This window comes from Pseudoalteromonas sp. S408 (genome assembly GCF_005886645.1).
Classification (GTDB): Bacteria; Pseudomonadota; Gammaproteobacteria; order Enterobacterales; family Alteromonadaceae; genus Pseudoalteromonas.
In genome coordinates this window covers 57,672-106,711 of record NZ_PNDY01000012.1, presented here as the reverse complement: position 1 = coordinate 106,711, position 49,040 = coordinate 57,672, and the positions used below count along the sequence as shown (strand labels likewise).

Annotated in this window: 47 protein-coding genes (1 of these 47 only partly in view); 27 read left to right on the top strand and 20 right to left on the bottom strand. The window is 39.5% G+C overall.

Going from position 1 to position 49,040, the window contains the following annotated elements; all coding sequences use genetic code 11:
• Nucleotides 1-130: 130 nt before the first annotated feature.
• From CWB62_RS11320 to CWB62_RS11310, 3 genes are all read left to right on the top strand, one after another.
• Nucleotides 131-1,564, top strand: coding sequence for a methyl-accepting chemotaxis protein (locus CWB62_RS11320; protein WP_249310802.1), 1,434 nt, complete (start codon nt 131-133; stop codon nt 1,562-1,564).
• Nucleotides 1,530-2,072, top strand: coding sequence for a DUF6436 domain-containing protein (locus CWB62_RS11315; RefSeq protein WP_138530290.1), 543 nt, complete (start codon nt 1,530-1,532; stop codon nt 2,070-2,072). Before CWB62_RS11320 ends, CWB62_RS11315 begins: the two co-directional genes overlap by 35 nt.
• 379 nt (nt 2,073-2,451) lie before the next feature.
• Nucleotides 2,452-2,646: a (2Fe-2S)-binding protein gene (locus CWB62_RS11310; protein WP_138530292.1), complete on the top strand. Its 195-nt coding sequence runs from the start codon at nt 2,452-2,454 to the stop codon at nt 2,644-2,646.
• A gap of 67 nt (nt 2,647-2,713) precedes the next feature.
• Here CWB62_RS11310 and bfr (CWB62_RS11305) read toward each other — a convergent pair whose 3' ends face one another.
• Nucleotides 2,714-3,178, bottom strand: coding sequence for a bacterioferritin (gene bfr / locus CWB62_RS11305; RefSeq protein WP_138530294.1), 465 nt, complete (start codon nt 3,176-3,178; stop codon nt 2,714-2,716).
• Between the two features lie 14 nt (nt 3,179-3,192).
• Nucleotides 3,193-3,663 carry a bacterioferritin gene (gene bfr, locus CWB62_RS11300; RefSeq protein ID WP_006791631.1) on the bottom strand — a complete coding sequence of 157 codons (471 nt, stop codon included), beginning with the start codon at nt 3,661-3,663 and terminating at the stop codon, nt 3,193-3,195.
• A 456-nt stretch (nt 3,664-4,119) separates the two neighbouring features.
• Between bfr (CWB62_RS11300) and CWB62_RS11295 the strand changes: the two genes are divergently transcribed.
• The 5 genes from CWB62_RS11295 to CWB62_RS11275 all read left to right on the top strand — a co-directional run bounded on the left by CWB62_RS11295 (nt 4,120) and on the right by CWB62_RS11275 (nt 8,061).
• Complete coding sequence (locus CWB62_RS11295) at nt 4,120-4,602, top strand: GNAT family N-acetyltransferase (RefSeq protein WP_058404611.1); 483 nt, start codon at nt 4,120-4,122, stop codon at nt 4,600-4,602.
• A gap of 77 nt (nt 4,603-4,679) precedes the next feature.
• Entirely contained in the window at nt 4,680-6,035 is a 1,356-nt protein-coding gene (locus CWB62_RS11290; RefSeq protein WP_138530296.1) for a DNA-3-methyladenine glycosylase 2 family protein, read from the top strand.
• Nucleotides 6,032-6,502 carry a methylated-DNA--[protein]-cysteine S-methyltransferase gene (locus CWB62_RS11285; protein WP_138530298.1) on the top strand — a complete coding sequence of 157 codons (471 nt, stop codon included), beginning with the start codon at nt 6,032-6,034 and terminating at the stop codon, nt 6,500-6,502. Before CWB62_RS11290 ends, CWB62_RS11285 begins: the two co-directional genes overlap by 4 nt.
• Nucleotides 6,503-6,619: 117 nt before the next feature.
• On the top strand, nt 6,620-7,384 hold the full coding sequence (locus CWB62_RS11280; protein WP_249310797.1) for a transporter substrate-binding domain-containing protein: 765 nt from the start codon (nt 6,620-6,622) through the stop codon (nt 7,382-7,384).
• A 92-nt stretch (nt 7,385-7,476) separates the two neighbouring features.
• Nucleotides 7,477-8,061: a thymidine kinase gene (locus CWB62_RS11275; protein ID WP_058404633.1), complete on the top strand. Its 585-nt coding sequence runs from the start codon at nt 7,477-7,479 to the stop codon at nt 8,059-8,061.
• Here CWB62_RS11275 and ltaE read toward each other — a convergent pair.
• Entirely contained in the window at nt 8,044-9,048 is a 1,005-nt protein-coding gene (ltaE, locus tag CWB62_RS11270; protein ID WP_138530302.1) for a low-specificity L-threonine aldolase, read from the bottom strand. The genes CWB62_RS11275 and ltaE overlap by 18 nt on opposite strands.
• An 18-nt stretch (nt 9,049-9,066) precedes the next feature.
• The gene (gene rlmF, locus CWB62_RS11265; RefSeq protein WP_138530304.1) at nt 9,067-9,999 is read right to left on the bottom strand and encodes a 23S rRNA (adenine(1618)-N(6))-methyltransferase RlmF; all 933 of its coding nucleotides are present in this window, start codon (nt 9,997-9,999) and stop codon (nt 9,067-9,069) included.
• A gap of 127 nt (nt 10,000-10,126) precedes the next feature.
• Between rlmF and CWB62_RS11260 the strand changes: the two genes are divergently transcribed.
• Nucleotides 10,127-11,032: an alpha/beta fold hydrolase gene (locus CWB62_RS11260; protein ID WP_058404617.1), complete on the top strand. Its 906-nt coding sequence runs from the start codon at nt 10,127-10,129 to the stop codon at nt 11,030-11,032.
• Here CWB62_RS11260 and CWB62_RS11255 read toward each other — a convergent pair.
• The 3 genes from CWB62_RS11255 to CWB62_RS11245 all read right to left on the bottom strand — a co-directional run bounded on the left by CWB62_RS11255 (nt 11,013) and on the right by CWB62_RS11245 (nt 15,618).
• Entirely contained in the window at nt 11,013-12,449 is a 1,437-nt protein-coding gene (locus CWB62_RS11255; protein WP_058404618.1) for a tetratricopeptide repeat-containing sulfotransferase family protein, read from the bottom strand. The two genes, CWB62_RS11260 and CWB62_RS11255, sit on opposite strands and share 20 nt — an antisense overlap.
• 85 nt (nt 12,450-12,534) lie before the next feature.
• A complete protein-coding gene (locus tag CWB62_RS11250) occupies nt 12,535-15,117 on the bottom strand; it encodes a TonB-dependent receptor plug domain-containing protein (protein ID WP_138530306.1) in 2,583 nt (860 codons plus the stop codon).
• A 330-nt stretch (nt 15,118-15,447) separates the two neighbouring features.
• Nucleotides 15,448-15,618, bottom strand: a complete 171-nt coding sequence (locus tag CWB62_RS11245; RefSeq protein WP_082653613.1) for an oxidoreductase-like domain-containing protein — start codon at nt 15,616-15,618, stop codon at nt 15,448-15,450.
• 102 nt (nt 15,619-15,720) lie between these two features.
• Between CWB62_RS11245 and CWB62_RS11240 the strand changes: the two genes are divergently transcribed.
• Together CWB62_RS11240 and CWB62_RS11235 are read left to right on the top strand one after the other, a co-directional pair.
• A complete protein-coding gene (locus tag CWB62_RS11240; RefSeq protein WP_058404619.1) occupies nt 15,721-16,143 on the top strand; it encodes a hypothetical protein in 423 nt (140 codons plus the stop codon).
• Between the two features lie 88 nt (nt 16,144-16,231).
• Nucleotides 16,232-17,596 carry a leucyl aminopeptidase family protein gene (locus CWB62_RS11235; protein ID WP_058404620.1) on the top strand — a complete coding sequence of 455 codons (1,365 nt, stop codon included), beginning with the start codon at nt 16,232-16,234 and terminating at the stop codon, nt 17,594-17,596.
• Nucleotides 17,597-17,627: 31 nt separating this feature from the next.
• On the opposite strand, the gene gloA2 is transcribed toward CWB62_RS11235, so the two are convergent.
• A complete protein-coding gene (gloA2, locus tag CWB62_RS11230; protein ID WP_058404621.1) occupies nt 17,628-18,014 on the bottom strand; it encodes an SMU1112c/YaeR family gloxylase I-like metalloprotein in 387 nt (128 codons plus the stop codon).
• Nucleotides 18,015-18,082: 68 nt separating this feature from the next.
• Nucleotides 18,083-19,156, bottom strand: coding sequence for a ketoacyl-ACP synthase III (locus tag CWB62_RS11225; RefSeq protein ID WP_138530308.1), 1,074 nt, complete (start codon nt 19,154-19,156; stop codon nt 18,083-18,085).
• Nucleotides 19,157-19,309: 153 nt separating this feature from the next.
• Between CWB62_RS11225 and CWB62_RS11220 the strand changes: the two genes are divergently transcribed.
• The 7 genes from CWB62_RS11220 (at nt 19,310) to CWB62_RS11190 (ending at nt 24,482) form a co-directional block, all read left to right on the top strand.
• Complete coding sequence (locus CWB62_RS11220; RefSeq protein ID WP_138530309.1) at nt 19,310-20,614, top strand: metal-dependent hydrolase family protein; 1,305 nt, start codon at nt 19,310-19,312, stop codon at nt 20,612-20,614.
• An 8-nt stretch (nt 20,615-20,622) separates the two neighbouring features.
• On the top strand, nt 20,623-21,030 hold the full coding sequence (locus CWB62_RS11215; RefSeq protein WP_058404624.1) for a nuclear transport factor 2 family protein: 408 nt from the start codon (nt 20,623-20,625) through the stop codon (nt 21,028-21,030).
• 54 nt (nt 21,031-21,084) lie between these two features.
• The gene (locus tag CWB62_RS11210) at nt 21,085-22,320 is read left to right on the top strand and encodes an ATP-binding protein (protein WP_171034621.1); all 1,236 of its coding nucleotides are present in this window, start codon (nt 21,085-21,087) and stop codon (nt 22,318-22,320) included.
• Nucleotides 22,320-22,844, top strand: a complete 525-nt coding sequence (locus CWB62_RS11205) for a response regulator transcription factor (protein ID WP_058404626.1) — start codon at nt 22,320-22,322, stop codon at nt 22,842-22,844. Before CWB62_RS11210 ends, CWB62_RS11205 begins: the two co-directional genes overlap by 1 nt.
• Before the next feature lie 17 nt (nt 22,845-22,861).
• The gene (locus CWB62_RS11200) at nt 22,862-23,287 is read left to right on the top strand and encodes a thiol-disulfide oxidoreductase DCC family protein (RefSeq protein ID WP_138530313.1); all 426 of its coding nucleotides are present in this window, start codon (nt 22,862-22,864) and stop codon (nt 23,285-23,287) included.
• A gap of 392 nt (nt 23,288-23,679) precedes the next feature.
• Nucleotides 23,680-24,096 (top strand): hypothetical protein, encoded by a 417-nt coding sequence (locus CWB62_RS11195; protein WP_138530315.1) that lies wholly within the window; start codon nt 23,680-23,682, stop codon nt 24,094-24,096.
• 107 nt (nt 24,097-24,203) lie between these two features.
• Nucleotides 24,204-24,482: a peptidylprolyl isomerase gene (locus tag CWB62_RS11190; RefSeq protein WP_004588770.1), complete on the top strand. Its 279-nt coding sequence runs from the start codon at nt 24,204-24,206 to the stop codon at nt 24,480-24,482.
• 62 nt (nt 24,483-24,544) lie between these two features.
• Here CWB62_RS11190 and CWB62_RS11185 read toward each other — a convergent pair whose 3' ends face one another.
• The 5 genes from CWB62_RS11185 to CWB62_RS11165 all read right to left on the bottom strand — a co-directional run bounded on the left by CWB62_RS11185 (nt 24,545) and on the right by CWB62_RS11165 (nt 28,430).
• Nucleotides 24,545-25,204 carry a DsbA family oxidoreductase gene (locus tag CWB62_RS11185; protein ID WP_138530317.1) on the bottom strand — a complete coding sequence of 220 codons (660 nt, stop codon included), beginning with the start codon at nt 25,202-25,204 and terminating at the stop codon, nt 24,545-24,547.
• Between the two features lie 109 nt (nt 25,205-25,313).
• The gene (locus tag CWB62_RS11180) at nt 25,314-26,534 is read right to left on the bottom strand and encodes a M24 family metallopeptidase (RefSeq protein WP_138530319.1); all 1,221 of its coding nucleotides are present in this window, start codon (nt 26,532-26,534) and stop codon (nt 25,314-25,316) included.
• A gap of 154 nt (nt 26,535-26,688) precedes the next feature.
• Complete coding sequence (locus tag CWB62_RS11175; protein WP_058404045.1) at nt 26,689-27,297, bottom strand: flavin reductase family protein; 609 nt, start codon at nt 27,295-27,297, stop codon at nt 26,689-26,691.
• Nucleotides 27,298-27,306: 9 nt separating this feature from the next.
• Nucleotides 27,307-28,035 carry an SDR family NAD(P)-dependent oxidoreductase gene (locus CWB62_RS11170; RefSeq protein WP_138530321.1) on the bottom strand — a complete coding sequence of 243 codons (729 nt, stop codon included), beginning with the start codon at nt 28,033-28,035 and terminating at the stop codon, nt 27,307-27,309.
• Nucleotides 28,032-28,430: a thiol-disulfide oxidoreductase DCC family protein gene (locus tag CWB62_RS11165; RefSeq protein WP_138530323.1), complete on the bottom strand. Its 399-nt coding sequence runs from the start codon at nt 28,428-28,430 to the stop codon at nt 28,032-28,034. The genes CWB62_RS11170 and CWB62_RS11165 overlap by 4 nt, the downstream gene beginning before the upstream one ends.
• Before the next feature lie 120 nt (nt 28,431-28,550).
• On the opposite strand from CWB62_RS11165, the gene ppc reads away from it, so the two are divergent.
• Together ppc and cdd are read left to right on the top strand one after the other, a co-directional pair.
• Nucleotides 28,551-31,196, top strand: coding sequence for a phosphoenolpyruvate carboxylase (ppc, locus tag CWB62_RS11160; RefSeq protein ID WP_058552998.1), 2,646 nt, complete (start codon nt 28,551-28,553; stop codon nt 31,194-31,196).
• Between the two features lie 433 nt (nt 31,197-31,629).
• Nucleotides 31,630-32,556 carry a cytidine deaminase gene (gene cdd, locus CWB62_RS11155; protein ID WP_058552997.1) on the top strand — a complete coding sequence of 309 codons (927 nt, stop codon included), beginning with the start codon at nt 31,630-31,632 and terminating at the stop codon, nt 32,554-32,556.
• Between the two features lie 61 nt (nt 32,557-32,617).
• Here the strand turns inward: cdd and udp are convergent, their stop codons facing one another.
• The gene (gene udp, locus CWB62_RS11150) at nt 32,618-33,373 is read right to left on the bottom strand and encodes a uridine phosphorylase (protein WP_058404050.1); all 756 of its coding nucleotides are present in this window, start codon (nt 33,371-33,373) and stop codon (nt 32,618-32,620) included.
• A gap of 443 nt (nt 33,374-33,816) precedes the next feature.
• On the opposite strand from udp, the gene CWB62_RS11145 reads away from it, so the two are divergent.
• From CWB62_RS11145 to CWB62_RS11115, 7 genes are all read left to right on the top strand, one after another.
• Nucleotides 33,817-34,926, top strand: coding sequence for an arginase family protein (locus tag CWB62_RS11145; RefSeq protein WP_058404051.1), 1,110 nt, complete (start codon nt 33,817-33,819; stop codon nt 34,924-34,926).
• A gap of 112 nt (nt 34,927-35,038) precedes the next feature.
• A complete protein-coding gene (locus CWB62_RS11140; RefSeq protein WP_138530325.1) occupies nt 35,039-35,740 on the top strand; it encodes a transporter substrate-binding domain-containing protein in 702 nt (233 codons plus the stop codon).
• 133 nt (nt 35,741-35,873) lie between these two features.
• Nucleotides 35,874-37,166 (top strand): polyamine export protein PaeA, encoded by a 1,293-nt coding sequence (gene paeA / locus CWB62_RS11135; protein WP_138530327.1) that lies wholly within the window; start codon nt 35,874-35,876, stop codon nt 37,164-37,166.
• A 456-nt stretch (nt 37,167-37,622) separates the two neighbouring features.
• Complete coding sequence (locus CWB62_RS11130) at nt 37,623-38,780, top strand: efflux RND transporter periplasmic adaptor subunit (protein WP_138530328.1); 1,158 nt, start codon at nt 37,623-37,625, stop codon at nt 38,778-38,780.
• Between the two features lie 12 nt (nt 38,781-38,792).
• Nucleotides 38,793-41,924: an efflux RND transporter permease subunit gene (locus CWB62_RS11125; RefSeq protein ID WP_138530330.1), complete on the top strand. Its 3,132-nt coding sequence runs from the start codon at nt 38,793-38,795 to the stop codon at nt 41,922-41,924.
• On the top strand, nt 41,924-43,330 hold the full coding sequence (locus CWB62_RS11120) for an efflux transporter outer membrane subunit (RefSeq protein WP_138530332.1): 1,407 nt from the start codon (nt 41,924-41,926) through the stop codon (nt 43,328-43,330). The genes CWB62_RS11125 and CWB62_RS11120 overlap by 1 nt, the downstream gene beginning before the upstream one ends.
• Before the next feature lie 156 nt (nt 43,331-43,486).
• Nucleotides 43,487-44,101, top strand: coding sequence for a TetR/AcrR family transcriptional regulator (locus CWB62_RS11115; protein WP_058404057.1), 615 nt, complete (start codon nt 43,487-43,489; stop codon nt 44,099-44,101).
• A gap of 290 nt (nt 44,102-44,391) precedes the next feature.
• Here CWB62_RS11115 and CWB62_RS11110 read toward each other — a convergent pair whose 3' ends face one another.
• The 5 genes from CWB62_RS11110 to CWB62_RS11090 form a co-directional block, all read right to left on the bottom strand.
• Nucleotides 44,392-45,492 (bottom strand): HupE/UreJ family protein, encoded by a 1,101-nt coding sequence (locus CWB62_RS11110; protein WP_138530334.1) that lies wholly within the window; start codon nt 45,490-45,492, stop codon nt 44,392-44,394.
• A 5-nt stretch (nt 45,493-45,497) separates the two neighbouring features.
• Entirely contained in the window at nt 45,498-46,505 is a 1,008-nt protein-coding gene (locus CWB62_RS11105; protein ID WP_058404059.1) for a tetratricopeptide repeat protein, read from the bottom strand.
• 42 nt (nt 46,506-46,547) lie between these two features.
• A complete protein-coding gene (locus tag CWB62_RS11100; protein ID WP_058404060.1) occupies nt 46,548-47,054 on the bottom strand; it encodes an Ig-like domain-containing protein in 507 nt (168 codons plus the stop codon).
• 11 nt (nt 47,055-47,065) lie between these two features.
• On the bottom strand, nt 47,066-48,658 hold the full coding sequence (locus tag CWB62_RS11095; protein ID WP_138530338.1) for a DUF4331 domain-containing protein: 1,593 nt from the start codon (nt 48,656-48,658) through the stop codon (nt 47,066-47,068).
• Nucleotides 48,659-48,784: 126 nt separating this feature from the next.
• Nucleotides 48,785-49,040 carry the 3' end of an anti-sigma factor gene (locus CWB62_RS11090; protein ID WP_138530340.1) on the bottom strand. 428 nt of this gene lie beyond the right edge of the window, so the window shows 256 of its 684 coding nt (coding positions 429-684); its start codon lies off the right edge, out of view; its stop codon occupies nt 48,785-48,787.

Below are 49,040 nucleotides of genomic sequence, written 5' to 3'. Positions count from 1 at the left end.
TTTACTGTTTACTGTTTAATTGTTTATTGACAAATTTGGTACTATTTGTCTTTGTTTTATTAAGCTAAATGTATTAGTAAAACTAAAAGTTAGGGTCTTTATGTCTAGTGTTAGCCGCTTATAAACAGTTATCTTTATCCTATTATTTGTTGAATCTATAGGCCTTGGCCTTTATTTTGATACGTTAACTCAGGCATTTGTAGTTGGTTTGCCGCTGTGTTTATTACCAATATGGCTACTAAAAACGCAAGAAAACAATCCTGTCACCCCTCACATAGTCGCTGCAGCAATTATGATGTTTTTTTTACATATACAACAAGCGTTTGGCTTAATTGAAGTACATTTTGAAATTTTTATATTAATGCCAATATTAATTGTTTTTGTCCAGTGGCGCGTATTTATAACAGCTATTTTATTTGTTGCAGTCCATCACTTTTCTTTTTATTACTTGCAAACGCAAAACACGGGATTTTATGTTTTCGACCCTGATAGGCTCACATTCAGTACTGTCATAATCCATGCGGTATATGCAATAGTAGAGGTGCTTGTTGTTGGTTATATAGCTATCACTTTAGAGAGAGAGCGCCGAGCTGGAACATCACTTAGTTCAGCAACTGAGCAAATAATAGAAAACTCTGAGCACATTAAATTATCGCTTAGAGCAGATTACACACAAAGTGAAGCTGTTGTAGGTTTTAACACCTTACTCGATTACTTGTCGGACGTTATTAAACAAGTTAAAACCCAATCATATTCGCTAAAAACTAACTCCGGTGAATTAATTCATGTTCATGATAGGCTAGCAAATGGTGCACAGCAGCGCACTCAGCAAACAGATGATATAGCTAATTCGGGTGCTCAAGTTGCGCATGGTTTTAAATTAGTTGAGCAAGAAAGTGAAGTGTTAAAACATCAAGTTGATAGCATCACAGAATCGGCTAAAGGAGCTTTAAACGACGTATTACAAACCCATAGCAAAAGTAGAGAGCTACTAAATTTGTTAAATCACACTGAAGAGCAAATTAATCAACTCGTTGCTGCTGGTGACGTTATTTCAAGCTTATTAAACGAAATATCAGGAATAGCTGAACAGACAAATTTATTAGCGCTCAATGCAGCCATTGAGGCAGCCAGAGCTGGTGAGCACGGAAGAGGCTTTGCCGTTGTAGCAGATGAAGTACGATCATTGGCAAATCACAGTAAAGCAACTACAGACAAAATAGGCCTGACACTTAAAGACCTTGTTACAAATAGTAAAACGTCTACTCAATCAATGACTCAATGCGTAAGCTTTGTTGTTGATTTAACTGAGATAAGCACTGCAATGAAAGAGAATATCTCAGCAATGAGTGAACAAATAAAAGCGGTTTCAAGTAGTACTAGCTCGGTTGCACAAGTTGTTTCAGAGCAAGCTGGTAACACAGAACAGATCGCTAACAGCACAGACCAAATGCGCCAAAACCAGTATGAAGACGCCAATATTGTTAAGCAACTCACCGACAAAGTTCAGTTAATCGACGTGAGCATTGATGTACTTGAGCAATCAATTGCCAAATTTAAGTAGCTCAACTTTTTTAAAGTTTATAATATTCTGCTGGTTAGGATTTGTAATATCAGGCCTAGTCTACTTTCAAGCTGAACAGTTAAAGCCGTTTGATAGTGACAAAGTATTATTGCAAGATGGTTGGTTTTTGAGTTTTAAAAACCAACTAGGCTTGAATACGCAAACACATCAGGCGTCTTTGATTCTTGTTTTAGAACAAAACTGCGGTTGCACAAAGCAGGCTAACACTCATATTATCGCTCTTAAGCGCTTTGCAGAAGAAAAAGGCTTAAACATCATTCAGCATCCTTACTCAGCTAAGCTAAAGCACGTTATTCCAGCAACACCAGCTGCAATAATTATGGACAAGCATGGCGAGTTTGTTTACGCAGGGCCATTATCAGAAGGGTTAGCGTGCTCGCAGGGCAGTGGTTTTGTAGAAACGGCAATTAATAACTTAGTTGCGGGGTTTAATTCGGATTTACTCGTCGCAGATACTAAAGGTTGCTATTGTAAAAATATCGTTTAGCTTCATACGGCCGCTTATTTAAAAACAAATGCCTTGGATGTTAATTCGCACTCGACGTTCTCCTTAAAAGACAAGCTAATCAATTTTGTCTTAATAGCCCCTTATATATAGTTTGAATCAGTGTTAGCAGGCAGATTAAAGCAACACTTTTAGTTCTCCACTAGTTGAACTAACATATCAACTTCTACCAGTAGCAATTCTAAACAAGATTGACAAAAACTTAGCTGTTCACTGAGTAATCACTTTTTATGTTAGAGGTTATTTTAACGGCATTATGGGAGTAACAATAAAAATCAAATAAAGCTAGAATGGCTATTGATAACTATTACCATTTAGATTAAGATGAGCATATCAAAAGTAATTAGAGTGGTTTGTATTCATGTATATTTGTCTATGTCACGGTGTGACAGATAAAAAAATTGAGCAAACAATTGACGATGGTGCAACTACCATGCGTGAATTAACCAGAGAGCTTAAAGTGGGCAGCCAATGTGGTAAATGTTGCGGTTGTACTAAAAAGATCCTTAATCGTAAACTTATCGAAATTGCAGATATTACTGATCAAGTAGCTTAATTACATTTTAAAAATTCATAAAAAAAGCAGCTTTATTAAGCTGCTTTTTTTGTAACTAAATTATTGTTTAAAGTTGAGATTGTAGGTAATTTTCGATCCCTACATTTTCAATAAGCTGCTGCTGTGTTTCTAACCAATCCATTTGCTCTTCTTGCTCGTTTAAAATATGGTCGAGCGCCTCTCGGCTAATGTAATCTTTTTTACTTTCAGCTAGTTTAACGGCAGCGCGGAGTTCGTCTATGGTGTCGAGTTCGAAGCTCAAATTTGCTGTAATCATTTCTTCGCTGTTCTCACCTATACGTAAACGACCTAGGTCTTGAAGGTTTGGTAAACCTTCTAAAAACAAAATACGTTCAATCAAACGGTCAGCGTTTTTCATTTTCTGAATGGACACTTTATAATCGGCTTTATCAAGCTTACTAAAGCCAAAATCTTTAAACATGCGCGCGTGTAAAAAGTACTGATTGATGCCGACAAGTTCGTTAGCAAGTACGTTATTTAACGCTTTAATTACCTCTAAATCGCCTTTCATAACTTTAGCTCCTGCTAACCCATTTGTGATTGGTGGTAATTTTCTGAGCCAATTTTTTCAATTAGGCCAAGTTGTTGTTCTAACCAGTAAACGTGATCTTCTTCTGTGTCGAACAATAGCTTTTGAAGTATTGCACGAGATTGATAATCTTGCTGTTCTTCACAGATGGCAATAACATCTTTCACGCAGGCAACCACTTCTAGTTCAAGTGTTAAATCATTTTGCATCATGCTTTTAACATCGTTACCGATAAGTAAATCACGACGCTTAGTAAGGTTGGGTACACCTTCTAAAAATAAAATACGTTTGATCAACCAATCTGCATGGTCTTTTTCTTCTTCCATCTCATGATTAAGACGCTCATAAAGTTTATTCAATCCCCAATCGTCGTACATGCGCGAGTGTATAAAATATTGATCGATTGCAGCTAACTCATTGGCAAGGAGTGCATTAAATGCGTCGATTACTTTTTGATTACCTTTCATGATACGTCACCATAACTTTTTTTGATTGTAGCCAGTGTAGTGTAAAACTAATTAATTGCAAGTTTTTCTCTATAAAAATCATTGTGTTACTATTGGTTTTGATTCTTATTTAAGTTTGCATTGATGCTTACTTTACATACAGTGTTTTTGATTTCAGTTTAAATAAAATTTTAATTATTATCAGGTTAATATAGTTAAGTACTTCTGACGGAAGTAAAATAGGTGTTATGAACTAACAACACCGTTAAAGCATGTATGGTAGGCTTTATTGACATAATTAGCTGTACTCACGAGCAAAAGATTTCAGCAATTAAATACAGCAATTAAGTTAAACCATTAATACAGGGCAAAATAACGCTTTAACTATTTAAATGTATTGATGCTTAATACTTAATTAATTTTATGAAAAATATACTTTAATCTAATAAAAGCAAAGCACACCAGAGGAAAAACACTATGAGTCAGTCGATTATAATTCGCGATGCTAAACCTAGCGATGCAAATACTATCCTACATTTTATTACTGAGCTTGCAATATACGAAAAAGAACCCGATGCTGTAAAAACAAATGAGCAAGCAATTTTAGACACCTTATTTAGTGAAGGCGCCACTGCGCACAGTATTATATGTTTAGATGGCGATGAGCCAATTGGTTTTGCGGTTTATTTTTATAACTATTCGACTTGGTTAGGTAAAAATGGGTTATATCTTGAAGACTTATACGTTAGTCCAGATAGTCGTGGTAAAGGTGCAGGTAAAGCTATTATGAAGCATTTAGCCAATAAGGCGTTGAACAACAATTGTGGCCGATTTGAGTGGGTTGTGTTGGATTGGAATAAGCCTGCTATAGATTTTTATGACAGTATAGGTGCAAAACCACAAACTGAATGGATTATTTATCGTTTAACGGGCCAAGAGTTAATAGATTTCGCTAAATAGTTGAGTACCGATTGTGGCTAGCAATGGTTTAAAATTTATTTAAACTTTGTCGCAGTCAATTATTAAAAGAGCTGTTTATGATTTCATCTTACTGGCAAAAAGCACGTCAAAGTCGCGATCACCGTTTTGATGGTCTTTTCTATGTTGCAGTAAAAAGTACAGGTATTTATTGCAGGCCTATTTGTCCGGCTCCCACGGCGCTTGAAAAAAATGTTGTTTATTATGAGTTTGCTCATAATGCGGCACAAGACGGTTTTAGGCCATGCATTCGCTGTAGACCTGACAGCGCACCTGGAAGTGCTGCTTGGCAAGGGACTAAAACAACCGCTCTGAGGGCAAAGCAGCTCATTGACCAGCACAATGAACATGATTGTGAGATGCTAGCTGAAAGATTAGGTGTAAGTAGTCGATATTTAAGACGGTTATTTAAACAAAATTTTGGCTTGTCTGTCACGCAGTACCGTATTTTTAACCAGTGTCATTTTGCAAAAAAACTAATTCAAGAAACCAATTTACCGCTGACCGAGATTGCATTTTCAGCTGGCTTTAAAAGTACTCGACGCTTTAATGATGCATTTTTAAAGCAACTCAATATAGCCCCTTCAACACTGCGTAAAACTACTAATGTCAAACGCTCAACACTTGAATTAATCCTGCCTTTTAGACCGCCTTATAATTGGCTTGCTTTACGCTCGTTTATAGAAAAACGTTTAATTAAACCTGTTGAATGGGTCTCAGAAAATAGCTATGGTCGCACGTTTTCAAATGCACTGTATAAGGGGAGTTTCACTGCTGAATTTATTGAAGATAAACACCACTTTAAAGTGAAAATAGACATAGACAACACACAATATTTGCAATCTGTTATTAATAATATACGTCGAGTGCTAGATTTAGATGCTGATGTTAATTTAATAGAAACTCACTTAAGTAAAAACATAAACGATGCATTTCCACTGTGTATTGGGCTAAGGCTGCCTGGTATTTGGTCAGACTTTGAGGCAGGTATTCGAGCGGTGCTTGGTCAGCAGGTAAGCGTAGCTGCAGCGCATAACCTAGTCACTAAACTCGTTGCTGAACTTGGAGAAAATGACCTAAAGCATGCGTATTTTCCGAGTGCTGAACAAGTAGCACAAAGCAATTTTGATTTTTTTAAAATGCCACAGACGCGAAAAAACGCACTGCATAATTTAGCCTTATTTTGTAATAATAATCCCGGCAACAGCGACTTAGATTTATGGCTTGATTTAAAAGGAATCGGCCCATGGACAGTAAACTACGCTAAGTTAAGGGGGCAGAGTCAACCCGATGTGTTACTTGAAGGTGATTTAGGAATTAACAAAGCACAAGCTGCGGCGAATTCATTTAATAGTGAAAAGTGCACTCCATTTCGTTCATATTTAACGTTCCAACTTTGGCAGCAACTATCATGATTATTCAAACATACATATCAAGTCCTATAGACAATATAATAATTCAAGCAACTGAAAAAGGGGTGAGTTACGTTGGCTTTTATCCGCTTGAAACCTACCCACATGTGCCTCTTACTAAAGTAACTAATGAGCCGATATTGAGCTGTGCGCTACAATTAAATGAGTATTTTAATAAAAATCGTAAAATTTTTGATGTTCCCTTAGATACTAAAGGGACTGAATTTCAAAAAAGTGTATGGAACGCACTTTTAGATGTTCCTTACGGTAAAACTAATACGTATGGTGATATTGCTCACGCATTGAATAATCCAAAAGCGGTAAGAGCGGTGGGGGCCGCTAACGGTAAAAATCCGATTAGTATTATCGTACCCTGCCATCGAGTTATTGGCGCAAATGCAACGCTTACAGGGTATGCTGGTGGACTAGAAAGAAAGCGTTGGCTTTTACAACACGAAGGATTACTGTGAATGTGTTGCTATAAACTTTGTATCATATGCCATAAGGGTTAAACTATAAAAAACACCTTAATTAAAATAGCCATGCAAGTTGTTACACTATTTTACATATTTACTTTTTTAGCGCTCGTGACATTCAATAACGCGAGCGCGGCTGATAAAAAACTGCTTTTTTGCTATGAAGACAAAGAAATTGCGCCGATGTTTTTAGGTGTAGGACAAGAGATCCCGATTCAAAGGCCCGGTGCTTCGGCAGACGTATTACGGCTATTGGACGACGCGGTTGATGGCGTTGATATTGAGTTTGTAAGGAAACCTTGGCGAAGATGTTTGAAAGATCTTGAATCAAATAAAGTAAATGCGGTTATTGCAAGCTTTAGAAAAGGCAGAGAGCGAATAGCCGTTTACCCAATGAATGAAAATGCAAAACCTAACACCCAGTTTGCCATTAGTAAGTTTGGTAGTTGCTTGTTAGGTCGTGATAAGTTCCGCTCACAATGGCAACTGCGTGACGAGTTAAACAGCAAAATATTTACGATTGCAGTGCCAAGTGGCTACGGCTTGGGCACAACTTTAGACAAAGAACCTCTTTTTGTTCACGAAACAGTGTCTAAAAAAAGTGCATTTGAATTACTTAATAAAGGCGTAGTAGATTCAAGCATCGATATTTGCCAAGTTGATAAAACCAAAACGTCAAGTTACCCTCATAACGACACTGATGTAGCAGCGATATACCCTCCATATGAGTTCACTTTTGGTTATTTAGTTTTTTCGCATCAATTCTATGAAAATCATCCGGTGCTTAGCCATAAAATGTGGCAATGGATTAGTGAATTTGATACCGCTCCTATCTACATTAATTATTTAAATTCAGCAAAACAGCCTGAAAACTAATGCTTTAAACCATAATCTTATTTAGCGTTTGAAATTGGTATTCATTGAATATTAGGGTAGCATAAGCGCACTTTTTGCAACTTGGCACCATCATGGCTCAATTATACTTTTACTATTCTGCAATGAATGCGGGAAAATCTACCACCTTATTACAATCGGCTTTTAATTATAAAGAGCGAGGAATGGAGCCGGTAATTCTCACTGCTGCTATTGATAATAGAGCCGGTGTGGGTAAGGTTTCGTCTCGAATAGGTTTGCAAGCAGATGCACATGTATTTGATGCAAGTAAAGATGTATATGAATTGATTCAATCGCTTAATAGTGAAAGAAAACGCCATTGTATATTAGTTGATGAATGTCAGTTTTTATCTAAAGAGCAGGTAATGCAGTTAACGGATGTAGTTGATGAGTTGGGCATTCCTGTGCTTTGCTACGGTTTACGAAACGACTTTAGAGGTGAGTTGTTTGTCGGTTCGCAATATCTTTTAGCTTGGGCTGATAAGTTAATTGAGCTTAAAACAGTGTGCCATTGTGGGCGCAAAGCCAATCACGTATTACGTACCGATGAAAATGGTGATGCGATTGCCGATGGTAATCAAGTTGAAATTGGCGGCAACGATCGTTATGTATCGGTGTGCCGCAAACATTATAAAGCGGCTTTAAACATGGGCCGATAACGCGTTAATAAACGTGTCTATATCTTTTTGTGTTATCCCTAAATGCGTTACTAGCCTAAGTTGTTTGCTTGGGCTTATTAGGATACCTTGCTGCTTTAGATTCTGGGCTATATCTGCAATATTAAAATCTTCGACATAAGAGGCATACACCATATTGGTCGTATTACTCATATCTACGTTAAAGCCTTTGAGTGCACTTAAACTTTCAGCTAGGTAGCGCGCATTAGCATGATCGTCTTTTAAGCGGTTTACGTTATTTTCAAGCGCATATTGCCCTGCAGCAGCGAGCATTCCGGCTTGTCGCATGCCACCACCGAGTACTTTACGCCAGCGTCTAGCTTTGTTTATTAACGTTGACGACCCCAATAATAATGATCCAACCGGTGCACCTAGCCCTTTAGATAGGCAAATAGACACAGAATCAAAATGTGTGGTTATTTCTTTAATATCAACTTTCAACTCAGTAGATGCATTAAATGCGCGAGCGCCATCTAAATGCAGCGCTAAATTATGCTCATTAACAAAGTTTCGTGCTTGGGCGAGGTATTTTAGGCTAAGTACTTTGCCGCCAATGGTATTTTCTAGGCTTAATAGTCGAGTTTTCGCAAAGTGACTATCGTCTGGTTTAATTGCTGCGGCAATTTGTTTAAAATTAAGTGTGCCGTTTAGTTCGTTTTCTATCGGTTGTGGCTGTATAGAGCCTAAAACAGCTGCACCACCACCTTCAAATTTATAATTATGCGCATTTTGACCGCAAATATATTCATCCCCACGTTCACAATGTGCCATTAATGCAAGTAAATTAGCCTGCGTGCCAGAGCTGCAAAAAAGCGCGGCTTCACAATTAAAACGGGTAATGGCGAAGTGCTCTAAGTTATTGACACTTTCATCATCGCCGTATACATCATCACCGACTGGTGCGCTGTACATGATATCACGCATTTCTTTTGTTGGTTTGGTGACCGTATCTGAACGAAAATCTATCATAGTTTGCCTTATTCTTAGTTAATCAAGTTCATTACAAATTTGTTCACGCGTTTCTTTATCAAAGTAGCTCCATGCAATAAATCGACTGACTTTTTGTCCCTGCGCCATTTCAATAATTTTATATTCGGCAATAGGGCATGTTTTTAGTTTTGCTTCAAGTGCAATAAGTGAGTCTTTTTTAGAGATTAAAGACGTAAACCATAATACCTGTTCAGCAAATTCTTCACTTTCAGCAATCATTGTTGTAATGAATTGTACTTCGCCACCTTCACACCAGAGCTCGTTACTATTTCCGCCGAAGTTAAGGGTGTTATTTGGCGATTTCCCTAGGTTTTTCCATTTGCGCTCACTGCCTTTGTTTGCTTGTTCCTCACTGGCATGAAAAGGTGGGTTACAGAGCGTTAAGTGGTATAAATCTTTTTGGTTGATAACACCTTTAAAAATATTAGCTGAGTTTTTTTGCAGCTTGAGCGTTATTTTTAAGGCATTAAATTGCGCAATTTGCTTGGCTATTTTTATAGATATAGGGTCTATATCTGAGCCAGTAAAGTGCCACTTATATTCACTTGTTCCTGTTAATGGGTAAACTAAATTTGCTCCAGTGCCTATATCAAGTACTTTAACCTGCTTACCCCTAGGAATTGTTTGCTGATTATCTTCGCTTAATAGATCGGCTAAGTAATGGATGTAGTCTACACGTCCAGGTATTGGTGGGCATAAGTTGTGCACTGGAATATCCCAAAACTCAATATTATAGTGCGCTTTTAGTAGTGCTTGGTTGAGTGTTTTTACTGCTTTATTATTTGCAAAGTCAATGCTTTTAGTACCTGCAGGCGTATTCACTATATATGGGCAGAGAGCCGGCAGGGCAAGTGTTAGTAATTCAAAATCGTAACCACTATTATGCTGATTGCGTGGGTGTAGTTTTGCACGTGGCGTATTTTTAGTCATGGATTTATTTTGGCAATCTATATCAATAGTTAATTGTAACAAATCCTGGTAATTAAAGTGCAGACAATTACTTTGGCATATTTAAAAATACTGGTACGATGAGTTAGGGTAATAATAAGGAACAAGCGTGACCATCTCTCAACACTCAATAACTATAAATTTAGCAGCTGAACAAACACTGCATTTACGCAAAATATTCGATGAAAAACAAAATGGTCCCATTGTATTTTTTATGCATGGTGCAGTTGAAAATGGCAAAATTTTTTATACGCATAGCAATAAAGGCCTTGCTCCATTTTTAGCTGAGCACGGCTATCGTTGTTATGTTGCTGATTTGCGTGGGCGCGGTGAAAGTAAGCCCGTCATTTCTAAATCTGCTGCGTATGGTCAAACAGAAGCTATTTTAGAAGATATTCCTGCGTTTATAAATAAAATTGAGCAGCTTGAAGGTCATAAACCCGATTACTGGGTTGCGCATTCGTGGGGTGGCGTTTTAATGAATAGTGTCTTCGCACGTTTTCCACATTATATTGATGATGTAAAAGCATGTGTTTATTTTGGTTCAAAACGTTCTCTGTTTAACAATCATCCAAAAAAACTACTTCAGGCCAATTTTATTTGGTATTTTATGGCGCCATTGCTTGCAAAAAAACACGGATATTTACCTGCAAGGCGCTTAAAGTGGGGCAGCGACGATGAAACCCAAAAGTCTCATTATCAAAGCATGCAGTGGGCTAAAAAAAGGCCTTGGATCGATTCAGACGATAATTTTGATTACGCAAAAGCATTGCAAACACTTCATTTACCTCCTACGCTGCATGTTGCAGCGGTTAAAGATAAAGCGTTAGCACAGCCAATTGATATTCAAAGGTTTATTGATGAATCAGGCCCTGGTATACAACAAATGCGCATTTATGGTCGCCGCCATGGACACCGCATAGATTACGATCACATAAACATGTTAACTCATCCGACAGCCCGAAAAGAGCAATTTAACGATTTACTTGAATGGTTTAAGTGTCACCCTTGTTGATTAGTTTGAGCAGGGGGACTTGGTATCGCTCCCATTTACTAACGGCATTTGTATTTACTGGCTGACGAACAGCTTGTTTGCTGAGTGTTGTGACGGCTCTTTTTTGTTTGTAAAACGTTAAGCAATTTTGCTCGTATTTACAGCCTAAAAAGTCAAAAAGAGCACTTAGTTGGTCTTCGGGGTTATTTACTAAGTCTTCATAAGCTAAATTAAACACCGGTAGTTTTAAAGTATTCCAATGTGTCATTAGTTTTTCATATAAGCCATGGTAGTGCTTAAACTCAGTTAAAGAACAAAAGTACGGTTCGTTTTCAGAAAAATAGTTACTAAATACCGAGAATGCAGTGGCGTTAATGTTACGTGTTAAATTTATAAACTTAGCGTTAGGAAATAACATATAAATCAGTCCGAGAGATTGATAGTTACTTGGTAGCTTATTAATAATAATAGGCCTTAACGGTTTGGCTGCTTTAAGAGTATCAATATAAATATTGCGAGCTTGATTAATTAGGCTAGGCGTTAAGTTGGTTAAGCACTGAGGATACGGAGTTTTGGTTTGTTGTTCTAAAAAAGCAACAACACTATTACTAATACTCGCGTTTTCACCTAGGCTTGAACATTGACTATGATTTGAAAGCATTTGTTCAAGTAGGGTTGACCCGCTTCTGGGCATGCCGATTATAAATACAGGCGTGATTGTGCCAGAAAAGTCTTTTTCAGGTGAAGCTAATATATCTTGAGTGTTGTATTTAATAATCTGATCATAAAAAGGGTCGAGCTCTTTGGTTTTAAATGGGCTTAATTTATATTGCAGCGTATTTGCTAGTTCAAAATAGTTAAAAGCTTGATCTGTATCACCTAGTTTATCGTAGCTCTTGCCCAATGCGTAATAACACACCATTTTAAGGCGTAGGTTGTTTGTTTGAGTTAATAAGTGATGCAAATTACTAATGTAATTGTGTTCTTTATTAAAACGACCTAGTTGTACTAATTCAAATAAAATATAGGCGGTAACAGGGTATAAGCCCATGCTTAATGCGTGTGCAAATGTGGTGTGCGCTTTATCTAAATTACCATGTGTTAAATAATGCTGTGCTAAGTAATAATGTGGCTCAGGGTTATGGCTTGCTATGCTTTTTGCGTATTCTAATACAGTAAGTGCGTCGTGTGGTGAATTAACACCATTAAAAGCGTCTGCCAACGCGTGCAGTGGTTCTAACATGTGGGGTAAACGTTCACAGGCTTTTTGTAGTAAATAAACTGCGGCATCAAACTTTTCTAGTCTTAGTGCTATCTTACCTAAACCAAATAAGGCTTCGCCATTTTCAGGCTCACTAGCAAGTAGCGTTTTGTAATGAAACTCTGCTTCTTTTAGCTTGTTTTGTTCGAGTAGTTTGTTGGCTTTATCTAATAACATAGTAGAACATTTTATTTTTTATTCACTATAAAATAAAAAAGGCGAAATGTCTTAACATTTCGCCTGAGTGCTTTCATTCTAAAAATTAGAAAGTATACGTGGCCTTAGCGTAGTAGAAGCCACCGTTAATACCGTAAGGAGATGTTTCGTAGTATTTACCACCCCAGTTATTATTTGGGATACCAGTCGCATCTTGGAAATCAAGTTTTTCAGCATCTTGGTCAAGTAAGTTTTGTGCACCTACAGAAAAGCTGATTGAGTCATTCACAAAGTACGTAATTTCTGCATCAAGCGTTACAGATGCGTCTGCTGTTTTAGCTGTTGCGTCGTAATCTACGTGAACGCCTTGATATTCGCCATAGTAGTTAAGACGAGTAAATGCAGAAATTGACTCCCACTGTTGAGCCCACGTAAGTGTTGCACGGTGGTTTGGTAAGTCTTCTTCTAAGCGTTTAACTTTAAACTCACCGGTAATGTCACTGAATTTAGTTACTTCAGTTTCATTCCAGTTGTAAGCAAGGCTAAATGTAGAGCTGCCACCTAAAATATCTGCTGTGTAGTTAGCTACAACATCAACACCTTGAGTTGTTGTGTCAAAATCATTAGTGAAAAAGCTAACTTGCGCAAGGCCTTCAACATTAGGTACGCCTGCAGCTGTTAGTGTATCTTTATCTGCTTGGCTAAGCGTAATTTTTTCAGATTGACTTATACGGTCTTCAACTTGAATGTTGTAGTAATCAATTGTTAGGAACAAATCGCCAAGTGTATAAACAGCACCAAATGTGTAGCTTTGCGATTCTTCAGGCTCAAGTTCTGTACCACCTAGTTGAACAGCAACTGGGTTTGTAGGTGGTAACAATGCAGAATCTCTTAGCACACCATCGCTTAGGTTTGTTTGAACGTTACTAACGTTTGCTTGACCAACGGTTGGTGCACGGAAACCTGTGCTGATTGAACCACGAATATTTAGATCTTCAGTAACATGATACTGAGCCATTAATTTGTAGTTTGTTGTGCTACCAAACGAGTCGTAGTCTTCAAAGCGAAGCGCTAAGCCCATTAAGAAGTCTTCTGTAAATGGTGCTTCAATGTCTACAAATGCTGCGTAGTTACGGCGTGTAAATTCGCCCGCTTGCGACGGTTTAAAACCAGGGAAACCGTTTGAACCAATGCCAAAACCTTGTGCTGTTAATGGGCCCGCGGTGTATGATGCTTCATCACCTGAGATGATTGTAAATGTTTCTTCATGCCACTCTAAACCACCGGCTACGTTCACATCGTAAGCTAGGTCAAAGTCGAAGCCTTTAGATAGGTCTAAGTTAAAGTTTTTCTCTAACTGCTCATATTTACCTGGGCTAAAGTCACGTGGTGTATCTGGACCTAAAGACGCATTAACTGTGTTGTAAATAAAGTAACGAGATTCATTTAGGCCAACAGTACCACTTAAATCATAAAGTACGTCTTTCATGAAGCCGTCTGTAAATTCACCTTTAGTACCAATGGTTAAAGAGGTGTCAGTGATGTTGCCACCAAAGTTTGGTGTAAAGCCACCAGGGATCATTTCGTTAAATGCAAAACAATCTGGATTGTTAGCCACACCGTTAATGTAAGCAGGGTCGTCTAAAACATTACCGTCTGTAATTGAAATAGTAGGACAGTTGGCGCTCATGTCGTCAGTTAAGTCTGCAACAAGAAGTGTTGCGCCATCATCGTTTGAGTATACACCAGAACGAGTATGCGGGTTACGGTAGTAAAAACCACCACGTACGTCGCGCTCAGAGTAGTTACCAAACATGTAAAATTGTGAACTGTTTGTTAGGTCTAGGCCTACATTACCAAAAAGTGAGATATCGTCATCAACTTCTGGTGCACCCCAAACTTGAGCAAGAGACGAGACTTCAGGTACACCTGCTGCTGCAAAACCTGCCGCATCTGGGCGTTGAACTGAGCGACTAGTCGCATCTGCTGTTTTATATTGGAAACTTAAGTTGGCAAAACCACTGTCTGTAAATGGTAAACCTACGTTACCAGAAATTTGAGTGGTATCGCCGTCGCCTTCAAAATATTGACCTTTACGAACTTCGAACTTACCGCCTTCTGAAGCGTCTTTTAATTGGAAGTTCATTACACCTGCGATGGCGTCAGATCCGTACTGAGCAGCTGCACCGTCACGAAGTACTTCAACTTGTTTAATTGCAATGCTAGGAATAACTGAAATATCTGAACCTTGTGCACCATCGTTAATACCACCACCTAAAAAGGCGATTACAGATGCACGGTGACGACGTTTGCCGTTTAAAAGTATTAAGGTGCTGTCTGATGGTAAACCACGAAGGTTAGCAGGGCGAACAAGTGATGCTGCATCACTAATCGGGTTTTGATGAACGTTGAAAGAAGGAACAGAGCCTTTTAGAAGTTCTAGCATGTCAGTATTGCCTGACTTTTCTAGTTCTTCACCACCAATAATATCAATAGGTACCGGTGAGTCACCAATTGAACGTGGAGCTGAACGCGTACCTACTACAGCGATTTTCTCTACATTTTTATTAACTTTAACTTCGCTTTGTTCATCTGCTGCTATTGCAGAGCCCGAGATAAATAATCCGGCGGTGGTTGTGGCTAATGCAAATTTAATCGCTTGGTTTAGCGCATTGTTTTTTAATTTCATTCTAAATTTCCCCAGTTAGAATAATTTTGTTTTAGTCGTGCTTTAAAGCACGCCTTAATCATAATTGTGGAACGAACAGAGTGGTTTAAGCCGATTGAAATATCGATTCAAAAGAGCATAAATGCTCAGCTTCTGTTAATTCCTGAATACAGACTATACATAAAAAACAACAAGAGCAATTATTAATTAACTATTAAATAACAAAACTTTAATTGGGTAAAAAATCCAAAGGTGGTGCATTTTAATGCCGATTATAACCATTTGTGTGCAGGTTGGGTTATATTTGGGAATATTAATGCAGGTGAGGAAGGGCTTTTCGAGGTTGTTTTTTTAACTTTCATCCTGTTTTTTTGTTTTTGTTTGCAAATTTGTTAATTTCCATGTTGCTAATTTTTCTCTATATTCGTCCCACACACATGAATAACAATTGCCACTGCCGCAACATTCATCAGATTTTGGTTTTTCAGGTTTTTGTGGAATTTGAGTTGTGAAATCAGGCATAGTTTATTCTTTTGGGCACTAGTTTGGTGCAAAGGATAAAGTATAGTCATAATCAAGTAAATTATTCTTTGTTAACTCATCAGCATGTGTGAAAATAAACACATGCGATTATATAAAGTTATCCACCGAGCTCCTTGGCGTGTAGTAAAAATTAGTAAAAGACGTCAGCAGCTTCGTTTTCGTCGTGCTATGGTGGCGCTTAAAATTGCACTTGCTCAAGAAAAAAAAGAAACCAAAGAAATGCTTTTTATATACAAGCGATACACACAAGGGCAAACAAACAGTGCAGAGCTTAAACGCGCCAATGAGCAGTTTGTTGATATACTGAAAGGTTTAGGCTTAGGTATATTTGCAGTGCTTCCTTTTGCTCCACTTACTATCCCTCTCGTTGTTAAGTTAGGTCGCCTTGTTGGTGTTGATGTTTTACCCAGCTCGTTTAGCATTAATAAATCAATAAAAGAGCTAGATAATGAGGTAGTTCAAGCAAATCAAAATTCAACTAAAAAAAACATATTAAAAAAGTAACAACAAAAACCCTTCAATTAGCGATACCTTTTAATAGTGCTTATTGGTATGCTCACAAGTACCATTTTTATAATATATGAGCTATTTAATGAGTGCATTACTTCGCAATACATCCTCTGGTATCCCTTTATCATTTATTCTTAAAAGCGAACTCTCTGATTGGCAAGCAAAGCAGCCTTTATTTATACAAAATTGGTTAAGCAATACCGGTTTTGAAAAGCAAGGTTTAGCGTTAATTCCAGATCCTGACTCAGGGCAGCTAAACCAAGTAATTTGCTTAATGCAAAGCGCAGATGACTTTTGGGCTGCGGGCAATTTAGCTAATGCGTTACCTGCAGGTAGTTATCAAATTCAAGGTGATGACACGTTTATAGAGCAAGTTGCTTTAGGCTTTGTTCTTGGCGGATACGAATTTAGTGAATACAAAGAAAAACCGACGCTAAAAGCAGAGCTGTGTATTGAAAACGAGCTTTTATACACACGAATTAAACAACAAGCCGATGCTATTTTTTTAGCGCGTGATTTAGTCAATACACCGGCGGTTGATATGATGCCGCAACATTTATCGCAAGTGATGGAAGATTTAGCTTCATCTCATGGTGGAGAGTTTTCACAATGGGTTGGTGATGAACTGTTAGAGCAAAACTATCCAACAATCCATATGGTAGGCCGTGCAAGTGAAAATAAACCGCGTTTACTTGATTTGAAGTGGGGGGCCGATGATGCACCACTTATAACGCTTGTTGGTAAAGGGGTGTGCTTTGACTCTGGCGGGCTCGATTTAAAGCCAAGCTCTGGTATGCGCAACATGAAAAAAGACATGGGCGGTGCAGCGCATGTAATTGCATTAGCCCAGTTAATCATGGCGGCTAAATTGCCTGTTCGTTTACGTGTGCTAGTACCCGCAGTTGAAAATGCGGTATCACGAAATGCATTTCGCCCAGGTGATGTAATAAAAACGCGCAAAGGTATTATGGTTGAAATTGATAATACGGATGCTGAAGGGCGTTTGGTCTTGTGTGATGCGCTAAGTGAAGCACAAAATGATAATCCAGAACTTATTATTGATTTTGCAACATTAACAGGGGCATGTCGTGTAGCGTTAGGTACTGAGCTACCTGGTTTCTTTTCTACAGAGCGTGATGTAGCTAACGGTATAATTGATGCGGGCTTAAGTGTGAACGACCCTGTTTGGCAATTACCCTTGTTTGAGCAGTACCGCGGATTTTTGAAAAGTGACGTTGCAGATATGGCTAACTGTTCAAGTACGCCATTTGGTGGCGCAATTACTGCTGCGCTTTACTTAAAAGAGTTTGTAGAGCCAACCACACCTTGGGTACATTTTGATGTAATGGCGTGGAACCTTCGTTCGTTACCAGGTCGCCCAGCAGGCGGTGAAGCGCTTGGTATTAGAGCCGTGTTTAACTATTTACAAAACCGCTTTAATCATTAATTAACCGTGAAACATTAGCGCTATATGAAGCTTAAACTTCATATAGCTCTAGCGGCAAATCATCAGGGTCGGCAAAAAAAGTAAACTTTTTACCTGTAATTTCATCAATTCTAATTTCTTCCACAGCCACACTTTTACTTTCTAAATATTCTTTTGCTTTAGTTACATTGTTAACTTTAAATGCTAAATGGCGTAAGCCTTGTGCTTCGGGGTAACTAGGCCTTGATGGTGCACCTTCAAACGAAAATAACTCAACTTGGCTTCCATCAGGCATAGCTAAGTCTAACTTATACGAATTACGCTCAGCCCTGTAATGCTCGTTAACAATATTAAGTTTTAAAATTTCACTGTAAAAATGTTTAGAGCGAGCATAATCACTGCAAATAATCGCAGTGTGATGAATACCTAAAAGCTCCATAAATGTGTCTTCCTTAAACAAAAAACGCACTAAAAAGTGCGTTTTAATTCTATATTTTCAAAGCGAGCTTATTCAGCGTCTTTACATGCTTTAACAGCCGGAGCAACTAACTCTAAACCTGTTTGAGTGCAAGGCGGTAATTGTGCGTCGCTAAGGCTAATTGGGGTTACACGTTCACCCCATTTTATATAACTTGCAGCCCATGTTAAACCAGCACCAAATGCTGCAGACATAATGTTTGAATGAGGCTTTATCAACCCTTGTTCAACCGCTTCACATAGCGCAATTGCAATAGTGGCAGCTGATGTGTTGCCATAATCTGCAATGTTAACCATTACTTTTTCATCAGGCACTTTTAAACGGTGCTGAATTGCTTGAATAATGCGTAAGTTAGCTTGATGTGGTACCAGTACGTTTATGTCGTCTAGGCTTAAATTAGCTTGTTCGAGCACGTCGTCACAGGCTTCACTCATTCCTTTTACGGCACGTTTAAATATTTCGCGCCCTTCAAATAACAGATCAGACGGACCAATGGGCTCATATTTGTTTAAATCACTACCAAAGTTAGTGATATGAAGAATGTCGCGGTCTTCACTATCACACCCTGTTTTAGTGCCAAGTAAACCTGCGGGTGTTTCTGCCGCTTCTAGTACAACGGCACCAGCGCCATCACCAAATAGCACGGCACTGTCGCGGCGCGCCCAGTTTACATACCAAGTCATTCGCTCAGCAGCAATAACAACCGCTTTTTTGATCATGCCAGCTTGAATTTGCGCAGTAGCAGCTTGTAATGCATATAAAAAGCCAGAGCACGCTGCATTTGTATCCATAGCGGCTGCGCCTGTTGCGCCGATATTTTTTTGTACTTGCGATGCGGTATTTGCAACAACTGTTGAAGGCGTACAGGTTGCAAGTATGACAAGATCAATCTCTTTTGCGTCAACACCTGCGCAAGCAAGCGCGTGTTTTGCAGCTATGGTTGCCAGCTCTGCTGTACTTACATGGCTTACACGGCGAGATTTGATGCCAGTACGCGTGGTGATCCACTCGTCGGTGGTATCAACTATTTCGCTAATTTCATCGTTGCTAATACTTGCTGGTGGTATGCATTTGCCCCAACCAGTGATATGTGCGTATGGCATAGTGTGTTCTCTTAAGGTGGTATAACTTCAATTTATTACCGGCAAGTTATACCAAAAATCAACTTGTAAGACTAGTTTATAGCGTGCTTTGTATCGTAAATATTCGCTATTAAAGGTTTTTTAAGGTAAAGCTAGTATAAAAAAGGAGCATCTATGAAAACAGCACTCACAACATTATCGTCAATTGTATTGGCAATGTTCGCTAATAATGTAAGCGCAGCACATTCTAAAATTATTTACGCAGGTAGTTTACTTGTGGCACCTGAGCAAGCGCTAAAAAAAGAACAAACCTTGATTGTTACCCATGACAAAATAGTGTCAATTAAAGATGGTTATATATCAAAGTCAGCACTTAATTTACCCGATGCTGACATAATTAATTTAAAAAACCAGTTTGTTATGCCTGGTTTGATTGACATGCATGTGCATGTAACTTTTGAACGTGATGCTAAAGCAAACCCTCACCGTTGGGCTACAGAATATGAGGCCGATTACGCGCTGCGTTCCATTAAGTATTTAGAACGTACGCTTGATGCGGGTTTTACGTCGGTGCGTGACTTAGGCAGCGATTACCAAGTTATTTTTCCGCTAAAACGCGCTATTGAGCGAAAAGATATTGCCGGTCCTCGTATTTTTGCAGCGGGTAATACAATATCCCCAAGCGGCGGTCATGCTGATATGCATGGCTACAGAAAAGATATAACCGATGTTTTTAAAACGACACTAGGAATTTGTAATGGCGCTGACGATTGCCGCCGTGCAGTGAGAGAAGTTATTAAAAGCGGTGCCGACGTAATTAAAATTACCGCAACGGGTGGTGTTTTAAGTAATACCGCAGCGGGAGTGAATCAGCAACTCACTGATGATGAGCTGGCTGCCATTGTAGATACGGCTCATCATTTAGGGCGCAAGGTAACAGCACATGCCCACGGAACAGAAGGTATAAAAGCAGCGCTTAGAGCTGGGGTTGATTCAATAGAACACGGTTCTTATTTAGATAAAAAAACAGTCAATTTATTCAACAAAACGCAGGCCTATTTAGTTCCTACTTTGCTTGCTGGTGCCACGGTAAGTGAAGAGGTACTAACTAATCCTAATATGCCAGCGGCAATTGCCAATAAAGTGCGAGAAGTAACGCCTAAAATGCAAGCATCGTTTAAATTAGCGCTTAAAAATAAGGTCAATATTGCCTTTGGTACCGACTCGGGCGTATCCCGTCATGGTCTTAATGCAAACGAATTTAGTTTAATGGTTGATAATGGAATGAGTGAGGCGCATGCAATAAAATCAGCCACGGTGTATGCTGCTAAATTGTTAGGACAAAGCCATCAGTTAGGCGACTTGAGTGTTGGCAAACAAGCAGATATTATCAGCGTAAATGGCTCGCCACTTGAAGACATAAACGTACTTAAAAACGTGCAATTTGTCATGAAAGCAGGGCAAATTTACAAGCAATAGGAAAGCACATGAGCAGCAAAATTAAAGCGTCGTTGTTTAATCATTTAATTGAGGCTGAGCGTCAATTACTTGAGCCTGAGGTTCGCCAATCAGAACGTGCACTCGATGCTTTACTCGACGATGAGTTTATCGAAATTGCTGCTAATGGCACGTCATTTAATAAATACCAAGTACTCACACGCCTACCCACTGAAGTGGTGCCGCAGTTTTATAATCAGCATTTTAAAGGCCGAATGTTGAGCGTTGATGTGGCGCAAATAAGTTATCAAGCAGCGTATAGACGCTCTGCCCGTGCCGAATTTAATTATTCACTTCGCATGTCGTTATGGCGTAAAAATAGCGCACAGCAATGGCAAATGGTGTTTCATCAAGGCACACCTTGCGCTGCTTTTACAATTTCAATGGACGATGAGTAACGTTCTACCACAGTTTATTTTTATATATTAAATTGGAAAATCATTGTTTTGTTAATGCAAACCGATCCCACTATCAGCCGTTTACTTATGTTACGAAGCGGCGCCATTGCAGTACAATTAGTTGCTGTATTAAGTGTCTATTTTTTGCTTGATTACCAGTTAGCGTTACTGCCCTTACTTGGTGTGATTGCTTTAGAGGCGGTATTTCAACTAATCAGTTTGTTTGCCTACCGACACGTTAGTCACACTAAGCCCTCAGTTATGTTGATGCAACTCACTGCTGACGTTTTATTTTTAACTATTTTGCTTTCTTTAAGTGGCGGAGCTACCAATGCCTTTGTGTCTTTGTTGCTGCTACCCATTATGATAGCAGCGGTCACATTGCGTGAAAAAGGCTTAGCTTATATTGCGTTACTTGCCATTGCAGCATACAGCTTTTTATTAATAAATATGCCCGATCACAGTATGCATCAAATGAACATGAGCGGCCATTTTATTGGCATGTGGGTTAACTTCGTTTTAAGTACCAGTGTAATAGCGCTTGTAATAGGGGGCATGAGCCGCACGCTAAAAGAACGCGAACGCATTATTGCCAAAGCAAGAGAAAAACAATTACGAAATGAGCAGTTAGTCACGCTTGATGGCGCTGCAGCACAAATAACTCATCAGTTAGCAACACCGATAGCTAACTTACAATTACTGTTTGAAGAGCTATTAGAAGACCAACCTGACAATGCTATTGTTAAGCAAATGCAACCTCCTCTTATACAATGTCGAGCGCAACTTAATAGTTTTAGAGTGCTTTCAGAGCAAATAAGGGTTAAAAATGCTAAAGATCAAATAACCATAACGCAGTTACAAACAGCCATCAGCGATACCTTTGTATTACAATACCCTGATCAACACATAAAATGGGCTGCTTCCTCAATTACCGCCGTGCTTTTAAGTGATGCAATGTTGTTACCGGCTATATTAAATTTGTTGCAAAATGCGGCTATTGCAAATCAAAAGCAAGGTAAAACAAAGCTTGAATTAAGTTGGGAGCTAAGCCCACAAGAACACCACATATACTTATTAATTCGTGATTTTGGTAATGGTTTTACCGATTCACAATTAGCGGAGCTAGGCGGGCAAGTAATGCCTAGTGAGCAAGGCATGGGGTTAGCTGTATTGTTATCTAACGTCACGTTTGAACGTCTAAATGGCTCGTTAACGTTATTTAACCATAAAGAAGGCGGTGCCGTAGCAAAGGTTAAGTTAGCCATTATTAATAGCGAGCAAACAGCATAATGAAGTTACTGATAATTGAAGATGATATAAATTTAGCCAGTACGCTTGCTAGGCGTTTAACTAAGCAAGGCTTCACCTGTGATGTTGCGCATAACCAAAGCGACGCATTATTGCGTGCGCGCCAATTAGTACCCGACTCAATTTTACTAGACATGAAACTTGGAGACGACAATGGCTTAATGCTTATAAAGCCACTGCGCAACTTATTAGAAAATACACATATAGTCTTACTAACTGGGTTTGCTAGCATTGCCACTGCGGTTGAAGCAATGCGCTTAGGGGCAAACGATTATTTAACTAAACCTATTGATATGGCAACATTATTAAAAGCACTCAATAACGAAACAAGTGAACTTCAAACGAGTATTGATGATGCTGTTATGTCGCCTGAGCGCTTAGAATGGGAGCATATTCAGCAAGTACTACACAGTAATAATGGCAATATATCGGTCACAGCTAGGCAATTAAATATGCATAGACGCACATTGCAACGTAAGTTACAAAAAAAGCCGGTTCAGCACTAACCGCTTAAGGAAAATAAATGGGTGAAAATGCAGGCACACTAATGCGTAATCGAAAAATTATATTATTCGACTCACAATGTAAATTATGTAGTGCGTGGTGTAATTTTATAATTAGTAACGATACCAATGCCATTTTTAAACTATGCAGCGTGCAATCCCCAAAAGGTGAGTTGCTATTAACTCACTTTGGCTTTTCAACTACACAATACGCCTCGATGGTGTACTTAGAAAACGGCAAAGTATTCACGCAAAGCCATGCTTTATTTGAAGTAGTAAAGCAGCTTGGTTACCCTTACAAACTAGCAACTATTTTTAGTGTTTTACCTAACACCTTTAATAATTGGCTGTACGATAAAATTGCTCTAAACCGTTATACCTTATTTGGCAAATACCAATACTGCAGAGTCCCCAGTCCAGATGATGCAAAACATTATTTAATTTGAACGCAGATACAGAGATTTATTAACGTATTGAATCATATTCTCCATTAGACAAATATATAAAGCAGTATAATAATCGCAATGATACGATATGCTGTTTATGCATTGGACAGCTGTTTCAGACTTTCCAATATATTACAGCACCGACTGGTACAACTAATTGATTAAGTTAAGTAATTAAGCAGTTTGAAAAATCTACACGGTATTGCGAAGTCCCAAAAAACCAGGTCTTGAAATGTTTAAAAAAGTAGAGGTTTTTGTCTTTGGCTGATTACTGCTAATCTTGAAGTGTTAATTTATAAAAATTGATAGGTTATAAAATGCCAGGGCTCTTAAGTTAGAGTGTACGAATACGCTATAGAACATTCTTCCCCAACAATTAATAGAAACCAAATATGAAAAAATTTATATCTAAATTTTTAGTTTTAATATTAGTTATTTTTTCTGCAAAAGCTTTTCCTTTTCAGGAAAAAATTGAATGTGAAAAAATATCTTGGGGCGAACTTTTCAAGAATCAAAATGATTTGGTTGGAACTAAGGTGTGCTTAGTTGGACATTACGGACACCTTGATTTTTATGAAGATCGTCCAGCTCTAGAAAAAATGTCAAAGCAATACTTAGTATTCCCATTTTACGGTGATGTAACTGAGGGGTTTGTTAAGCATTGTAGTGATCGAATGCTTTTAGTGGAGGGCGTTATTTCCAGCCATGAAAAAAGTAAAGCACCACGAATTAGAAAAGTAACTAGGTTAAGCCCAGTCTCGGCCCCTGAATATAGCTGCTTAGAGCAAATATCAGGTTTCGTGAATTAAAGCGTACTATTGGTGGACCCAATTATGTGATTGGTCAGCTATAAGTAGATGCTTGGCTTAAGTGGCTGTGCTAAAATCGCCGCGTTTTAAATTATCAGGGCTTTGAAATGGCAAGTACAGCGCACGCACTCCACATATTGGTTAAACACAAAGAAATAGCAGAAGATATTATTAAGCAATTAGGTAAAGGTGCAAAGTTTCAAACCTTAGCTAAAAAATATTCGTCGTGCCCATCGGGTAAAAAAGGTGGTGATTTAGGTGAATTTAGACGCGGACAGATGGTTCCACAGTTTGACAAAATAGCCTTTAATGGCGCTATTTTAGAGCCGCACCTAGTTAAAACTAAATTTGGCTGGCATGTTATTAAAGTACTTTATCGTACTTAAAGTAAATTTATTGGGTTATTAAAAAGACTGCAACGCGCAGCCTTTATTGTTTGCCTCACTCATTAAGCTTCTTGCTTAGCCTCTTCTTCACTAATTTGTTTAAGTGCTTGAATGAATGAGTCGCTTGGTTGCCCGCCAGTGAGCGCATATTTATCGTTTATGATAAACGTAGGCACTGAGGTAATACCCATTTGTTTAAAGTTATTTTGCTCTTGGCGTACAGCTTGAACGTATTTGTCTGAGTGTAAAATACTGCGGGCCTCTTCTTTATCAAGGCCAACACTTTGCACTACATCAAGCAGAGCGTCTTCTTGATTTAAATATTTTAAATCAGTGAAGTGTGCCTCAAAGAATGCGAGTTTAAGCTGTGTTTGTTTATCTTCTTCACGTGCCCACATTAATAAACGGTGCAAATCAAAGCTGTTGATCATGATACGTTTACTATCAAAGTTAAACGTAAAGCCAGCACGCTGTCCTGCTTCGAACATGTTTTTACGATTTTCATCGCCTTGCTCTTCAGTTAGGTTGTACTTTTGCATTAAATGTTCGTTTAAGTCTTGACCCTCAACTGGCATATCTGGATTTAGCTCAAAAGGATGCCATGTAATATCTGCACTCATTTCGTCTTTGAGTTGGCCAAGCGCTGTCTCTAGGTTTTTATAACCAACCACGCACCATGGGCACATTACGTCTGACACGATATCAATTCTAAAGTTTTTCATATTCATCCTTTTGCGGATTGCTTTGGTATAACAGGGATATTGGGATGAAGTATGCATTATCAATCCTTAAACTAAAAAGAGCAGCTAATGGCTGCTCTTTATAAAGGGTTTAAGCGTTAAGCCCAAACGGGTCGTCGATACTATAACTTGGTTGTGTAAACCAATGTGGGCCACTGTCGGTCATATAGAAGTGATCTTCTAAACGTACGCCAAACTCATCGGGTATAACTAGCATTGGCTCGTTACTAAAACACATGCCCGATGCAAGTGGGGTTTTGTTTCCACCTACCAAGTAGGGCCATTCGTGAATATCTAAGCCAATTCCATGGCCCGTACGATGCGGGCAGCCGGGTGTTTGATACTGTGGCCCTAATCCTTGTGCTGCTAAATAGTGACGAGCGCCTGCGTCAACATCTTCGCAGGTAGCACCAATACTCGCGGCGTTAAATGCGGCGAGTTGCGCTGCTTTTTCATGATCCCAAAACATGCGTTGGCGTGGTGTTGGTTCACCAAATACATACGTGCGGGTTATGTCTGAAAGGTAGTCGTGTACTTTACAGCCGGTATCTATTAATACCATATCGCCTTTTTTAAGTACTTGCGCATCTTTAACACCATGTGGAAATGACGTAGCAACACCAAACAATACAATGCAAAAATAGTTACCTGGTGCACCTACCTTTTGATGCGCTTTTTTAATAAAAGCTTCTACTTCTGTGGTGGTAATACCTTCGTAAAGCATACTGGCGGTTGCTTGGTGCACAGCTAAGGTCATGTCCATTGCGCGTTGCATAAGCGCTAATTCGTTTACCGATTTATGCATTCTACAATGTGCAGTAACGCTTTGTGCATTAATTATATTTAAGCTTTTTTGTGCTTTGTTAATACCATCGAATATAAAAAACTGCGCACTTTCATCAATGCCAATGGTGGCGTCGTTACTAATATTGAGTTGCTTCAATACGCTAACAAATAGCGCATAAGGATTTTCGTGCTCTTGCCAGCCGTGTATTGGTCCTTCAACCACTTTAAAGCCATTAAGGGTACCAATTTCAAAATACGGGGCTATGTATTGTACTTCACCAATCGCAGGTAAAATTGCGCCAACCATTCGCTCGCTTGCGAACCACTTCATGCCTGTAAAGTAGGTCAGGTTAGTGCCTGCATTTAAGTATATGGCATCGATGTTGTTAGCCGCCATATAAGCTTGTGCTTTTGCTATACGTTCAAGGTGTTCGTCAGCCTGAATAGGCGTTAACGATTGGGTCATATTACTTAAGCTGGCTAATGCTTGTTCTGGGGTTTGTGTGCCAATACCGATTGTGCTCATTAGGCTTCTCCTTGGAATTTTAGCCATTGTGAGCAATTCCTATTCTAAATTCAATGTTATGCGACTAGTAGCATGGTTAAGTATTTAAAGATTGCTTGGAATGAGTCGAGTTAGGTGGTTGTAAAATAAAAGGGGTGAAATACACCCCTTAATGTTATTTTTTTGCGTAGGGAAGGCGCGTTAATTTATTGGCGGTGTGGTAGCTGTCAAGGCCCGTCACAGCCACAGTATCAATGGCTTGTAAATCTAGAAAACCATCGCTTTGCAAAGCGGTTTCATCTAAATACACGTCTACAATTTCACCAATAACCAGTTCAGTACCATTAATTTCAAGATGTTTGCTTTCAACAAATTTAACAGAGTATTTTAATCGGCTTTCTTCAACAAAAGGGGCTGAAAACTCATTTAAATACTCAGGAGTAAGTCCCGTTGCGTCAAATTCAGATTCGTCTTTGTCGTAGCGTGCTGAGGTTTGATGCGCTTGTTTATAAATGGCTTTATTAACCTGATTAATAGTGTAAACACCTGTTTGTAATATATTTTCAAACGTGTGTCGCGGTACACTGTGTGGTCGCATTATCATGCCAACCAGAGGAGGGTGAGCCCCTAAATGAATAACCGAACTGACAATCGATAAATTAGTGTTGCCTAGTAGGTCTTGTGTGCCTATTAAGTTTGCACTTTTAAACCCAGATAACGAGTTTATTAAATGTGTACGAGTACGTTTTTCAAGTGCGTCGATGCGCGCTTTAGTAAAATGCATTTTTAATCCTTACCACGGTATAGTTGTGCCTTGCCAATCTAAGTAGGCCGGCTCGCCATTTAGTTCTAAATCAGGGCTATTATTTGTTAAATCAAAAAGTTGGTGTGCTACAAATTCGGGTGTAAACAACTTGCCTTCGGGTACATTTTTTTGAAATGGCTTAGAAAGCTCGGTATCGGTTGTACCGGGATGGAACAGCACAAGTTTGGTGTTCTTTGCACGACGAGCGAGCTCTATTGCGGCAGTTTTAAATAGCATATTTAGGGCTGATTTAGATGCACGGTAAGTGTACCAGCCCCCCATTTTGTTATCGTTAATACTTCCCACACGTGCACTGAGGGCTGTTATTGTACAATGCGTTTTATGATTAATTAAAGGTAAAACGCTTTGCAAACAAAGCAATGGGGTGAGCGTATTAGCGTTTAGTAACAAGTTAAAATAATCAGCGTTGATGTCCTCAAGCTTTTTTTCTGGCATGTGTTCGGTGTTATGTAACTTACCGTTAAACATAATTACTTGGTGTATGTCGGCTTGTTCATCTTTTAAATGCTGAGTCAATCCAGATAAGCTATCCGCAGAGTAGTCAGTATTATAATAACTAATGTTGTCACTATTTTGTGAAACTGTGTTGCTTGAGCTTACACATACAACATTAAATTTATTTGCCTGGTTTTGAAGGTGCTTTACGTAGGCTTTAGCTATCGCGCTACTAGCACCAAAAAGGATGATAGTTTTCATTTTTTACCTTTTGATTTTATGGCGCACTGGCCGTTATTGCATTGGGTGTTAGGCATTAAAAACTGGCTAATAGAGTGCCTATGCTTTGCAAAAAAAACATACCCCCAATCTGCAAAAATTCGAATAACGGGTAGGCGAAGTAGTTTCAACCACCTGTGTTTACCAACTGTTTTCCAAGACTGATACGTTACATCTAGCCCATAAATCATCTCACCAGTGTCTAATTGCGCTTGCAGGTAAGCAAGTGCTTGAGTTTTATTCACATGAGCATAACGATGGCTAAAGTCGTTTGCATTTAAGTCTTCAAGCGTGATGAGATTGTGCTTGTCGGCTTGCTTTAGCTGCTGCATCTCGGTGCTACAAAGGGGGCAGTTGCCGTCGTAAAAAATGATCATATCGATGCTTTGTGATTATTTTATCTATACTTTTTTACGACATGACATTGCAAATGGATCTATTAAATATGTGCTCTTAATGATATTAATAGTCTTCCATGAAACAAAGGAGACTGAGAAATGAGTGAACAATATGCCGCCCTGCGAGGTAATGTAGGCCTACTTGGACAATTATTAGGTCAAACTATAAAAGATGCCCAAGGCCAAGCAATTTTAGATAAAGTAGAAGAAATTCGCGCTTTATCAAAATCCTCTCGCAGTGGTAATGAAGACGATCGCAAGGCGTTAATTGAAGTATTACATTCGCTAAGTGATGAAGAGCTTTTACCGGTTGCCCGTTCATTTAATCATTTTTTAAATTTAGCCAATGTGGCAGAGCAGTTTCATACTGTATCGCGTTTTAATGACGCTGGTCTTGGCCAGCAAAACCCTCTCACTCAAACATTAAAAACGTTAGCCGCTAAAGCACAAGAAGGTCAGCTAGATTCTAACCACCTTGCTGACACACTCTCAAAACTCCACATTAATTTAGTATTAACTGCTCACCCCACTGAGGTTACTCGTCGTACAATCATCAATAAGCACGTAGAGTTGAGCGACTGTTTAGCATCGCTGGAACGAAAAGATAACTTGGAACATGAGCGCGAAGCTATTTTAAATAGAATTGCCCAGCTAATAAGCCAAGCGTGGCATACCGACGATATTCGCCGCTCGCGCCCAACGCCTGTCGATGAAGCTAAATGGGGCTATGCAGTTATAGAAAATAGCCTGTGGCATGCAGTACCTCGGTTTTTACGTGAGTTTTCGGAACACGCAAAAGAGCAGCTTAGTTTAGAGCTGCCCATTGATTACAGCCCTATTGAATTCACATCTTGGATGGGGGGAGATCGCGACGGTAACCCATTTGTTACTGCGCAGGTTACTTCACAAGTACTTGACCATGGTCGTTGGATGGCGCTTGATTTATATGGCCGAGATATTGATACGTTATGCGCTGAGTTATCTATGTCTGATGCTAGCGAAGAGCTTATTGAGTTAGCTGGCCAAGACTTTGAACCCTACCGCACAGTGCTCAAAAAGCTTAAAGGCGAAGTGTCTGAAACAGTGGCACATTTAGGTGCAAAAATTAAACACAAACGCACTGATGCACAAGACCTTGTAACTGATATTAACCAACTCAAACACCCAATTGAGGTGTGTTATCGTTCGTTATTAAAATGTAACATGAAAGTCGTTGCTGACGGGTTACTGCTTGATTTAATGCATCGTTTAAACAGCTTTGGCCTGCGTTTGGCAAAATTAGATGTGCGCCAAGACTCATCGCGCCACAGCGACGTTTTTTCTGAACTTACGCGTTATTTAGGGTTAGGGGATTACAACCAGTGGCAAGAGCAAGATAAGCAAGCCTTTTTATTAGCAGAGCTTAATTCGCGTCGTCCGCTTATTCCTAAGCATTGGCAACCAAGCCCTGATGTACAAGAAGTGCTCGACACCTTCGATGTAATCGCACAGCAAGATGAAAAAACATTTGGTTTGTATATTATTTCTATGGCACGCACTGCATCCGATATTTTAGCTGTTCAGCTTCTTCTTAAAGAAAGTGGCTGTAGTTTTGAATTGCCGGTTGCCCCATTATTTGAAACATTAGACGATTTAAATAACGGTAGCGACGTGATCACTACATTACTCGATAATGTGTGGTACCGCGGCCATATTCAAAATACGCAAAATGTAATGATCGGTTATTCCGATTCGGCAAAAGATGCCGGTATGATGGCTGCCGGTTGGGCTCAATACGAAGCCATGGACAAACTAGTGCAACTTGCCGATGAGCGTGGCATTGAGCTTGTGTTGTTTCACGGCCGAGGAGGAACCGTTGGTCGAGGTGGTGCACCGGCTGCGCAAGCATTGCATTCGCAACCACCAGGCTCACTTAAAGGTGGCTTACGGGTAACAGAGCAAGGCGAAATGATACGCTTTAAATTTGGTTTGCCAGATGTTGCACTGCAGAGCTTAAATATATATGCAGGTGCTGTACTGCAAAGTAACTTATTACCACCGCCAGAGCCTAAGCCACAATGGCGCGAAGTCATGAAGCTTATTAGTGAGCAGTCGTGTGAGCATTACCGCAATGTTGTTCGCCATGATGAGAATTTTGTTCCTTACTTTAGAATGGCAACGCCAGAGTTGGAGCTCTCTAAACTTCCGCTTGGCTCTCGCCCTGCAAAACGCAACCCTAATGGAGGCGTTGAAAGTTTACGTGCTATTCCGTGGATTTTTGCATGGAGTCAAAACCGGTTAATGTTGCCTGCTTGGTTAGGTGCGTTAACAGGCTTAAAAAAGGCACTAGATCAATATGGCTTAGAAACACTAAACGAAATGAGCCTCAATTGGCCATTTTTTAGAGCCCGTTTAGAAATGCTCGAAATGGTATTTAGTAAAGCCGATAGCTGGTTAAGTGAGCATTATGATAATGCGCTGGTGGAAGACATGTACAAGCCATTGGGTGTAACTTTGCGAAAAGAGCTTGAAGAAGCCATTGAGCTTGTGCAGTCATTAAGTCCACAAAAAAGTTTACTTGCCGGTCAGCCTTGGATCAAAGAGTCGATTAGTTTACGAAATCCGTACACCGATCCGCTTAATGTATTGCAGGTTGAATTGCTTCGCCGTGCTCGTTCTAACGAGGAGCATAACGAAGGGGACATCGATAATGCATTAATGATCACTATGACAGGTATTGCTGCAGGTATGCGTAATACTGGTTAATCGTTAACGTTTATTATTTAGCAAGGGAACACGCTGTGTTCCCTTTTTTTATGTTTAATAACCGAGGGCCTGTTTATCTTTTGAGGTTAAATTTGCAGCAGTGTGTTTGGTACTTAGGCAAGGCAGAGCCTATGTAGTGTGGTTATTCCCCATAAATAGGCGATAACGCAGTATGAATACCAAACACGCGCTGCCAGAAGGTTCGTCCTAGGAACGATTAACTCTTTGTTGCCTACATGGATGTAGGTAAGGGGCGTGAGCAGGACGCGGTAGCTTTGCTCGGTTTTTATTTAGCCCACTAGGTTACAAACCTCGCGCCACGATCAAATCGTCCATAGTTAGAACAAATTTTAATCCTGAAAGGTCAACAGGCCCTAGCAATTTGGGTCTTAACCTTTTAAACTACTTAGCCATTGAATAATTAAAAAACCTTATGGCTTCATCAACTTTTACTGTGCAACAAGACACAGCACTTATTAATACACACATCTCTTTAAACGTAGCGCAAACAGCGTCTTTACGTAGCCAATTAAAGTCGCAACGCGGCATATTAAACGCAAACAATATTGAACAGCTGTGCAAAGAGTTTAATGTTTCAGTCGATTCATTATTACAAGGTTTAGTGCCTTTAGCGTCTGAGTTTTCGGTGGCTCCAGTATCACATTTTCATGTGGGTGCTATTGTCAAAGCCATGGATGAGCAGCAACAAATCAGCTTTTATTTTGGCGCTAATGTAGAGTTTGCTCATCAAGCGCTGAGTTTAGTTGTTCATGCAGAACAGTCTGCCATTAATAACGCTTGGTTAAATGGTGCTAAAAAAATTCTTAAAATTGCTATAAGCGATGCTCCGTGTGGCTACTGTCGCCAATTTATGAACGAATTAGCCGATGCGAAAGAATTTGATATTTTACTTCCAAGCCAACATTTTAAATTAGCAGAGCTATTACCTCACTCGTTTGGGCCAACCGATTTAGGTAACGAATTTAGCTTGTTTAATCCAAAACCTCAGTGTGCGGTTTTTGATGATGAACAGATTGAAGAGACTTTTGCTGGCTTTGCGTTAAATGCATATGTACCGTACAGCCAAAATTTTAGTGCGGTAAAAGTAAGTACATTTAATAATGGGGATTTTTACGGCAGTTATGCAGAAAACGCAGCCTATAGTCCAAGCTTATCGCCTCTACAAAGCGCGTTGAGTCAGTTCTTTTTAGCTGGCCTTAGTTTTGATAAGGAGACAGTGAAAGGCATCACACTGTTAGAAACGAAAGGGCACGAAAATCAAGCGGGCGTATCGAAAGCGGTACTATCGGGATTTACTGATTTGCCAGAGCTACAAGTAATTAGCGCTGCGCTTAAATAGAGTCATAAAAGCACAGCTAATAAGCTGTGCTTTTACATATCAATTTACTTATAAATAAATACTAACCGAGTAACACTTTAGCGGCTTCTAACACAACAGCCACTGATTTCCTTTCTATTTCACCGTGGTCAACGTTAGGGATTTCTTGACGAGTACGGTTAACTAATACACCGGCAACACAGGCAGCTTGCAAGCCAAGAGCTGCACACATAGTGAATAATGTAGCCGACTCCATTTCGTAGTTCATTACCCCTAGTTTTTGCCATTCTTCACAGCTACCTTGAAATGCTTTTGGCACATAACCAGAATGTGTATCGTAGCGTTCTTGGCCTGGGTAAAAAGTGTCGCTAGATGCAGTAATACCAATGTGAAAATCAATGTTTAAATTTTTACATGCTTCAACCATGGCCTGTGTTGCATAAAAGTCAGACACAGCCGGGTAGCTAAGCGGTGCAAAATGTTGGCTTGCACCGTCTAAGCGCACAGACGCTTGGCTAATTAATATTTCACCTTCATTAATGTGAGGCTGAATAGCACCCGTAGTACCAATACGTAAAAATTGACGCACGCCTAGTTGAGCAAGTTCCTCTACTGCAATCGATGTAGATGGGCCGCCAATACCTGTAGAGCATATAACAACTGAATGGCCATTTAATTGACCAAGATAAACATGAAACTCACGTGTTTGAGCAAGACAGGTTGGGTTGTCTAGGAATTTTGAAATGCGTGCAGCGCGATCTGGGTCACCGGGTACTATTGCAAGTTTTGCACCTTGTAGATCGTCAATACATAGTCCTAAGTGAAATACCTTTTCCATATCTAAGCCTTTTTAAAATAATTTTTTTCAATCTAGCATCTTTGCTAGAAACCTACCTTAAGTACAGGACGTATGTCCGTATTTATAAAATTGAGCGCGTGCCTAGGCCAGTAAAACAGGGCTGTAGCGTATTTTATGCACCAACTATGAATATTCAAGCACACTCATAAATTTATGGTTTACGTGTGCAGTTGACTTGTGCGCGTAGACATTATAAGTATCACTCAATCAAGTGGTTAGTCATGAATGACAATCGCCAGTATTAATTAAAATTTACTAACTATCAGTGTGTTATGTTTTTATTTTAAGTTTTTTTAGAATTAATTTTAATGATACATACGTTAAAAAATTCCGATTTTTAATTTTTTAAAGTTTAGGTCTGTTTAATCATTTTGCATAAATAATCACTAAAATACGCACAGTACAATTCATAAGGATTTATTATGAGTCAAGAAATTCAAGCATTTAATAGTAAAGTAGAGCACTGCTTATGTGCTCCTGGCGATGGTGTTTTTACTGTTAATACTGCAAAAGAGCGAAAAGCGGCACTTCGAAATAAACTGTACGGTCAAACCGAAAATGTAGAGACGTTATGGCGTGAATCGTTAAATGAGTTGCCACACTCTCCTTATAAAGCGGTAATGCTTGGAATTAGTTCTGATTGTGGTGGCGGTATTCTACGTGGTGCTAATTGGGGTCCTTTGTTTGTTCGTTCAGCATTAATTGACCAGCACCCCGAATGTCATTCGTTTGACTTAGGCGATGTACGTGTTATCCCTCATTTATTGCACGACAAGTACCTAAACGACGCAACTATCTCTAATTGCCAAAAAGCGCTATACGGAAACGAAAATAACGATTACTACGTCAGTCCGCTATCAATTACCGAAGATGTGTGCGATAGCTTTTACGCGACGTTTAAAGATAAAGGTATTTTTGGTATTGGTGGCGACCACTCTATTAGTTACCCATTAACCAAAGCCTATTTAAAAGCTAAGCGCGAGCAAGGGAAGCGCACGGCTATTATCCACTTTGATGCGCACACCGATTTACTTGTGGAGCGTCTAGGCATAGATTTATGTTTTGGGTCTTGGTGTACACATATTTTAGAGTTTTTACCTGCACCACATCACTTAATTCAATTTGGCATACGCTCAAGTGGAAAACCAAAATCACATTGGGAAAACACATTTGGGGTTAAACAACATTGGGCGCATGAAATTATTGAACGTGGTGCAGCCGCTATTGCCGCAGATACTATTGCACAATTAAAAGCTGATAATGTTGACGAAGTGTATGTTAGTTTTGATATAGATGCCCTCGATGCTGAATTTGCTTCTGCAACCGGTACTCCTGAGGATAACGGGTTAACACCTCAACATGCATTAGATATTTTATCGGCCATTGCAGATGAGTTTCCTATTACAGGCGCTGACATGATGGAAATAGCACCATTTACCGACAGTTCTTTAGTTGGGCAAGCAAGTTCTGAAACAACGTTAAAAGAAGGCGCAAAAATTTCAGCCTTTTTGATTAATGCGATGAACAAATAAAAATTAATACTATAGGCTTAATCGTGTTTAATTGACTACTCAAAACTAGCAGTCTACTCAGCCTCAACTATATTAATTGAATAATTACACTAATTTAGTTGAGGTTTATTGAATGAAGGGATTCGTTTTTTTACTTTGTCTTTTATACCCTGTTGCTCATGCTAACGAAATTAATATAGTGACGGAAGTTTTCCCTGACTTTCAGTATCTCGATGCAAACAACCAATTGGCAGGTCGCTCTGTAGAAAAGGTAAAAAACGCCCTTAATGCTGCTGGTATTAGTTACACTATGTCGGCTAACAATTGGAGTGTGTCTTATAATGCAGCCCTTCGAGATAAAAACACCTGCATTTTTTCAATTGTTCGTTTGCCACCAAGAGAAAATAAATTTGTGTGGATAGCTGAACTTGAAGAGTTTGAGTCAGCGATTTTTGGACTAAAATCTCGTGATATAAAATTAAAGACCTTACATGATGCCAAACGCTATAAAATAGCAGTACTAAGAGATAACTTTAGCCATCATTATTTACTTGAGCGCGCTTTTAACGAAAGCCGACATCTGTTACTAATTGATAACCTAGATAAAATTGATAAGTTAATTAGTGCACGCCGTGACATTCTTGATTTTGTTGTCCTAAGTAAAAAACAATTTAATTATCGTCTCAAAACATCACCAAAATTAAATTTACTCGAGCCAGTGCTTGATTTAAATACGGCTCAATCTCCGTTATATTTTGCGTGTAACATAAATATGGATGAGTCGTTAATTGCAAAATTACAGTTTGCATTTAGACAAACCTTCTCCCTTAATTAATGGCTAAAATCCATTTAACTAACTGAATAATAAAAACTTAAACATAAATTAAAAATATCAATTGCTGCGATTAAAAAAGCGACTATAATCAGCTGCTTTTTATATAAAAAGCGCTAACTTTTTGGAGCGTTAAATGGGTGATTTAATCGGGATTAGTCTATTGATCTTGATCAGTGCGTTGTTTGCTATGTCGGAAATAGCAATTGCAGCGTCACGAAAAATAAAACTTCGCGTAATGGCAGACGAAGGCAGTTTAAATGCGGCCGCAGTATTAAAACTGCAAGAAAACCCGGGCGCGTTCTTCGCCATGATACAAATAGCACTTAATGCTATCGCTATATTAGGCGGCATTGTAGGTGAACAAGCGTTATCGCCATACGTTGAAAAAGTATTGGTTTTATTTTACCAGGGTGCGTATGTAGAGAAAATTAGCTTTTTATTCTCATTTTTTACTATTACCTCGTTATTTATTTTATTCGCCGATTTAATGCCAAAGCGATTAGCGATGATCATGCCTGAAGCTGTTGCTGTTAAGGTCGTTAATATAATGCGTTGGGTTACATTTGCCTTGACGCCTTTGGTGATGTTTTTTAATGGTGTGACTAACTTTGTGCTGCGGCTATTTAAAGTTCCCGCAGAGCGTGAAGATAACGTAACCACAGAAGACATTGTTGCCATGATGGAAGCTGGCGCTGAGTATGGCAGTTTGCAAAAACAAGAGTATGATTTAATTGGCAATGTGTTTGATTTAGAAGCACGTTTTTTATCAAGCGTAATGACACCGCGCGACCAAATTGTGTACTTTGATTTAAACGAAAGTAGCCATGACATTGCGACCAAGATTATTGATCATCCGCATAATCATTTTTTAGTTGTGTCGGGTAACCTAGATAAATTACATGGCTCTGTTGAATCAAAAGATATTTTACGTCAAGTACTCAAAGGTGAAGCTGCTAACATCAATGACGAATTAGTTGATACCGATGTATTTTACTTACCAGAAACCTTAAGTTTATCAGAGGCGTTAAATGCATTTAAAAGTGCCGCTAAACCATTTGCTATTGTGGTAAACGAATATGCATTACTTGTTGGTATTGTTACTGTAAAAGATTTGATGAAAGGCTTTATGGGAGATTTAATAACTCACCAAGGGGATGAGTTAATAATCGAGCGAGATAAAAGCTCGTGGTTAGTTGACGGGCTGACGCCAATTAGCGATTTAGCTAAAGTACTCGATATAGAAGAGTTCCCAGAGCAGATGCATTACGAAACGGTGGCAGGCTTTTTAATTTACACAATGAAGCGTATACCAAAACGCGCTGAACACATAAGTTATGCGGGCTTTAAATTTGAAGTGGTTGATGTTGAAGGTATCCGTGTTGAGCAGTTGCTTGTATCTAGGTTAGCCTCAAATTTGTCATCCTAATCACTTTATAAGCCGTTTTAATAGGCGCTTAACTTCATAATTTCAATTAAAGCCAAGCTTGCCTTGGCTTTTTTGTTAATAAAAGTTTATTAGTTTGTTCATTACATAAACTATGTATGGCTATACTCAGACTGTTACGTAGCAGAATGGCTTTTACTTTTAATTATCTGAAATATAACATTTAAATCTCTTCACTATCTACTTTTAGCCTTTGCTATGAACAAGCAGGTTTTTGCGTAAGTCATCTTCGATTTAAGATAACTCTTTGCAGTGAAGGCGATAGCTAGCTTGTAGGTGTAAATATATTTTACAAAGAACGTTATTAACATTACTTAGTGTTTAAGTATGAGACTGAATGGTTGAGTGTAATTTTGTGTAAAGATCTGCTTATTAAGATGTATTCTCACTAACATTTAATTTAGAATGATCGTTCACTCTAAATTAAAGGTATTTAACATGCAGCGTTCTAGCACCGCTTTCTTTGTATTTTCAGTTCTTCTAGGCTCAGTTGCGTTGACTGGTTGCGACCAAGTGACAGAGCAGTCGCAGGCATCAACTCCTAAAGCTGTGCCAGTCGGGGTTATTACGCTAAAAAAACAAACGCTAACTTTAAGGCAAGAATTGCCTGGACGTATTAGTGCATTTCAAATTGCTGAAATCCGCCCGCAAGTAAGTGGTATTGTGCAATCACGTTTATTTACCGAAGGGTCTCAAGTAGAAAAAAATCAGGCGCTATATCAAATTAATCCTGCTACTTTTCAAGCCAACTTAGCGGCAAGTGAAGCTGCTGTTGCCCGCGCTCAAGCAAGCATTGCAAGCAGTAAAGCTAAAGCGTCTCGTTATAGTGAATTATTAAAAATCAAAGCGGTAAGCCAGCAAGATTACGACGAAGCTGATGCAGCCTATAAACAAGCAAAAGCAGAACTTCTTACTGCCGAAGCGCAGCTGCAAACCTCAAAAATTAATTTAGAATACAGTCATGTATCTTCACCTATTAGTGGGCAAATTAGTAAATCGAATGTCACCGTAGGTGCATTAGTGAGTGCAAATCAGACCACTTCTTTGGCAACAGTGACACAACTTGATCCTATTTATATTGATTTAACGCAGTCGAGTAACGAATTAACTAAGCTTAAAAAAGCGATTGTTTCGGGCGATTTAAGTGTAGATTCAACCAGTCAAACCGATGTTGAACTCACTATGGAAGATGGCTCTGTTTATTCTCATAAAGGCACTTTACAGTTTTCTGAAGTGACAGTTGACCCAAGTACAGGGTCGGTTACATTACGCGCTAAATTTCCTAACCCTGAAAAGTTACTTCTTCCGGGGATGTATGCTCGCGCCTCAATTGTTGAAGGCGTTAAAAACGACGCTATTTTAGTTCCACAGCGTGGTGTTAGTCGAAATTCAAAAGGTGAACCGACAGCAATGGTTGTTAGCAAAAGTAACACAGTAGAGAGCCGTGTTTTGAAAACAGACCGCACCATTGGATCTAATTGGCTTGTCACCGATGGTGTAATGGAAGGCGATAAACTGATTGTAGAAGGGTTACAAAAAATTCGCCCTGGCGCACTGGTTAGTCCATCTGAAGTTCAAACCGCTAAAGCGCAATAACGGAGAATTTACATGTCACGATTTTTTATCGATAGACCTATATTTGCTTGGGTCCTTGCCATAGTAGTGATGCTAGCAGGTATTTTAGCTATTAAAAGTTTGCCTATTGCGCAGTATCCATCTATTGCGCCACCTGCAATAAGTATTACGGCAACCTACCCAGGTGCATCGGCTCGTACGCTTGAAGATACCGTTACCCAGGTTATAGAGCAAAAAATGAAAGGCTTAGATGGCTTGCTTTATATGTCGTCAACGTCAGAGTCTAGCGGCTCAGCAACGCTTACACTTTCGTTTAGCGCTGAAACCGATCCTGATATTGCTCAGGTTCAGGTGCAAAATAAACTAGCTACTGCTACACCACTTTTACCAGAGGCCGTGCAACGCCAAGGTGTTGTGGTTGCAAAGTCAGCTCGTAACTTTTTGATGGTTTATGCGTTTATGTCAAAAGATGGCAGCATGACCAACATTGATATCGGCGACTATGTGTCATCAAACGTGCAAGACATTGTTTCGCGTGTTGAAGGTGTGGGTGAAGTACAGTTATTTGGCTCGCAGTATGCGATGCGTATTTGGTTAGATCCTGCCAAGCTTCAAAACTATAAATTGACGCCTGCAGACATTAGCGCGTCTATTAGTGCACAAAACGCGCAAGTGTCAGCCGGGCAATTAGGCGCTATGCCAGCAGTTGCAGGTCAGCAACTCAACGCAACTGTGACCGCGCAAAGCCGCTTACAAACACCTGAACAATTTAGAGACATTTTAGTTAAGACAAATGCTGATGGCTCTTTTGTAAGATTGAGTGATGTTGCTCGGGTTGAGTTAGGTGGTGAAAGTTACCGGGTTGTTGCGCGTTATGATGGAAAACCAGCTTCTGGCTTGGGTATTAAATTGGCCAGTGGCGCTAACGCGCTTGATACTGCGCAGGGTGTAAAAGATGCCATTGCAGAATTAGAGCCATTTTTTCCTGAGGGACTTGGGGCGGTTGTGCCTTACGACACTACACCGTTTGTGGCGCTCTCAATTGAAAAAGTAATTCATACACTTATAGAAGCAGTTGTGTTGGTGTTTGTTGTTATGTATCTATTTTTACAGAACTTTAGAGCAACGCTTATTCCAACAATTGCCGTGCCAGTGGTACTGCTGGGTACATTTGGTATTTTATATACTTTTGGTTACTCAATTAACACATTGACCATGTTTGCCATGGTGCTTGCTATCGGGTTATTAGTTGATGATGCCATTGTTGTTGTAGAAAACGTAGAGCGTCTGATGACCGAAGAGAAACTCTCAGCATTAGAAGCAACTCGTAAATCAATGGACGAAATTAAAGGCGCGCTTGTTGGTATTGCAATGGTGCTTTCTGCTGTATTTATTCCAATGGCCTTTTTTAGCGGCTCTACAGGAATAATCTATCGTCAGTTTTCTATCACTTTAGTATCTGCTATGGGGTTATCGGTACTTGTGGCGCTTATACTTACGCCGGCATTGTGTGCAACTCTTTTGAAGCCTAGCCATGTTCATAATGATAAATCGTTATTTGGTAAGTTTTTTATAGGCTTTAACCGTGGGTTTGATAAAACAAATTCGGGTGCGCAAAGCTTTGTAAGCCGCATGATCAAGCATGCTAAACGTTACCTTGTTATTTACTTTTTAATTGTAGGCGGAATGGCTTATGTGTTTTCAAATTTACCTACCGCATTTTTACCTGACGAAGACCAAGGCATACTGTTTAACCAAGTTTCATTGCCTGCGGGCTCTACAACTGAGCAAACACTTGAAGTGGTTAAAAAAGTAGAAAACCACTACTTGAACGAACAATCTGAGGCAGTAAACGGTATTTTTACTGTTACCGGGTTTAGTTTTGCAGGTTCTGGGCAAAACTCAGCCATAGGGTTTGTTAATCTTAAGCATTGGGATGAACGCCAACGTGATGATTTATCTGTGCAAGGTGTGGCAGGTAAAGCTATGGGGTATTTTTCCAGTATTAAAGAAGCGTTTGTGTTTGCTTTCCCACCGCCTGCAATTGTGGAGCTGGGTACAGCGAATGGTTTTAATATCTTTTTACAAGACAGAGTAGGCTTGGGCCATGATGCGCTTTTAGCTGCGCGTAACCAGCTATTAGGTTTAGCAAGCCAAAGTCCTGTATTGGCTGGTGTGCGCCCTAATGGCCAAGAAGACATGCCTGAAATACAACTCGATACTGATTTAGCTAAAGCACAAGCATTGGGTGTCTCGCAAACTGATATTAATAACACCCTTGCTACTGCTTGGGGCAGTAGCTATGTCAATGACTTTATTGACCGTGGGCGAGTTAAAAAGGTGTATATGCAAGGTGATGCTAAATCGAGAATGGTGCCTGAAGATTTAAATAAATGGTATGTGCGCAACAAAGATGGCGATATGGTTCCGTTTTCTGCCTTTGCAACTGCATATTGGACTTACGGCTCGCCTCGTTTAGAGCGCTACAATGGTTTTTCTGCAATGGAAATACAAGGGACCGCGGCACCTGGCTACAGTACAGGGCAAGCAATGGATGAAATGGAGCGTTTAGTGAAGCAGCTGCCAAATGGTATTTCGTCAGAGTGGACAGGCATTTCGTTCCAAGAACGTTCTAGTAGTGGCCAAGCACCTTTGTTATATGGTTTGTCGTTGTTATTTGTATTTTTATGCTTAGCGGCACTTTATGAGAGTTGGTCGGTACCGTTTGCCGTCATGATGATTGTTCCGTTAGGTATATTTGGTGCTGCTATGGCTGCATTAGGTAGCGGATTATCAAACGATATTTACTTGCAAGTGGGCTTATTAACTACGATAGGGTTAGCGTCTAAAAATGCCATATTAATTGTTGAATTTGCTATACATAAAATGGATGAAGGGCTTGGTTTAGTTGAAGCGGCCGTGGCTGCAGTAAGACTGCGTTTACGCCCAATTTTAATGACTTCAATGGCCTTCATTTGCGGCGTTATCCCATTAGCTATTGCATCAAGTGCGGGTTCTGGTGCGCAAAATGCGTTAGGTATTTCTATCATTGGTGGAACACTTGCCTCTTCTATATTAGTTGTTGTTTTTGTGCCGTTATTTTTTGTATTAGTACGCCGGGTTTTTCCTGCAAAAGAAAAAAGCACTAACGAGGAGGCTGCATAATGGCTATAAAAACGTTTTCGTTAAGTGCACTGGCTCTCATTGTTTTAAGTGGGTGCCAGTTGGCACCTGAACAGCAAGATTTAGTGTTGCCAGTGCCAAAATCGTATGCCGCTCAGACAGAGCTGGCAACAGTTAATACGCTAAAGTGGCAGCAGTTTTTTAGCGATAAAAAACTTCAGGTGCTTATAAATCAGAGCCTTGAGCACAATAAAGACCTACAAATTGCGATGCTTAATGTGCAGCGGGTACATGGGTTATATCAAATAGAAAACTCAACATTGTATCCGTCGTTAAGTGTAAATGGCTCGGGCACGCGTCAGCGCCTGCCAGCAAGTTTGACAGGTACTGATGAGGCGAGTATTAGTTCGCAATACAGTGCGACTGTAGGCATTACCTCTTATGAATTAGATATATGGGGTAAGGTTCGAAACCAAACACAACAAGCGCTACAGAATTTATATTCCTCTGAGCTGACTCAATATAGCTCGCAAGTATCGTTGGTGGCAGAGCTTGCAAATGCATGGCTTAATTATGCAACAGACCAACAATTACTTGGGCTTGCTGAAGAAACGTTAAAATCGCAACAGGCGTCGCTTGCGCTTACTCAGCAAAGCTTTGATTTAGGCGCAGCATCAAAAATTACGTTAGAGCAACTTAAAAGCACCGTTGCCAGCGCTAAGGTTGATATTGCAACGTATAAACGTTTACTGAAACGCGATAAAAATGCACTTGATTTATTAGTAGGAAAACCATTAAGCCCTGAACTCCTACCAAATAAAGAGCTGGACTCGTTATTATCGTTGCCCAAAATACCGGTTGGTTTACCCTCCGATTTATTAACTCAACGCCCAGATATTAAAGCAGCAGAGCATCAATTACTTGCGGCTAACGCCAATATAGGTATTGCCCGTGCAGCATTCTATCCAAGCATTAGCTTAACGGCTAATGCAGGCACTGCCTCTAGCGATTTAGGTGGTTTATTTGATGCAGGGTCGGGTACATGGAGTTTTGTTCCATCAGTAACTTTACCTATTTTTAATATGGGCAGGAATCAAGCTCAGTTAGATGTTGCTAAAGCTGACCAACAAATTGCGATAGTTACTTACCAGCAAAAAATTCAGCAAGCATTTCGTGAAGTGTCTGATGCGTTAGCCGATAACGAAGGCTATCAAGCGCAATTAAATGCGCTTGATATGTTACTACAAAGTCGAGAGTCTACCTTTTCGTTATCAAAGGCGCGTTATGAAAAAGGCGTAGATAGCTATTTACAAGTCCTTGATGCACAACGCAGCTGGTACAGTGCACAGCAACAGCAAATTTTAGGTCAACAAGCGTTGCTTGCTAGCCAAATTAGCTTGTATAAAGTGGTTGGTGGTGGCTGGGAAAAAAGCGCTCAAGCCAATTAAGTATAGGTTTATAGCTGTAAACACTGTGTTGCAGCTAGTTAAAGTTAACGAGATTTTAAAAGGGCTGAATACTTATTTTTTAGTGGCAGGTTTGTTTAAAAATGAGTAAGTATTTGCCCTACTGTCGAGTTTAATAATTCGACAGGGGAGCTTTGTATGAAAACTAAAAGACAAACAGATCCAGCTATAGCAAAAGCGCGTCGTGATCAGGTTTTAACTGCGGCGGCAGAATGCTTTCGTCGTAAAGGCTTTCATGCTGCAGGAATGGCAGAAATATCCAGAACAGCAGGGATGAGTGCTGGCCATATTTACAATTACTTTGAAAGCAAAGAAGCCATTATAGAAAGTATTATTGAAAAAGATATGGAAGAAATGTTCTCTATTTTTGAACATTTTGAAGGACAACCAGAAGACACGCTTACTGTATTGTTGAACGGCTTAAACATAGGCGTACAAAGGCACATGGATACTGGGGAATGTGCGGTCGATTTAGAGATGTTAGCCGAGGCCGGGCGAAATAATAAAGTTGCTAAATTATTACGTGATGCAGATACGCAAGCACGTAATAGAATGCGCCAGCTTTTAATAAGTGAACGCAGCGTGATAAAAGACATAGATGAGGCAGAATTAGAAAGCCGCATAAATGTTATTTTTTCAGTAATGGCGGGCTTACTTTTACGAAAAGTACTTTACCCCGAACTTACCGAAGAGACCGTTTTGATTGCGCTTCGCCCTGCAATGAGAACGTTATTAATGCCCTTTAAAGATTAAAGTTATGCTATTAAAGTGTAGATACTATACACCTGCAATATTAGCTGGTTTATAGTATTAACGGCCGTTTAAGGTAATACCAATTAGCAATAATACATAATCATTATACGGGCTAAACGTATCGCTATTTGCGTTAAAAATTCTCATTTACGACTGCATGTATGCAGAAGGTAGAGCAATTCAGGAGCAATTGCCGAGAACAACTAAATAGCGAATTTTTTGCTCAGCTATCAACACGTTTTTATCCTCAAAATAGATCACTTACATTAAGCTAATTGGTATAATTATGTTTAAAAGCGTTCTATAGACCATTTTAGAGCCACAACGGCAATGCCTATAGACCCTGCAGGCATTAACCATTTTACATACCAAGTGGTTTTTCTAAGTGCCATTAATACAGGTAACGCCACAAATAAAATACTCAGTTGGCCTATTTCTACCCCTAAATTAAATGCCAGTATGCTCATTAATTGGTAGTTACTCGATAAACCTAATTCTCCAAGTACACTCGCAAAGCCCATACCGTGCAGTAATCCAAAGGCAAATGTTAACCAGCCTAGGCGAAGTATGAGTGGCCATACATTATTCAGTGCCGCAAATAAAACGGATATAGCAATAATTAGCTCAACCCAGCGAGTATTGAGTGATATTAAATCAAGCGCTGTTGCTGTAAGCGTTATAGAGTGTGCAAGTGTAAATGCTGTAACAATCCATGCAGTGTGTTTAATGATGTGTTGTTTAGATCCAATGGCCTGCCACGTGTTTTTATCACGGGTTAAAACACAGGTAAGTAATAGCGCAATTAAAAATAAAATATGATCAATGCCTATCCAAATATGCAGTACGCCTTGGTATACATATTCTGTAAAGGTGTCTAAATAGCTTGATTGCTTTGTATTAAAGGTTTGGTTAGGTTCATTTATACTAAAAACACGTGCTATGTCGTCTACATTAACAATAACTTTATGGTTAGCGTCGTCTTGAAAAAAAGCTGAATACTTAAGAGTAATAGGGTCATTTGTGAAACATGAAAATGACACGGGCAATACCAAGTAAGGTTGATTAAAGTGCTCATTTAGCTGGTAATTATTATTTACAGTGAGTGCACACGTTTGCGTGTTTTGTTCCGCGATAAGATTGTTTTTAATAAATGTGTTAATTGCTACACGTTTTGCTTTTATTTCAGCCCAAGTAATGTTGGCGTTTTGGTCTAAGTCGAGTGCTATAACGTGCTCTAAATCAGCCACGTTGATTTCCCAATTCCCGCTGTATTGAGTTGTATTGTTGCTATTAAGCGTAATGTAGCCAGTACTTAACTGGTGTGCAAAAGCTGCTGTTGTAAAAAATAAGCTGAACAACATAATCGAAAATACGCGTATTAATTTACTCATATTATTTACATCCTTTTAGCTTGAATAATAAGCGCTTGGTCGATATTCATCTTGGCCTGTTGCCAGTTAATATTGGCCCAATACAGCGCTTTTGATTTGTTAGGCTGCACATGAATATAGTAGTTTGCTAAATCACTGGCATGAAAACTGTCGTGGCGCACTTCTCTTAGCTCTACTCGTTGCTTCATGGTGTTTTGCCATGTGTATTGCGTCATGTTTAGTTGTTTTTCTGCAATGGCTAAGCGAAGTAACAGCGCGTCTTCTAAATCGTGTGGTTCTTTTATTAAGTTACTTAATTTGTTTATTACTTGCTGTGGCTTATTTAAGCCCAGTTGTATGTCTGCCCATAACACAATAAGGCTTACTGGCGCGTTTACTAAGCTTATATTTTCAAGATGCTTTAATGCGTTTGTGTAGTTTTGTAATCTAAAGCTCATTTCAGCTAATACATGTTTTGTGTTGAGGTCAATAGGCTTTTTATTCGCAAGCTTCACTAAAGACTGATAGCTACCTAATAAATTACCGTGCTGACTTTGCACATCTAGTACACAAGTACTTGCAGTTAATGTGCTTACTCTAGTTATAAGAGCTAAACAATGCTGCTTGGCAAGTTCAAATTGGCCTTGTGTCATGTACAAGTTTGCGAGTAATAGATGAGTATTACTGTGATCAGGCATTATTTTTAAAACATTGTTTGCTACGGTGATAGCGTCATTAAATAAATGCTCTTTTTGCAAAACGCGTGCATATAAGTAGCCTATGTCAGGGGTTGGCTCGCTAATATATAATTTAGACAGCTTATTTTTTAATACGCCCTGCATATTTTCTGTTTGCCCTACAAATTGGCTTTGCTCCACCGCGGTTTTTATTTCACTGAGCGATAAAGACGCTGTTATATTTGATTTAGTAACAGCAATTACGTCGTTATCTTTTGGGGTGTAAGCATTTGCAAAAAGGTTAAATGAGCATACTAAGCTTAATGCAATAATGAATTTAATGAGCCCTGGTTTCATATTCGTATCCTTAAAATAGCCATCCATGGCCGGTCAGCTTATTTACTGATTACTATTAATTAAATTATTAATATCGGTGTCTTTGTTCGTGAACTCACGTCCATTGATAGAGAGTGGCTCTGCATTAGGTGCTTGGTTAAATGCATCAGTAGCAAACTGAGCAAAGTCAACTTGCAAGGCTTCAATAGTGATATTTACTATTGCACTTACTTGGCTATTTACGCCATCAGATACGCCAAATGTAAAGCTATCTATGCCTGTAACCTCTTTATTTGGTGTGTAAGTAAAGGTGCCATCAGCATCAATATTTACCATGCCTAAAGAGGGCTCGCTGACTAATGAATAAGTAAGTGAATCACCTTCTTTATCAGTGGCTGTCAGTGAGTCGGTGATATTTACCTCCGTTTGTGTTGTTAACATAATGTCGCTCACAGATGGGGCTGTATTAACCACAGGCAACGGCTTTTTATTGTCGTCGTCATTGCTACATGCTCCCAACGTTAATGCGCCAAGTAATACACCTATATGCGTTAATTTTAAATGTTGCATTAGTTTACTCCTTATTTAGAGCCCGCAAGAGGGGTAGCTAAGTACGGAAAGGTTGAGTTCATCATTGTTGCATCAACAGGTGCACCATCAGTAAAAGGCACGGTGCCAACGCTTGCATCTTCAGGCGCACACAAACCTAGGTCAGTATCTTCGCCTGCTACAGGAATAGGGTGACATAAACGACCCATTACTACACGCAGAGCAATATCAACAACGTCATCGCCAGGGCGTCGACCGTTTGGAAAGCCAGCTAAATCGTTTCCTGCAACACCAAATGCAGATTGCTCATTTTGCGGTGTTGCCGCAATGTTTGTGTTTAAACGGAGCATTTCAGACGGCGTCACCATGGCTTGTTGATTAACACCCGCAAAACCGGTTAAAAATGCTGTAATTAAATCGGTACGAGGGAAGTTTGTTGGTGCTAATGTTTCAAGGTTAGCGCCAAGTGTCGTATTAACAGCATCTTTAAATAATATGTTTAACAGTTCAGGAAGAGCAGGATGCGACACGTAATCTAAAAACTGACCATCATTCTTAGGGTGTGCTGTAGAGAACGTATCTTTATCTTTTATACCAATAACAAGCTCATTAACCAGTGGATTACCCAGACGTGATACTTGGGTAAGTGCACCACCATTAACTGCATTATTAGCAAATTTAGCATTCGGGTTTAGTATGCGAGCTTGCGGCAAGCTTGCAGTGGTCCACGAACCAACAACGCCATTACCTTCGCCTACAATACAGCTTTTTGGAACTTCAATCGCAATCGATGTTACGTTTTTATCTGCCAAGTCGTCATTGTCAGCCGATTGAGTAATGCCTCCAGGAAAGCCGCCTGCATCGCCAGCACCTGGTGCACTGTCGCCCTCTACCGGTACGTAGTTTACTAAATCGAACGTTTTACCAAGGTTAACGACAAAGGCGTCTTTTCTTTGGCCAACAAACACTTGTGCCATGCTTTCACAACCTGGAATAGACACGTTATATACAAATTGATCCGCATAAGTTTGATAGTCAGCTTCAGAGCTAAATGTTTTATTACCAATATAATCAAGTGGTTTGCTAAATGTAGATGTGCCAGTCGTTGTATTATTTAATAAGGTTGCAGCGCCTGTACGTTGTGGCCCATTAATCATACTCAGTGTGTAAGATTCACTAAAATTAGTTGCGCTGTTATCACCCGCGGAAACGCCGCCCACATTTTTCAGCGGAACAGAAACGGTACGCTTGTTGCCTTCAGGACCTACAGCTAACTGCACACCTTGATTATCATTTGGTAACATGCTTTGAAAATTAAAAGCAAAGGTAATGTCTTCAATTGCATCACCATCGTTATCTATGTGTATGTTGTAAGTTGCATCTGGGTCCATAGCAAAATAATTAGGGCCGCCGTAGGCATCCTGCAATGGAATGTAGTTAGCAATTAGTGTTACGTACTCTTCTTTTCCTTGTTCATAGCTATTAAATACATAAAAATCGGTAGAGTCTAACGTTGGGAAGCGACTGATATTAGGTGCTTCTCGGTGGCTTGATGCGTTAATTGGTGCGCTTATAAAAGTGCTGCATATTACTACTGCGAGTATTGACGGTGTTAAAGCTTTCATGACTTTTTCCTTTAGTTGTAAATAGAAGTCATAGCTAATAACGGCGGGCAATTTAGATTGGATGCAAAAAAGTTAAATTTTATTTAAATAAAAAATGGCTGCTTATAAAAGCAGCCATACAGGAGATTATAGTAACACCAGCTCGGTCGCATAAAGTACCTCGGTAGGTAAGCCGTTCGGCGAACCACCTAAAGGCTCTAAACTGACTGCTAGCAGTGAGATATCATCCGCATTAAAGCGTTTATCTTTTAACAAAAATTTACCACCTTGTTTAGGTAATATCCCCAACGAAACAGGTAAATCTTGTCCTTTTAAGATCATCCATAGTTGATAATCTTTGTCTCTTTGGGCAACTAATTGATTGCTGGCTTTTATAGTTAGT

Bases quoted from the DNA above. Each gene is read 5' to 3' on its own strand.
- CWB62_RS11100 (WP_058404060.1), bottom strand. From the start codon at position 47,054: ATGCAACATTTAAAATTAACGCATATAGGTGTATTACTTGGCGCATTA.
- CWB62_RS11225 (WP_138530308.1), bottom strand. From the start codon at position 19,156: ATGCCATACGCACATATCACTGGTTGGGGCAAATGCATACCACCAGCA.
- CWB62_RS11275 (WP_058404633.1), top strand. From the start codon at position 7,477: ATGGCTCAATTATACTTTTACTATTCTGCAATGAATGCGGGAAAATCT.
- CWB62_RS11165 (WP_138530323.1), bottom strand. From the start codon at position 28,430: ATGATCATTTTTTACGACGGCAACTGCCCCCTTTGTAGCACCGAGATG.
- cdd (WP_058552997.1), top strand. From the start codon at position 31,630: ATGGCTTCATCAACTTTTACTGTGCAACAAGACACAGCACTTATTAAT.
- udp (WP_058404050.1), bottom strand. From the start codon at position 33,373: ATGGAAAAGGTATTTCACTTAGGACTATGTATTGACGATCTACAAGGT.
- CWB62_RS11190 (WP_004588770.1), top strand. From the start codon at position 24,204: ATGGCAAGTACAGCGCACGCACTCCACATATTGGTTAAACACAAAGAA.
- CWB62_RS11175 (WP_058404045.1), bottom strand. From the start codon at position 27,297: ATGCATTTTACTAAAGCGCGCATCGACGCACTTGAAAAACGTACTCGT.
- CWB62_RS11295 (WP_058404611.1), top strand. From the start codon at position 4,120: ATGAGTCAGTCGATTATAATTCGCGATGCTAAACCTAGCGATGCAAAT.
- gloA2 (WP_058404621.1), bottom strand. From the start codon at position 18,014: ATGGAGCTTTTAGGTATTCATCACACTGCGATTATTTGCAGTGATTAT.
- paeA (WP_138530327.1), top strand. From the start codon at position 35,874: ATGGGTGATTTAATCGGGATTAGTCTATTGATCTTGATCAGTGCGTTG.
- CWB62_RS11180 (WP_138530319.1), bottom strand. From the start codon at position 26,534: ATGAGCACAATCGGTATTGGCACACAAACCCCAGAACAAGCATTAGCC.
- CWB62_RS11290 (WP_138530296.1), top strand. From the start codon at position 4,680: ATGATTTCATCTTACTGGCAAAAAGCACGTCAAAGTCGCGATCACCGT.
- CWB62_RS11130 (WP_138530328.1), top strand. From the start codon at position 37,623: ATGCAGCGTTCTAGCACCGCTTTCTTTGTATTTTCAGTTCTTCTAGGC.
- CWB62_RS11205 (WP_058404626.1), top strand. From the start codon at position 22,320: ATGAAGTTACTGATAATTGAAGATGATATAAATTTAGCCAGTACGCTT.
- CWB62_RS11185 (WP_138530317.1), bottom strand. From the start codon at position 25,204: ATGAAAAACTTTAGAATTGATATCGTGTCAGACGTAATGTGCCCATGG.
- CWB62_RS11145 (WP_058404051.1), top strand. From the start codon at position 33,817: ATGAGTCAAGAAATTCAAGCATTTAATAGTAAAGTAGAGCACTGCTTA.
- CWB62_RS11285 (WP_138530298.1), top strand. From the start codon at position 6,032: ATGATTATTCAAACATACATATCAAGTCCTATAGACAATATAATAATT.
- CWB62_RS11105 (WP_058404059.1), bottom strand. From the start codon at position 46,505: ATGAAACCAGGGCTCATTAAATTCATTATTGCATTAAGCTTAGTATGC.
- CWB62_RS11115 (WP_058404057.1), top strand. From the start codon at position 43,487: ATGAAAACTAAAAGACAAACAGATCCAGCTATAGCAAAAGCGCGTCGT.
- CWB62_RS11215 (WP_058404624.1), top strand. From the start codon at position 20,623: ATGAGCAGCAAAATTAAAGCGTCGTTGTTTAATCATTTAATTGAGGCT.
- bfr (WP_138530294.1), bottom strand. From the start codon at position 3,178: ATGAAAGGCGATTTAGAGGTAATTAAAGCGTTAAATAACGTACTTGCT.
- ppc (WP_058552998.1), top strand. From the start codon at position 28,551: ATGAGTGAACAATATGCCGCCCTGCGAGGTAATGTAGGCCTACTTGGA.
- CWB62_RS11140 (WP_138530325.1), top strand. From the start codon at position 35,039: ATGAAGGGATTCGTTTTTTTACTTTGTCTTTTATACCCTGTTGCTCAT.
- CWB62_RS11240 (WP_058404619.1), top strand. From the start codon at position 15,721: ATGCGATTATATAAAGTTATCCACCGAGCTCCTTGGCGTGTAGTAAAA.
- CWB62_RS11210 (WP_171034621.1), top strand. From the start codon at position 21,085: ATGCAAACCGATCCCACTATCAGCCGTTTACTTATGTTACGAAGCGGC.
- CWB62_RS11310 (WP_138530292.1), top strand. From the start codon at position 2,452: ATGTATATTTGTCTATGTCACGGTGTGACAGATAAAAAAATTGAGCAA.
- CWB62_RS11200 (WP_138530313.1), top strand. From the start codon at position 22,862: ATGGGTGAAAATGCAGGCACACTAATGCGTAATCGAAAAATTATATTA.
- CWB62_RS11120 (WP_138530332.1), top strand. From the start codon at position 41,924: ATGGCTATAAAAACGTTTTCGTTAAGTGCACTGGCTCTCATTGTTTTA.
- CWB62_RS11245 (WP_082653613.1), bottom strand. From the start codon at position 15,618: ATGCCTGATTTCACAACTCAAATTCCACAAAAACCTGAAAAACCAAAA.
- CWB62_RS11125 (WP_138530330.1), top strand. From the start codon at position 38,793: ATGTCACGATTTTTTATCGATAGACCTATATTTGCTTGGGTCCTTGCC.
- CWB62_RS11315 (WP_138530290.1), top strand. From the start codon at position 1,530: ATGTACTTGAGCAATCAATTGCCAAATTTAAGTAGCTCAACTTTTTTA.
- rlmF (WP_138530304.1), bottom strand. From the start codon at position 9,999: ATGACTAAAAATACGCCACGTGCAAAACTACACCCACGCAATCAGCAT.
- CWB62_RS11235 (WP_058404620.1), top strand. From the start codon at position 16,232: ATGAGTGCATTACTTCGCAATACATCCTCTGGTATCCCTTTATCATTT.
- ltaE (WP_138530302.1), bottom strand. From the start codon at position 9,048: ATGATAGATTTTCGTTCAGATACGGTCACCAAACCAACAAAAGAAATG.
- CWB62_RS11095 (WP_138530338.1), bottom strand. From the start codon at position 48,658: ATGAAAGCTTTAACACCGTCAATACTCGCAGTAGTAATATGCAGCACT.
- CWB62_RS11220 (WP_138530309.1), top strand. From the start codon at position 19,310: ATGAAAACAGCACTCACAACATTATCGTCAATTGTATTGGCAATGTTC.
- CWB62_RS11110 (WP_138530334.1), bottom strand. From the start codon at position 45,492: ATGAGTAAATTAATACGCGTATTTTCGATTATGTTGTTCAGCTTATTT.
- CWB62_RS11250 (WP_138530306.1), bottom strand. From the start codon at position 15,117: ATGAAATTAAAAAACAATGCGCTAAACCAAGCGATTAAATTTGCATTA.
- CWB62_RS11195 (WP_138530315.1), top strand. From the start codon at position 23,680: ATGAAAAAATTTATATCTAAATTTTTAGTTTTAATATTAGTTATTTTT.
- CWB62_RS11255 (WP_058404618.1), bottom strand. From the start codon at position 12,449: ATGTTATTAGATAAAGCCAACAAACTACTCGAACAAAACAAGCTAAAA.
- CWB62_RS11170 (WP_138530321.1), bottom strand. From the start codon at position 28,035: ATGAAAACTATCATCCTTTTTGGTGCTAGTAGCGCGATAGCTAAAGCC.
- bfr (WP_006791631.1), bottom strand. From the start codon at position 3,663: ATGAAAGGTAATCAAAAAGTAATCGACGCATTTAATGCACTCCTTGCC.